Source organism: Cupriavidus sp. GW821-FHT02F09, from assembly GCF_059421605.1.
In genome coordinates this window covers 56,589-112,214 of the sequence record NZ_JBWKVH010000017.1, presented here as the reverse complement: position 1 = coordinate 112,214, position 55,626 = coordinate 56,589, and the positions used below count along the sequence as shown (strand labels likewise).

Genomic DNA, 55,626 nt, shown 5'->3' with positions numbered 1-55,626 from the left:
GAGATGTTCGCCGCCGCGGGCTTTGCCGTACTGGTCTACGACCACCGGAACTTTGGCGCCAGCGACGGCACGCCCCGGCAGGAAGTGGACCCGGCCCTGCAAAGGCGCGGCTACCGCGATGCCATTACCTGCCTGTGCAGCCGCGATGATGTCGCGCACGAGCGCATCGGCATCTGGGGCACCAGCTACAGCGGCGGCCATGTGATCGAGGTGGCGGCACTCGACCGGCGCGTGCGCTGCGTGGTATCGCAGGTGCCGCAGATCAGCGGCCATGCCTCCGCGCTGCGCCGCACCCGCGCCGACCTGGTACCGGCCGCGCTCACGCGCTTCGAGGCCGACCGGCTGGCGCGCTTCCGGGGCGAACCGCCGGCCATGCTACCGGCCGTCAGCGCGGACCCGGCCGCCGCCTGCGCCATGGGTGGCGCCGACAGCCACAAGTTCTTCACGGACACCGCCACCTTTGCGCCGGCCTGGCGCAACGAGGTGACGCTGCGCAGCGCCGAACTCGCGCGCGAGAACGAGCCCGGCATCCACATTGCGCGCATCAGCCCCACGCCGCTGCTGATGATCGTGGCCGACCGCGACCTGCTGACCGCCACCGACCTGTGCCTGGCAGCCTATGAACAGGCCTTGCAGCCCAAGCAGCTGCTGATGATTCCGGGCGGGCATTTCACGCCCTACCTGGAACAGTTCGAAACCACCAGCCAGGCTGCGCGCGACTGGTTTGTACAGCATCTCAGGCCGCAATCTCCGGCCATGGCATCTCAGGCCAAGCATCTCAAGCCATAAGGCGGCTGCGCAGGATTGCCAGGCAGCCTCGGAGCGCCCAGCCATTGCGAAACGCGGCTGGCCGGCATGGCGCGGGAATCGGCGGCAAGCCTTCGCCCTCCCCGGCGTAGCCGGCAATTGATGGAAACCGCCGACGCCGGGCAGCGGGCATGCCGCCCGGCACCGGGAGCCGCCTTAGACCTTCGGCGGGTTCAGGGTCGGATCCAGCAGGGATCCGGTGGCATTGTTGAAGACAGGCACGGTTGCCGCCCAATCGTTCACGAAACCATAGGCAGCGCCACTGACAACACCGGCGATGCCGCCAACGATAAAGCCGACACCCGCCGACAGGATGCCCAGACCCAGCAGGCCACCCGAGCTGCCGCCAGTCACGGCGCCCTTGTATACGCCCTGGACCAGGCCGGCAATGCCGCCCAGGACTGCGGCACCCGTGCGGGAGGCGAAGCTGGCGCCCGAAACCTGGTCAAGTTCCATTACGGTCAATTCACGCATTGATTTATTTCCTTGTTGCTGATTAGTGATCGCCAATCATTCCGGGCCGGATTGGCTTCGGCCATCTTGCCGGCATCGATCGCCGGCAGAATTGCTGCCGGCATGCCCACATCCCGTCGCGGGATTCCATCGCCGCCCTTCGTGCCATGAGGCATGCAAGCTCGAGCCCTGCCCTTGCCCGTTCAGCACGGCCTGGCACCCGGGCACACCTCGGGACCGCTGGCGAAACCAGGCTCGGCATCAGACGGGCGCCGAGGGAGAAAATCGCCTTTGGCACTCAGGCCGCCAGCGCCCCGGATTGCTTCGGTATGGTTCCGCTTGCACAGTGCTCAACGCCATCAAACAGGCTTGCTGATCAACTCGCCCGGAGCGGCGTCGATCTCCCCCTGCATGGCTGATTGTGCGGGCAGCATCTCCGGCGCCAGCGCACGTACCGCGCCTCGCTCCAGCACGATCACCCGGTCCGCGCTGCGGATCGTCTCCGGCCGGTGCGCTATGATGATTCGCGTGACCCTCATGGCACGGATGGCCTGGTTGATGCGCTGTTCGCACTCCACATCCAGGTGACTGGTGGCTTCATCGAGAATCAGGATGGACGGCTTGCGGTAGAAAGCCCGCGCCAGCAGCACGCGCTGGCACTGGCCGCCCGACAGCGATGAGCCCATGTCTCCCACCAGGGTCTGATAGGCCATCGGCATGGCGGCAACGTCATCGTGGACCTGGGCCAGGCGCGCGGCTTCCTCGATGCGTGCCATGTCCGGCTGCGGATCGAAGAAGCCGATGTTTTCGGCAATGGATCCGGCAAAGAGAATGTCGTCCTGCATCACGCAGCCGATCATGTCGCGGTACTGGTGCAGGCCCAGCTTGCGGATGTCGACGCCGTCGGCGCTCACCGCCCCTTCCTCGGGTACCAGCAGGCCCAGCAGCACCTTGGCCATGGTCGTCTTACCCTGTCCCGATGGCCCCACCAGGGCAACGGACTCCCCTGGCGCGATCGAGAACGTGCAGCCGTCCAGCACCCACGGCTCGGTCTCTGCGTAGCGAAAACGCAGGCCGCGCACGTCGATGGCGGGCGAGGCCACCAGGCCTTCGGCCGCTGCCGGCGGACGTAGCGTCTTCGTTTCCATGTCGCTCTCGACGCAGGTCAACACGATGTCGGCCAGGCGCTCGCCATGCAGGCGCAACATGCGGAAATCGATGACGGTGTCGATCAGCCCGGACGCCCGGGACGAGAACTGCTCCGCGAAGCTGACGAAAGCCACCAGCATCCCGGCGGAGAACTGGCCGTCGAGCACCAGTCGCGCCGCCAGCCACACCAGCACGACCCGCCCGGCACCGGAGATGATGCCCTGCAAGGTCGAGAAGCTGATCGAAAGCCGCTGGATCGCCACGTTCTTGTTGGTGGTGTCGACCACGGCGTTGGCGTAGATGGCAACGCGCACATCCTGCTTGTTGCCCAGCTTGATCGCCTGGACGCCGCGGATCGATTCCAGCAAGTTCGACTGGGCGCGTGCCGCATAGACGATCTGGTCCTCGTTGGCCTGCCGGAACGGACGGTAGGAGACCCAGCGGATCAGGGCATAGGTGGTGAAGAGTCCCAACTCGAGCCAGGTCAGCATCGGGCTGTAGATGAACAGCATGAGGAGCGTCACGATCGCCATGACGCCGTCGAGCAGCGTGCTGACAAAGCGCGTCGTGAGCGTGCTCTGGATGGTGCCGATCGAGCCAAAGCGCGACACCACGTCACCGATATGGCGCTGCTCGAAATACGACATGGGCAGCTTGAACAGGTGCGAGCAGAGGTTGGCCGTCCACTGCACGTTCAGCAGGCTGGAGAACCATGTCAGCACCCATGCGCGCAGGGCAGCGATGGCATTCTGGAACAGCACCACCATGAGGAAGCCGATGCCGAGCAACGTCAGCAGGTCGACGTCGGCCGACACCAGCACGTGGTCCATCACCCATTGCATATAGAACGGCGAGACGATGCCGAAGACTTCCAGGGCGACCGAGAGCAGCAGCACCTGGAAGAACGCGGCGCGGATGCCGGCCACGCTGCCGATCAGCTTCAGCATCGAGATGGATTCCTTCTCGCGGGTACGCTCGAAGGTGGGCGATGGCAGCAATTCCAGCGCCACGCCGGTGAAATGATCCGACGCTTCGGACAGCGGTACGTCGAGTATGCCGCGGGCGGGATCGTGGATCGTGATCTTGTTGCGGCCGATGCGCTTCAGGACCACGAAGTGATTCAGGTCCCAGTGCAGGATACAGGGGCGCCGCAGCTTGACGAGCTCGCCGAGCTCGAGGCGCAGCGCGCGCGAGGCCAGTCCCAGGCGCGAGGCCACCAGCATCACGTCGGCCAGGGTTGCCCCCTTGAGCGAGGGGCTGAAGCGGCGGCGCAGGCTGACCAGATCGATCTCGCGGCCGAAGTAGCCGGCGACCATCCCGACGCATGCCAGGCCGCATTCCGCCGCCTGGGTCTGGAGCAGCACCGGCAGGCGCTGGCCCCAACCGAACTGCAGTGCTTTCATAAAACTCATGATCCGAGCGATTCCAAGGTGATTTGACGCATGGCGCGATGGCGGAGGATCGTCACGATCCGGCGCGGCGGCCCAGGGCATACAGCGGCGCCAGTACCCACTCGATCAGGCGTCGCCTGTCAAGCAGCACGTCGGCTTCGAGCGCCATGCCGGGCTTGAGCGGCTCATGCTTGCCATAGGCCTGGATGTCCTGCCGGTCCAGCGCGACAACCACGCGGTAGTGCTGTTCCTGCACGTTGCCCTGTCCGGTGAGATTCGCGACCTCCTTCGGCGAGAGCGCGGTGCGCGACACTTCGGTCACGCGTCCCGATTGCTGGCCGAACTTCTGGTATGGATAGGCCTGGTAGCGCAGCACGACAGGCGCGCCGGGGCGGATGAAGCCGATCGCCCGGCTCGGCACCATCAGTTGCGCCTCGAGCTGCGCGCCCTGCGGCAGCAGGGACATGACGGTCTGCCCGGCATTGACGATCTGCCCCGGTTTCGCCAGCAGCGCGCCCACCACGCTTGCCCGCGGCGCGCGCAGGATCACCGAGCGGCGCGACTCGTTCTCGGCCGTCGCCTGGTCGATATCCGCGAGCTTGCGTGCGATCTCGTTGCGCTGGTTGCTCATATTGAGCGGCAGCTCGCGCTGCCGCTGGCGGACCTGTTCGAGCTGTTGCCCGATGTCCAGCCGGTGGCGGACAAGCTCCTGCAGCCTCGCCTGGGAATCGATCAGCACGCCCTCCTGCTGCTCCACCTGGCTATTCGAGGCATAACCCTCGGCCCGCATGGACTGCAGCTTTTCGAGCTGGCGTGTGGCCAGGTCGGCCTGGCGGGTACGCTGTTCCTTCTGCGCCTGGATCTGTGCGAGCTGCTCGCGCAGCATGCCGGCTTGCATCTGCAGGCCGCGCTGCGCCTCGCCAGCCAGTTGCAACTGGCTGGCGAGGTCGATCTCGAGCTTGGAACGCTGCAGCTTGAGCTGCGTGCCGATGTGCTCGCGCGTTCCGCCCAGTTCCGTGGCCACTTCCGCGGAAACCACCATCAGCCCGGCGCCCTCTTCCACGGACTGGCCTTCACGCACGCGGGTCTCGACCAGGGTGCCGGTGAGCGGTGGCGTGATACCGAACAGGCCTTGGGCTGGCAGCAGCTGGCCGAGGACGCGCTCGCGCTTGGTGTAGGTGCCGAACACCAGCAAGCCCGCGATGGCAGCCGCCAGCGCACCGGCCACGCCGATCATCAGCCACCGGTACGGCGGGGAATACAGGCTGACCGCGCCCATGAGCCTGTACTTGCTCGCGTCGAGCGCTTCTTGCCGGAACAGCGAATCAGTCATTGCAACGTCTCGACATTGAGTCAGGATTGAATAGCGCGCGGTGCCCGGCGCGCCAGCGTCTGCCGGCCGATGCTCACCCCTTGTGCTGGTGGCATGCCAGCGCGGCGACATCGGCATCGCCCAGCGAGCCGAGCGCGGCCGACAACTGCAGGCGCGCGCGCAGGTGCTTGTAGCGCGCGGAGGCCAGGTCACGTACCGCCTCGAAGTAGCGCTGCTGCGCATTCAGTTCGTCGATGTTCGTCCGCATGCCCACCTCACGGCCGAGGCGGGTCGACTTGACCTTGCCTTCGGCGGATCCCAGCGCACGCTGCCGTGCTTGCACCAGCGCGCCACCGTTCGTCATGCCGAGATAGGCGGCACGCGCGCTCTCGCGCGCCCTGCGCCGCGCATCTTCGAGCGCGTCGCGGGCCTGGGCGCGGCGGCTGTAGGCCTCGCGCCCGGCCGAGAGTTGCGCGCCGCCGGCAAACAGCGGAATGGTGATCGTCACGCCGATCGTCGACGAGCGCGTCTTCGAGGTGGTGCCGAAGATCGCATCGAGCCTGTTCTCGCCGGCACCGTAGCTCCAGTTCGTGCCGTAGGATGCCTGGGCGCTGACGACAGGCAGGTTTGCGCCCACGGCAGCGGCGACGTCGGCCCCGGCCTGCTCGGCCTGCTGCTCGGCAATGCGCACCTCCAGATTGTCCCGGGCGGCTTCCTCCATGGCAGCCTCCATGTCGGCCGCCATGGCCGACGGCATGCATTGCAGCCCGACAGCTTCGACTTCGTCCGCCGACAGGCCGGTCAGCCTGCGGTACGTGCCGCCGGCAATCTCGAGATCGGTCAGCGCAGCCACTGCGCTGGCAAGCGCCAGGTCCAGGTTGGCCTGCGCCTCGTCCACGTCGGTCCGCGTACCCTCCCCGAGCCGTAGCGCGGCTGTTGCCTGGTCGAGCTGCTTCTGGAATGCCAGCTTTGCCGACACGGCCGCCTGCAGAACCTCGCGCTGGTACAAGACATCGAAATAGGCATCGGATACGCGGACCATCAGGTCCTGCTGCGACTTCTCGAACTCGATGTCCGCCAGGGTCGCCAAGGCAATGCCGCGCTTGACGTCGGCAAAGCGCGGCATATCGAAGATGGGCTGCGTCACGCTGGCGGCAATGCTGTGCCGGCGCACGGCGGTGGCATAGGCCGCCCCGGGCTGATCCTGCTTCGCGTAGCTGCCCTCGAGCTGCGCGCGCGGCAGCAGGCCGGCGATCCCCTGCCAGCGCTTCTCCCGGCCAGCCATCCGGGCATTGCCCGCGGCGGAAAAACCGGCGTCGAAACCTCGCGCCGCATTGATTGAATCCAGCAAGGTCACCGCGTGCGAGACCTGGGCACTTGCCAAAACACAGGGAAGAACCAACAGATCAATCAACTTCATCTTCAACATCGGCGCCCGATCCTCTCCAATCCATTGGGGAGCTTTTTTCAACATGAAACAAAGCGGTCCTGAGCAGGGAGGAACAGCGAATCCGGATCACGAAATGATCCGCCTGCGCAACGGTGTGCGCCTGCAAGGGCGAGGTCGCGGACAGGACAAATGGTACGTTCCGTGCCGTGCAACGACGCCAGGGCTGCAGCCTGGAGCATTTGCCGCGCAGCGGCGATCGCCACCGGATCCTCGCACCAGACTCGTTCCTGTCGCATCTGCATCGCGCTGGCTTAAGGATCGGACGATAGCAGGGATCGTCGATGAAAAAACCAGGATTAATCTGATTCTTTCAATCCTAAATCTGAGAGAGGCCGACATTTCCAAACTCCATGATGAGTAGTCGGAGTCGGGGGCTCACACCCATTATGGGATCCGCGCAACGGCATTTTCTATACCTGGCGGCGGGCGCCCGCGCCCGCCACGGCGCCGAGACACCCGCGGGGTTCGGAAATCAGCGTGTCGCCCACGTGGGCGCCATGAAAGCAAGGCCTCGGAATTCCCGCCCGCCTGCTGCCCCGATTGCGAAACGCCGCGCAGCCGTGGCGCGAGTGACTGAGTGACGCAGCAGCCGCGCGCGCGTTGTGCCATGCCCGCCGGTTGACGTAATGCGCTTCGCGAGCAACCATTGAACCATCCGCCCGATCCACCTGGATCCGGAGGACATGGGCCATTAATCCGCGCGGCGATCGGCGAATGGACGTTGGCAACACCGCCGCCCGCAATCCCGGCCCTGGACATCAGTTGGCGTCACGCCGCATCGGAGTCGTGGCGCTGCGCTTGCGGCTTTGACCTTGACACCGGCAACCAAGGCCCCTCACCCCACCCCCAGCCGCCCGGCAAGATCCACCAGCGCCGCCACGCAAGACACCTCCGCCTTCAATGCCAGCAACGCATCCGCGCGCGTCTGCCCGAGATTGACCGCAGCGACCGGCTTGCCAAGCTTGCCCGCTGCGAGGCAGAAGCGATAGCCGGAGAACACCGTCAGCGACGACCCGATCACCAGCAGCGCATCGGCCCCCTCCAGCGCCTGCATGGAAGCGTCGACGCGCTCGCGCGGCACCGACTCCCCGAAGAACACCACATCGGGCTTGAGCACGCCGCCGCAGTGCCCGCACGCGGGAATGTGCACGGCCTCGAAACTGGCCAGCTCCAGGTGCGCATCGCCATCGGAAGCCGGCAGCGCGCGCAGTTCCGCCAGCGCCGGGTTGTCCGCCTCGAGTTGCGCCTGCAGCGAAGCGCGCGGGCGGCGCGTGCCGCATTGCAGGCAGATCACGCTGCCCACATGGCCATGCAGCTCGATCACGCCGGTGCTGCCAGCGCGCTGGTGCAGGCCGTCCACGTTCTGGGTGACAAGCTGGCGCACATAGCCAGCCGCTTGCAGCTGAGCCAGCGCGAAGTGCGCGGCGTTAGGCTGCGCGTTGGCCAACACCGGCCAGCCCAGCATGCTGCGCGCCCAATAGCGCTGGCGCACCGCATGCGAGCGAAAGAAATCCTGCGCCTGCACGGGCGGCGTGCGCTGCCAGTTGCCCTGCGCGTCTCGGTAGCCGGGAATGCCGGAGTCGGTGCTGATGCCGGCCCCCGTCAGCACCAGCAGGCGCGGATGGTCCCGCACGAACGCGTGGAGATCGGCCAGCAGGTTCCGGTCGGTGACGGTCAAGGGGAGCTCCTTGTCTTGTGCGCGTGGCGTGCGGGGGGCGTGCGTGGCGTATCAGCCGGATCAGAAGCTGGGACCGCCCGCGCCCGCGGCGGCATCGGCGGTCTGCCCGGCGAGCGCCAGCCAGGCCTTCAACTCGGCGCGATACTGCTCCATCGCCGCGGCGTGCAGGTCGAAGATGCAGGGATCGCAGCCATTGCCGCAGCAATCATTGATATCCGGCGTGGGCGGCGCTACAGGCTTGGGCGGCAATGCTTGCGCTGCCGGCTCCGGCGTAGCCGCCGTTTCTGGGGTGCGTCCTGCGGGGGACGCCAGGTTTTCTACCGACACCATCGACTCCAATTGAATTGCACGATCAGTATACGGCCGGCGGGCGCGCGCCGCTGCCGATGCCACTGGCCAGCCATGCCTCGAATGCCTCGCTGCCCGGCTCCCCCGCTACCGCCGCGTAGACCACCAGCCGCAGGTGACGCTCCTCGTCCGCAGTGAGCGTGGCATGCTCGCAGCGCACCGTGCCCACCGCATCCAGCCACAAGGCCCGGATGCCGGTGCAAACGCCCTGCACATCGTGCTGGCGCCACCATTGCCTGAAATCCGGCGCTGCGCGCTCCAGCTCGTCCACCAGCTCAAGCAGGGTCGGATCGTCCGGTGCGCGGGCCAGGTCGCGGCGAAAGCTCGCCAGCATCTGTGGCGCCTGCGCCTCCCAGCCGGCAAAGCGCTCGCGCATGGCCGGGTCCAGAAAGATCATGCGCAGCATATTGCGATGGCCCGGCGCGCAAGCGCCAAAGCCGAACACGCGCTCGGCCGCCGCGTTCCACGCCAGCACATCCCAGCGCAGGTTGAGCACATAGGCAGGCCGCAGCGGCAGGTCGTCCATCAACCGGCGCACCAGCGGCGGCACCGTGCACCAGGTGCGTCCGCTCTCGGCTGGCGGGCGCTGGTGCGCCAGCAGAAACAGGTGGCGCCGCTCGGCGGCGTCCAGCCGGAGCACGCGCGCCAGGTTCTCCAGGAACGCCGCCGAAACGCCGATCTCGCGCCCCTGCTCCAGCCAGGTGTACCAGGTCAGGCCCACGCCGGCCAACGCCGCCACCTCCTCGCGGCGCAGGCCCGGGGTGCGGCGCCGGCCGGCGCTGGGCAGGCCCGCCTGCGCAGGCGAGATGCGTTCGCGCCGCTGGCGCAGGAAGTCCGCCAGCGCAGCGCGGGTACGGTCTAGGGTGCGTGACGGCATGAAATTAGCGGCATGGCGTTAGCCTGTTGCCTGATGTAATAGCATAATTAGTTAAATTGTAATACTTTAACGAGCAGCTGAGAATGCGGGCCTAAGTATTCAACAGGATCCCCCATGCCCTCTCCAAGCACCTTGCCCGTGCTGTTCGTGCTGTTGCTAGGCGGCTTTGTCACCCTCTTCGACCTGTTCGTGGTCAATGTGGCGATTCCTTCCATTCAGGCCGACCTGGGCGCCAGCTTCGGCGAGATCGGGGCAGTCGTGGCGGCCTACGAACTGGCCTACGGCGTGCTGCTGATCACCGGCAGCCGCCTGGGCGATCTCCACGGCCGGCGGCGGCTGTTCGCGCTCGGCATGGCAGGCTTCACGCTGGCCTCGGCGCTGTGTGGCGTGGCCCCTACCGCGGCGCTGCTGATCGCGGCGCGCGTGCTGCAAGGCGGCGCCGCCGCGCTGTTGTTCCCCCAGATCTACGCCGTGATCCGCGTCAGCCTTGACGAGGCCGCGCGCCGCCGCGCCTTCGGCCTGCTCGGCATGACGCTTGGCCTGGCTGCCATCGCCGGCCAGGTGCTGGGCGGCCTGCTGGTGCAGAGCGACCTGTTTGGCCTCGGCTGGCGCCTGATCTTCCTGATCAATATCCCGGTGGGCGTGGCAGCCATGCTGGCCGCGCGGCGCATCCCCGAATCGCGGGCCATGGCAGCGCCCGGCTCGCCCGCAAGCGGGCTGGATTGGGCCGGCGTGCTGCTGGCCAGCGCCGGGCTGACGCTGCTGCTGGTGCCGCTGCTGGAGGGCCCCGCGCGCGGCTGGCCGGGCTGGGCCTTTGCCTCGCTGGCGCTGGCCGCCGCCTTGCTGGCCGGCTTTGTGCGCTTGGAGCGGCGCCGATCCGCGCCGTTGGTGGACCTGGCCCTGTTTGCCCAGCGCCGCTTTGCCCTGGGCACGCTGGTGGTGCTGCTGGTGTACTCCACGGCCAGCGCGTTCTTCCTGTGCTTTGCCCTGCTGTTGCAGGCTGGGCTGGGCGTCGGCCCGCTGCTGGCCGGCAGCGTGTTCGCGCCGGCCAGCGTGGGATTCGTTGCCGCGTCGATGTGGGCGCCCCGGCTGGTGGGGCGCTTCGGCAACGCCGTACTCGCCGTGGCGGCCTTGCTTTACGCCACGGCGCACACCGTCCTGACGCTCCAGGTGGTGACGGCAGGCGCCATGCTGGTGCCCTGGCATCTGGTGCCCGCGCTGATCCTGTTCGGCCTGGCCCAGGGCATGCTGATGACGCCGCTGCTCAATCTCGTGCTCGGCCTTGCACGCGAGGCGCAGGCCGGCATGGCGTCCGGGCTGGTGTCGACCATGCAGCAAGTGGGCGGCGCATTCGGCATCGCCATCGCGGGCATGTTCTTCCAGCAGGCGCTGCAAGCCGAAGGCGGCATCGGCAGCGCGCAACGCTATGCCCACGCGTTTGCCGGCGCGATGGGCTACAACCTGGCGGCGGCGCTGCTCTGTGCGCTGCTGTTGCTCGCACTGGCTCGGCCGCTAGCCCGCCCGGACGCCGCGGCCCAGGCGGCACGCTGATCAGCCGCCCGTGCCGGGCGAGGGCTTGCGGGCCTCCAGCACCGCCCGCAGCCGCGTCACCGCCTCAGCCGACTCGGCCTCAATGCGCTTGCGCAGCACCAGCCAATTGGTCAGCGCAAACAGCAGGTTCGGCGCGGGGTAGCTGAATTCGCGCCGGAAGTGCGTGCCCTGCGGCGTCTGGGCGAGCGTGTAGCGGACCGCGCCCGCCTCGCGCCCATCGATGGTGCCCTGGATCATCCAGGCCGAGGACGGGCTGCGCTCCACCGCGGTCCACACCACCTAGCCGCGCCGCCCGGCTACCGAGAACGTCTCGGTGACCTGCTCGCCGGGCAGGAGCGAATGACCGGCCGAGGCGCCAGTCACGGCGAGCGAAGATGGATGCCAGTTGGGCCAGTTGGCGGGCGTGGAAACGTAGTCGAACACCACGGCATCAGGCTGCGCGATCGTCACCTCGTTGACGATATGCGTGACGGCGCGCCACGACCGCGGCAAGGGGAGCAACAGCACGGCCGCCGCGCCCGCCAAAACCAGGAACCCGACGAACAGGGTCCGCCGCTTGTGGGTCCGCCTTCTGTGGATTCGCCGCCTGCTCATGGTGGGGGCCTGGACTATCAATGCGCCGACGGGCTGCGGTAAGGCCTGCGGCCCTCTCCGGCTAGGGTGGCCGAAGTGCTTTTAGCTTTTAGTGTAGTCAGCTTTGATCGCCGCGATGGCTCGGCGAATCACGCATGCAAGACGCCCTATCACGGGGACGGCCACCTCGCCCATCCCATGAAATGCTTACCCCCAATTGGCCGTATTCCGGCCATTGGCTGGTTGCTATGCTCAGTGCCGAAAAGGCGGAAAAAGCAGAGAAGGTAAAAAAGGCCGGATGGCTCTATGGAGACGAGGTATATGCGCAAAGCACTAATTTCCTGCCTGGGACTGGCAATGGCGGGCTGCGCCGTGGGTTATCGGAACCCCGATCTCGCCGGGGCTCAGGACCTGCGCATGCCGCTACCGCCCTGCACCGCCCCCGCGGCTAGCAACTGCCTGAACGACAGCCAATCACTCGAACCAGAGGCCATTTACGCGGCGGAAGTGGGATCCCGAACTAACAGTCCGCGCGTCGGGCTAGCACTGTCCGGAGGTGGGTCAAAGGCGGCACCGTTCGCGCTTGGCGTCTTGCAGGAGTTAGTCAACGCCGACGCGCTGGGCAGCATCGACTATATCTCCAGCGTGTCGGGTGGCAGCTATGCGGCACTTTACCTATACGCCAACGCGTTGAGGGTCAGCGAAAAGCCCGAACTCGGGCCCCTCAAGCGGTACTTCGCGGATATCCGTCCCGTTAGTTTCCCCCCAAAGGAAAAGACGGTTGGCACCGAGGGCTACGTGCCTGCTGCCAGCCCGGGAGGGCTGAAGAAAGACCTGCAATTGGACGTGGCCCAGGCAGGTGCCTGCGAGAAGATATTCACCCCGGCGCAGGAACCCGTCGTTCAAGACAACCGGAACCTCGGGTGGGTAGATTGCTACCAGGACATCCTGTTTACCGCGCCCGGCGGAACGTCCAAGCGCTATGACCGTACAGAGCCTGTGCGCAAAGCGGCCTTTACGGCGCTGGAGAACATCTCCACCGCGCCCGTTGCGCTGCTCAGTGGCGTGCTGTTTGACTGGCGTCTACCCACCTCACCCTCGCAGCAGCAATATGCGCGAGGGATTTTCCGGACCTACGGTTATCAGCCGTCCGCAGGCGAGGAGGTTCCAGCGCCCCTCTGGAGCGCGGATATCGCAGCGCAGATGAACTCGCTGACATTCAGGCGGCTGAGGACGCTCTATTCGGCATCGCCTGTGAATCCGCGCGTGCCGATCTGGATCATCAACGCCACCGCAGCGAGTGGCAATGTGCTGCTGGATGTCGACTCCGCACCTTATGACCTGTCCGAAGCCGTCTTTGAGGCCACGCCGTTTGGTTACGGCGCTGGCCGCTTCGGCTACGTGCGGGGCTATCTGGACGACCTGGGCGTCGGCGTCGCCGACACCGTGCTGGCTTCGGCTGCCTTCTTCGACACCGCCCAACGACAATACAACCGTTTCGCAGTCAACAGCGTGCTGACGCTAACGAACTCGCGGTGGGGAATCGATATCGCCAACTATCGCGTCGGCGACGCCACGCGCCGCTGGCACTCGCTGCTGCCCTGGCCGTTCTACTACCTGAATGACCTTCCCTCATCGAACAGCGGCCCCACCATTCATTTGTCCGACGGCGGGCAAAGTGGCGACAACCTTGGGATGGTCAGCCTGATTCGGCGCGGCATGGACAAGCTGATCGTAGTGGCAGGGGAACAGGATTTCACCGCCACCGGCGAGCGCGATGGCTATTCGGACTTCGCTTCGCTTTGCGCAGTCAACCGCTATCTGGGCCAGCAGTCGCCGCAGCGGCATATCGTGTTCTTCGGCCATCCGTCGGAGCCAAACGAGGATATGTTCGACCTTTCAGCACAATGCGATGCCGACAAGGTTCGCCTCAAGACGGCAACCTTGTCTGCCGAAGCCAAGCAACCCGTGCCGGGAGCCGTCAACCCCTTGCGCTGGCGCAATGCGGTTTGGCGAGGCCGGATCGTCCCGCTCGACGATACGCAAGCCGCCGCGTCGGAAAAATGCGTTCAGCCAGCTTGCGCGGAGGTGTTCTATCTGATGTCTGGATTGGATCGAGCGCGCTGGATGGCCAAGGCGGCCTATCTGATCGATGACAAAAAATACGCGGAGGTGCAAAACTGTATCGGATACAAGGCCTTCGATCCTGACGGATTCGAGTACAGTTGCCCTGTGTTGCAGTACTTGTTCGAGCAGATACGCGATCCGGTTTGGCGCTGGCCACAGACTACGACCGTCGGCACCACCTATAACAGCAGTGTCAACCTTGCGCGTGCCTACCGTTACCTCGGCGTACTGGGCGCACGCTCGCTGCGCGAAAGCCGGTTGTTTGCCAAAGAATAGTGCAGCGAGCCCGTACGGCCGGTTGTCCGACGCATACGGGCCCATCGTGCGGCAACGCAAGCACAGCCAGGCAGCAGGACACCACGCTGCTTGTGCTCAGTGGTTCGATGCCAGCGGGCCAGTGCCCGCCTGCGCCACACTGGGTGCGGCATCCGGCAACGGCCCCCACCCGCCGCCCAGCCGGCGCACCAGCGCCACCGTGGCGGAGGCACGCAGCCCGGCCACCTGGTTGGCGTCGCGCTGCGACTGCAGTACCGTGCGGTCCGCGTCGATCACCGTCAGGTAATCCACCGCGCCCGCCTCGTAGCGGCTGCGCGAGATCTTGGCCGCGCGGCGGGCGCCGCCCAGTGCGCCGTCCAATGCGCCGGCCTGCTGGCTCAGCCAGCGTACGTCCGCCAGGCTATCTTCCACCTCGCGCATCGCGGTCAGCACGCTCTGGCGGTAGCTCGCCACCGCTTCCTCGTGCTGGGCGCGCGCCGCCGCCAGGTTGGCCTTGTTGCGGCCTCCGTCGAAGATCGGGGCGGCGATCGTGCTGCCGATCAGCGGCCCCAGCGCCCACGCGCTGGAGGACCACTTGAACAGGTTCGACAGGTCGCTCGACTCAAAGCCGAACAAGCCGCTCAGCGTGATGCGTGGATAGAACGCGGCCTTCGCCACGCCGATGCGTGCATTAGCAGCCGCCATCAGGCGCTCGGCTTGCGCGATGTCGGGACGGCGCTCCAGCAAATCGGAGGGCAGCCCCGCCGGCACGGTGATCAGCGCGGCGTCCAGCGGGCGCGCAGCCAGCGTGAAGGCGGCCGGCGGCGCGCCGGTCAGCACCGCCAGCGCGTGCTCCTGGTTAGCGCGGCGGCGCTCGATGCCGGCGAGATCCGCGCGGGCTGTACCAAGCTCGGCTTCGGCGCGGGCGGGGTCGAGGTCCGTGGTTTCGCCTTCGTCGAAGCGGCGCTTGAGCAGCTTGAGCGCGTCCTCGCGCAGGGTGATGGTGGCGTTGAGCAGGTCGCGCTCGCTGTCCAGCGTGCGCAGCGCGAAGTAGGCTTGCGCCACGTCCGCCTGCAGCGCCAGCAGCACCGAACGATACAGGTCTTCCGCCGCATCGCCTTCGGCGCGCGCCGCCTTGACGTTGTCGGCCACGCGACCGAACAGGTCAAGCTCGTAGCTGGCAAAGGCGCGTGCCCTGAGCACGGTCTGCGGCGCCACCTTGGTGCCATCGGGCAGCCCTTGCGAGGCGGCCGACAATTGCGTGCGGGTCGGGTCCAGGCCCACGCTCAACTGCGGGTACTGGTCGGCCTCGGCCACGCCGGTGAAGGCGCGGGCCTGCTTGAGGCGTGCCGCGGCGATCGCCAGGTCCTGGTTGGATTCGGTCGCGGTGGCGATCAGGCGGTCGAGATCGGCGTCGCCGAAGATCTTCCACCATTCGCCGCGCTGCGCGCCTTCGGCGGGCGTGGCCACCTTCCATTGCGTGCCTTCGGCTTGCGCGGCCATCGCTTCCTTGTAGGCCGGCGTGGCGGCGGTCGCGCTTTCCGGCACCTTGTAGGTCGGTGCCAGCGAGCAGCCCGCCAGGATCAGGGCCACGGCCAGCGTGGCCAGGCGCGGCAGCGCCGCAGGCAGTAGCGATGTCATCTTGGATGTCAATGTTGCGTTCATGTCGATCACCGTTATTCAGCGGAGGCGATAGCCTTGTGGCTCGCCGACGGCGCTTCCGACACCTTGCGGCGCTGGCCACGGGTCGCCAGCAAACGCAGCGCCACGTAGAACACCGGGGTCAGGAACAGCCCGAAGAAGGTCACGCCCAGCATGCCGGCGAACACTGCCACGCCCATCGCATGGCGCATCTCGGCACCCGCGCCGGTGGACACCACCAGCGGCACCACCCCCATGATGAACGCGAACGACGTCATCAAGATCGGGCGCAGGCGCAGGCGGCTGGCTTCAATGGCGGCGGCCACGATGGAGCGGCCCTCAAGCTCCAGCTCCCGCGCAAACTCCACGATCAGGATCGCGTTCTTGGCTGACAGCCCCACCAGCACGATGAAACCAATCTGCGTGAAGATGTTGTTGTCGCCCTTGGTCAGCCACACGCCAGTCATGGCAGCCAGCAGGCTCAGGGGCACGATCAGGATCACGGCCAGCGGCAAGGTCAGGCTTTCGTACTGCGCGGCCAGCACCAGGAACACCAGCAGCACGCACAGCGGGAAGATCCATACCCCCGCGTTGCCGGCCAGGATGTCCTGGTAGGTCAGGTCGGTCCACTCGAACTTGATGCCCTTGGGCAGCGTCTCGGCCGCAATGCGCTCAGCCGCGGCTTGCGCCTGGCCCGAGGAGAAGCCCGGGGCCGGGCCGCCGTTCATGTCCGCCGCGGTGAAACCGTTGTAGCGGATCACGCTGTCCGGGCCAAACCCCTGGTTGACTGTGAGCAGCGACGACAGCGGCACCATGTCGCCCGCGCTGTTGCGCGTCTTCAGTTGCAGGATGTCCTCGGCGTGGGCGCGGAACTGCGCATCCGCCTGGACCTTGACCTGGTAGGTCCGGCCAAACTTGTTGAAGTCGTTGACATAGGCCGAGCCGAGGTAGGTCTGCAGCGTGTCGAACACGTCCGTCACCGGCACGCCCAATTGCTTGGCTTTCACCCGATCCAGTTTCACATCCAGCTGCGGCACGTTGACCTGGTAGTTGGTGAAGATACCGGCCAGCTCCGGCGTGGCGCGCGCCTTGGTGGTAAAGGCGTTGGTTGCGTCGAACAAGGCGTCGTAACCCAGCGCGGCACGGTCCTCGATCATCATCTTGAAGCCGCCGATGGTGCCCAGGCCCTGAACCGGCGGCGGCGGGAACACGGCGATGAAAGCATCCTGGATCGCAGCGTACTTGCCGTTGAGCTGCGCCGCGATGGCGTTGCCCGACAGTTCCTTGGTCTTGCGTTCTTCAAACGGCTTGAGCGAGACAAAGACAATGCCGGCGCTCGGGCTGTTAGTGAAGCCATTGATCGACAGGCCCGGGAAGGCAATCGCCGATTCCACGCCCGGCTGCTTGAGCGCGATGTCGGACATCTGACGGATCACGTCCTCGGTGCGGTCCAGCGTGGCGCCGTCAGGCAGCTTGGCAAAGCTCACCAGGTACTGCTTGTCCTGCGCCGGCACAAAGCCCTTGGGCACAAGCTGGAACACACCCCAGGTCAGCGCCAGCATCACGGCGTAGACGCCGAACACCGCCGTCTTGCGCGAGATCACGCCCTTCACACCCTTGCCGTAACGGTCGGCGCTGGCACCGAAGAAACGATTGAAGCGGCCGAAGAAGCCACCCAGCACGCGATCCATGCCGCGCGAGAGCCAGTCCTTGGGCGCATCGTGGCCGCGCAGCAGCAGCGCGGACAAGGCCGGCGACAGCGTCAGCGAATTGAAGGCCGAGATGATGGTCGAGATGGCGATGGTCAGCGCAAACTGCTTGTAGAACTGACCGGTCAGGCCCGTCATGAAGGCCAGCGGCACGAACACGGCGATCAGCGTCAGCGCGATCGCGATGATCGGGCCGCTCACCTCACGCATGGCCTTGTAGGTGGCCTCTTTTGGCGATAACCCCTCGGCGATATTGCGCTCGACGTTCTCCACCACCACGATCGCATCGTCCACCACGATCCCGATAGCGAGCACCAGCCCGAACAGTGACAACGCATTGATCGAGAAGCCAAAGGCGTGCATCAGCCCGAACGTCCCCACGATCGACACCGGCACGGCCAGCAGCGGAATCACCGAGGCGCGCCACGTCTGCAGGAACAGGATCACCACCAGCACCACCAGGGCGATGGCTTCGAACAACGTGTGGGTCACGGCCTCGATGCTATGGCGCACGAACTGCGTCGGGTCATAGACGATGCTGTAGTCCACGCCATCGGGGAAGTTCTGCTTGAGCTCCTCCATGGTCTTGCGCACGTCGTCCGATATCTGGATGGCGTTGGAGCCAGGAGCCTGGAAGATCGGAATGGCCACCGCGGACTTGTTGTCCAGCAGCGAGCGCAGCGCGTACTCCGACGCGCCCAGCTCGATGCGGGACACGTCTTTCAGGTACGTCACGCCGCCATCGGGCGAGGTCGCCACGATGATGTCGCCAAAGGCCTCCACGGTTTCCAGGCGGCCCTGCGCGTTCACCGAGAGCTGCAGGTCAGCGCCCGGCAGCGCGGGCGAGGCGCCGATCACACCAGCGGCCACCTGCACGTTCTGCTCGCGGATGGCCTTGACCACGTCGGCGGCCACCAGCTTGCGCTCGGCCATCTTCTCGGGGTTCAGCCACACGCGCATGGAATAGTCACCCGAGCCGAACAGCTGCACCTGGCCCACGCCCTGGATCCGCGCCAGGCGGTCCTTGACGTTGATCACCGCGTAGTTGCGCAGGTAGGTCATGTCGTAGCGGTCGTTCGGCGAGACCAGGTGGACCACCATGGTCAGGTCGGGCGAGCTTTTCACCGTGGTGATGCCCAGGCGGCGCACGTCCTCCGGCAGGCGCGGCTCGGCTTGCGCCACGCGGTTCTGCACGAGCTGCTGGGCCTTGTCCGGATCCGTGCCGAGCTTGAAGGTGACGGTCAGCGTCAGCAGGCCATCGCTATTGGCTTGCGACGACATGTAGAGCATGTCCTCGACGCCGTTGATCTGCTCCTCCAGCGGAGACGCCACGGTCGCGGCAATCACCTTGGGGTTGGCGCCCGGATACTGCGCGCGCACCACCACGGACGGCGGCACCACCTCGGGATACTCCGAGATGGGTAGCTTGAACATCGAGATGGCGCCGATCAGGAAGATCAGCACCGATAGCACGCCGGCAAAGATAGGCCGGTCGATAAAGAATTTCGAGAGATTCATCTCAGTCTCGGCAGTCTTGGCGAAAGGGCTCCCCCTGGCGGCCTGAATGGCAGGCGCCATGTGGAGCGGGGAAGCTAAAAAATGGTTTGGCCTCGGGGGAGAGGTACTTTCAAAGCCGGCGCACCGTGGATACGCCCGCCCTCTCCCCCGGCCCCTCCCCCGCCATGCGGGAGAGGGGAGCAAACCCTTGACGGATTCAGCGCATGCGGTTCATGCCGGATCGGCTCAGGTCACCGGCTTTCCGTCGGCCGCCTTATCCGTGGTTTTCTCCGTGGCCGCTTGCTTGCGGTCAGCCGATTCGCCGCGTTGATCCAGTTCGCGCTTGAACGCCATATCGACCGGCTTGGGCGCAACCGTGATGCCGGGGCGCACACGCTGCAGGCCATTGACCACGATCTTCTCGTCGGCCTTCAAACCCTGGCGGATCACGCGCAGCCCTTCATACGACGGCCCAAGCGTGACTTCGCGATAGGCCAGTTTGTTGGCGCCATCCAGCACCAGCACAAACTTCTTGCCCTGATCGGTGCCGATGGCGCGGTCGTTGATCAGCACCACCGGATGCGGCGTGCCGCCGCCGAGCTTGATGCGCGCATACAGTCCCGGCAGCAGGCGGCCGTCCGGGTTGTCGAACACGGCGCGCACGCGGATGGTGCCGCTCTTGGTGTCGAGCCGGTTGTCCAGCGACTGGATATGGCCCTCGCGCGGATAGTCCTCATCGTTAGCCAGGCCCAGGAACACTGGGAGCTTTGACTGGCCACCTTCGCCACCGGACGCTTTGTCCGCCGTATAGCGCAGGTAGGTCTGCTCATCGAGCTCGAAGCTGGCATAGACCGGCGAGACCGACACCACCGTGGTCAGCACCGGCGTGCCGGCACCGGCCGCCACCAGGTTGCCCACCGTGATCTCGGCGCGCGATACGCGCCCGCTGACCGGCGCGGTGATGCGCGTATAGGTCAGGTTAAGGCGAGCCACATCCAGCGAGGCCTGCGCGGCACGCACATTGGCGATGGCTTCGCGCGAACCGTTGTCGCGCTCATCGAACTCGCGGCGCGATACCGCGTTGTCCTGCACCAGTCGCTGCGCGCGGGCCAGTTCGGTCTGCGCGTGGCCGGCACGCACTTGCGCGGCGGCCAGCGCGGCTTCCGCACGCGCTACCTCTGCGGCATAAGGACGCGGGTCGATGGTAAACAGCGGATCGCCCTTCTTCACCAGCGCGCCTTCACGGAAGTGCACGGCGTCGATGGTGCCGCCAACGCGGGCGCGGATCTCAACCCGGTCCACCGCTTCCAGACGGCCGGAGAACTCGTCCCATTCGGTGATGGTCTTGCCAAGGGCCGCTGCCACGTCCACGGTGGTGGGTGCTGCCGGGCCAGGCACGGCCTGCGCCTCGCCAGCGTGCCAGGGCTTGAAGATCGAGGTGGCCAGGCCAGCGCCGAGCACTGCGACGATGGCCAGGGCAATCATGGTGCGTCGAGTTTGCTGATTCATTTTCTTGACTCCGTATTCCGTCTGCGGGTTTTCTTCAACTGGAAAGCAAAAATAGGACGAACGCCCCCGCCGGAGCGCGCAAAGCGAGCACGCCCGGTACGCCTGCTTGTCGCAGGCCGGCTTGGCTTATTGGTAACGCGGGATCAGCCGGGCGGGCTGGCTCCTGTCTGGCGTTCGGCCTTGGGTGAGGCGTCGTCGTCGCCGGCAAGATAGCCTTGCAGGTAACGCGCGCCTTCGTTTATCCACACCTGACATCGGTCGTGGGACACTTCCACGCCGGCGCCACAGGCACCGGGCATGATCTGGACCTGCGCCGGCACACTGGCCGTCTGCAGGCGGCTGACGAAGGCTTCGCCTTCGGCACGCAATGCATCTTCTTCCGCCACCTGCACAAAGGTGGGCGGCAGGCCGGCCAGCCGCGAGGCCAGCGCCGGGGCCGCGTAGGGATGCACGCTGGCGGCCGGGGTCGGCAGGTAATCGCGGTAGTAGCCCGCCAGGCGCTGGAGCATTTCCAGCGGCACGCTGCGCCCGCCCTGCCCGACCGAGCACGAGGCGTGCTGCAGGCATGGATCAGTCACCGGGCGGATCAGCCACTGCGCGCGCGGCTCGGGCAAGCCGCGGTCGCGCAGCATCTGCGACAGCGCGATCGCCAGGTTGCCGCCCGCCTCTTCGCCCACCAGGGCAAAGCGCAGCTTGTCCACCTTGAGGCGGCGCGCATGGCGCAGCACCCATTCGGCGGTATGAAACACGTCCTCCGGCGCCGCCGGGAACGGAAAATCGGGGGCCAGCGAATACGCCGGAGTGACCACCACCGCAGGCACGGTAACGGCCAGCGAGCGCGCCAGGCGCTGGGATTTCTCCAGGCTGCCGTCCACAAAGCCGCCCGCATGCAGGTAGATCAGCCACGGCAGCGACGGGGCGGCCTTGCCCTCCGGATAGCCCGGCGGGTAATTCAGGCGCACCGTGATGGTGCGCCCGCAGCTCTCCACCGCGTGCTCCGTCACGCGCCCCTCGGCCAGTTCGGCTGCTAAGGCTGCTGCTGCGGCTTTCGATTGCGAGGGCGACATGTCGGTCACGTGCGGCGCGATGGCGACGCATCCATTGCATATTGCGATGCAGCGAATTATGGTGGTTGATGAAGGTGGGATAAAGCGAGGCTTTACCAATGCACTGTTTCTCCGGTGAAATAATCGGGCATGTGGCGCCCGGGAGACCCTTCGCTGTGCAAGGTCATCCATTTTGTGCTCCACTCCCGCACTTGCGCAGCCGCGCAAGCCGTCATGAGCCACGCCGGGCCGCACCCCACCCGGGTGCCTGCCCCGCCAGCCAGACCTGCCTGTTTCCTTACCCAGGGGAGTGAACATGGATCGTCTCGTATCAATGCAGGCCTTCACCCGCGTGGTGGATGTCGGCAGCTTTGCGCGCGCGGCCGAGGCCATGGACCTGCCGAAAGCCACGCTCACCCGGCTGATCCAGAACCTGGAAACCCATCTCGGCGTGAAGCTGCTGCACCGGACCACCCGGCGCATCAGCGTGACCACCGACGGCGCCGCCTATTACGAGCGCTGCGTGCGGATCCTGGCGGACGTGGAAGAGGCCGAGCAATCCCTCACCCACCAGAACAACACGCCGCGCGGCACGCTGTGCGTGGACACCACCGCCGGGCTGGCGCAACTGGTGCTGATCCCCAAGCTGCATGAGTTTTTTGCCGCCTACCCCGAGCTCAAGATGGAGCTCACCATCAACGGCAAGCCCATCGACCTGCTCAAGGAAGGCGTGGACGTGGTGCTGCGCGTGGGCGACCCGGTGGACGACACCATGGTGGCGCGCCGCATCGGCCAGCTGCGGCTGGGGCTCTACGCCTCGCCGGTCTATCTCAAGCGCAACGGCACGCCCACCCAGCCCAGCGAGCTGGTGCAGCACCGGGCCGTGAACTACCTGTCCAACCGCACCGGCCGCGAAGTACCGTGGCCGCTCGGGCAAGGCGAGCAGCGCACGGAAATGCTGCTGCCCTCGTCCATTTCCACCAACGACGGCGACGTCTACCTGAGCTGCGCGCTGGAAAGCCACGGCATCGCCCGCATCTCGCGCGCCATGGCCCTGCCCTATGTGGAAAGCGGCCGGCTGGTCGAAGTACTGCCCGACTGGCCCACAGACTCGTTGCCGATCGCCGCGATGTACCCGCAGAACCGCCACCTGTCGGCCAAGGTGCGCGTGTTCGTCAACTGGGTGGCCGAGCTTTTCGCACACCATCCGCAGTTTGGCGAGACCCAGGCGGGACAGCCTCAGCCATCCCGGCAACCCAAGCTGGCGGCCTGAGCGCAACACGGGCGTACTGCGCATTAGCACCGGTTACACCGCGCCGGAAGACGCGGCGGACATTGAGCCCTCCGCCACGGCCAGCGCTTCCACCTCGAACAACATCCCGTCAAGCGCCAGCCGCGGCACCGGAATCAAGGTGCATGCCGGCTTGGGTGTATCGCCCCAGGCGCGCGCCACCGCCGCCGCCAGCACGGCCACGCGCGCCTCGTCGTGATCCACCACCAGCACGGTCAGCTTGGCCACATGGCGCAACTGCGCGCCAGCGGCGGCCAGCGCCACGCCCAGGTTGTCGAACGCCTGGCGCACCTGCGCCTCGAAACTCTCAGGCAGGCTGCCATCCGCGCGCTCCCCACCCTGCCCGGCCACGCAGACCAGGCCCGCGCCGGGCGCGACCATCGCCACATGGGAGTAACCGTTGGCGCTGGGATCATAGAGGCCAAGCGGATTAAGCATGGTGAGCTGACGCGATGCGTGTTGGGTACGAGTGGCTTGCATGGGACGATTTCCTTGATAGACAGCATTGAAACAGCAATGATCGGCTTGGCCAGATGCAGGACAGACTCGACATTGCCGCCCGTCTGCCCTAATATCCAAGACAGTTTTTGGATATTAGGGTGCACCCATGAATTATGCAAACAATAACTTGGATAACCCTACTGGGTCTCCGGGTGATCGCATCCTGTTCCTGTTGAAGACCAAGGGCGCGGCATCGACCACGCAGATCGCCCAGGCGCTGGGCGGCACCGCCGAGGCCGCACGCCAGCAGGTGCAGAAGCTGCTCGCCGCCGGGCTGATCGAGGGCCGACAGCAAAGCGCCAGCGGCGCAGGCCGGCCGCGCCAGGACTGGACCCTCACCACCAGCGGGCACGGCCGCTTTCCCGATACCCACGCGCAACTCACCATCCAGCTGATCGGATCGGTGCGGCAGTTGTTCGGCGAGGAAGGCATGGACAAGCTGATCGGCCAGCGCGAGTCCGAAACCCGCGCGCAATATCTCGCGGCGGTCGCCGGCCAGGGCGAGTTGCAGCAGCGGCTCGCCACGCTCACCGCGCTGCGCCAGGCCGAAGGCTATATGGCGCGCCTTGAGCAAGACGGCAAGGACTGGCTGCTGATCGAAGACCATTGCCCGATCTGCGCCGCTGCGCAGACCTGCCAGGGGTTCTGCCGGGCAGAGCTGCGGATCTTCCAGGAGGTCATCGGCGCGCAAGCGACCGTCACCCGCGAAGAGCATCTGCTGAGCAACGCGCGGCGCTGCGTGTATCGCGTCACTGCCGCGGCATAGGTGCCATAGGTGAAATAGGTGACCAGCCGGGGTTAGCGTGGATTGGTCATCCTTGCCGCCGATGCTATCTTGCTGCGCACCCACGGCGCCGTGCCCGCCAATTCGAAATTCGAACCCCGGAGAGACAACCCATGCCTTGCCGCCAAGCAAACACGCCGCGACGGTTCCGCCAGGCCACGCTCTGCCTCACGCTGCTGCTCTGCACCCTGGCAGCGCGCGCACAGACCGCGCCACAGGTGGTTGACATCCCGACGCGCCCCGGCGTGACGCAGCGCTTCCTGTATCTGGCGCCCGCACAGCCCACGGCTGCGGTGATCCTCTACGCAGGCGCGCATGGTGGCCTGAACATCTACCCCAACGGGGGCGTTGCCTGGGGTGCCGGCAATTTCCTGGTGCGCTCGCGCCAACTCTTCGTCGACAACGGGTTCGCGGTTGCCGTCATCGATGCGCCGAGCGACCGCCTGTCCTGGCCCTACCTGAGCGGCTTCCGCCTGTCCGCCGAGCATGCCGAAGACACCAAGGCCGTGATCGCCTGGATGCGCAGCCACACCAACCTGCCTGTCTGGCTGGTCGGCACCAGCCGCGGCACCCAGTCGGTAGCGTCCACCGCGATCCGGCTAGCGGACGATGGCGGCCCCGATGGCATCGTGTTGACCGCCACCATCCTGCGCGACGATCGCGGCCAACAGGTGCCGGCGATGGCCCTCGACAAACTCAAGATACCCGTGCTCGTGGTCCATCACGAACAGGATGGCTGCAAGCAGTGCCCGTACAACGAAGTGCAAGGACTGATGGACAAGCTGGCCAAAGCCCCCAAAGCCGGACTGATCCACTTCGCCGGCGGCAAGAGCGTTGGAGACCCGTGCGAGGCCATGTCCTATCACGGATTCAACGGGATCGAGCCACAAGTGGTGACGGCCGTAGCGGGGTGGATGGCGGAAAAGTAAAGACTCGGCAAGCCATAATGACAGCCCGGCGACAACATCATGACAACGCGATGACGCACCGTTGCGCCTCTCCGTCGCACTTGCAAAACACCTTGCCGATAACAAGGCAGCGAGTGCTAGGATAAGCATGTGACCTCCCCGGCGGACCGCGCCGTTGAAGCGTTACATGCAGTACGTCCGATACGGGCGTACGTGCGCTAAGTGCGCCGTTCACTGACATGCCTGGGAGGTTGCAAAATGACTCCAACCCTCTTTTGGCAAAACGTGAAGCGCAGCGCCACGCTCATCAGCCTGTTCGCCGGCTGTGCGCTTTGCGCGCACGCGGGCGATATCACCGGCGCTGGCTCCACCTTCGTCTATCCCCTGCTGGTGAAATGGGCGGCCACCTACTACGCCAAGACCGGCCAGGAGGTGAACTACCAGCCCACCGGCTCGGGCAACGGCATCCGGCAGATCAAGGCGGCCAATGTCACGTTCGGCGCCTCCGACATGCCGCTCAAGCCAGATGAATTACGCGCAGCCGGACTGGTCCAGTTTCCGCTGGTTGTCGGTGGCGTGGTGCCGATCGTCAACCTGGACGGCGTAGCCGCTGGCCAGGTCCGCTTTACTGGCCAATTGCTGGCGGATATCTATCTGGGCAAGATCGCCAACTGGGATGACCCGGCCATCGGCGCGATCAACCCCGGCATCCACTTCCCCAATCAAAAGATCCTGGTCGTGCATCGCAGCGACAGCTCCGGCACGACCTTCAACTGGGCCGACTACCTGTCCAAGGTCAGCGACGAATGGAAAGGCAGCGTGGGTTCGGGCACCACCGTCAAATGGCCGGCAGGCGTCGGCGCCAACGGCAACGAGGGCGTGGCCACCTACATCAAGAATGTCAAAGGGGCGATCGGCTACGTCGAGCTGACTTACGCGCTGCAACGCAAGCTGCCCTACACGGCGGTGCGAAACCGGGACGGTGCGTTTATCGAGCCCGCGCGGGAGAGCTTCAGCGCAGCGGTAGCGTCTGCGGACTGGAGCCAGCACCCCGACTTCTATCAGGTCATTACGGACGCGCCCGGCACACAAGCGTGGCCAATTACCGGCGCCGTGTTCGTGATCATGCCAAAGGCGCCGAAGGATCCCGCCAGCGCCAAAGCCGCCCTCGCATTCTTCCGTTGGGCACTGAATGACGGGCAGGCTGATGCCGCGGCAGAGCACTACGTGGCGCTGCCACCCGCGCTGGTCAAGCAGATCGAAGCCTACTGGGGAGAGAACCTGAAGTGAGTGCGGAAAGCCCTGCGCTGCAGCGCGTTCCCGGTTTCCGCTCAGTGCTCCGTATCGCCGGCGTGGGCGCTCCAGTCAATATGGTCCGAGAGATAGTGCCTGTAGGCATACTCGACATCGGCATCGGCGTCCTCATGGGCCTGGAGCGGATTGTCCCTGCACATGGGGCAAGTGTGCCGTGATGACGCTTGCGTCTGCGTGCCCTCCATCATGGTCACAAACCCTCTGTAACGCCCCCAGGGCAATTCCTCAACAGAAGTGACGAGGAACAAATCGCCGCGCTGATACGTTGCCATGGCTGCACTCCTTCATGCTGATCGGGGACATTCATTCTAGCAACGGCTTGCGCGAGCGCAACCCCGGTTTGGCAGCCTCGAAGCCGAGGTTACTCAAGCGCCGCTGGCGCGTCTTCTTGCACATCCTCTTGCGCCAGTTTGCACTGGCGGTCCAGGAAATCGCTGGCGTGTCCATTGCTGCCAGCCTCACGATCGACCGGTTGGTCCACGATGACAAAGCCGCCCGTGCCCTTGGCATCCGCCACATAAGTGACAAACACGCCCCGGTCCGGCACGACTGACGCCGCCTCGCCAAGACGATGCTTGATAAGCAGGAATGGATTGACGGACAGCGCCGCTCCCGGCGAAGGCACGAAAACAGCCTGTACCGGCTTGCCCATGAACCGCAGCGCCGTCCAGGCGGTCCCGATACGCGCACTCGCGCCGGCGACAAAGTCCCTGGCATCCCGGCTGATGCAGTCCAGGTGGATATGCATCTGCTCCTGGCTGCGGGCCGCCTTAGCATTGATCGCCAGCCCCAGGATGCCATCCGGCAACGGCCGCCCGCGTGCCTGCCCGACAAACCGCCTGACGTCCCAGCCGAATGCCCACGGGTTCGGCCCGCCCTCTTCCCACAAGCCTCGTTCCTCCACGCCAGTCACGCGATGATCCGGAATGACGAGAAAATGCGAGCGGCCGATGGCATCCTTGTAGAGCACCAAGCCTTTTTCACGATCCACCACCACGCAATCGGGATGATGCGGCGCGCCGGGTGCCAGGCAGCGCGCCTGCACGTTACGCCACAGCCCGTCCTTGGCAAACATCGCAAGAAACCCGACGTCCGCATCAGCCCAGGCACTCGGCGCCATGCAAAGCACCAGCAGCATGGCCAATCGCCGCGCCGTGGCACCAAAAACAAAAAGAGCCATCAACCTGATGGCTCCACACCCCGCGAACAAACCAGCAAAGCACACCCCATCCCCAGCATCCCCGGCATTCTTGGACGCACGGTGAGACCACAAAGCGAGGGAGAGGCCAACCGACTCGTTACGACGACTACGACGACTACGACGATCCAGGCCTGGGGCAGTCGTGGGTATTGGCATTCAGAACTTATCCACCTGAGTCGGCATAGCCTGCATTGTGCAGGACAAATATGGCAACACGATGGCGTGTTTAGCGACGCTGCATTCCTATACTTGAGAATGCGCCTCACCGATTATCAGGCGAGTGCCTGACCAAGCCCTTTCGCCCTTTCGTCCTCAAACAACACGCGCCAGCACAGCGCCACATCACGCACCGCCGTTTCCTGCCAGGTGGCAGGCAATATGAAAACCGAATCACAGTCCTCAATGATCGCCAGGATATCCGAAGCCCTGAAAGTCCCGGTGGAGGAGGTGGAGCGCGCGTATTTCGCCGCCTGGCACGAGCTTCAGGCCGGCGCCAAGATTCACGACTACCTGCCGCTGTTTGCCGCCAGGCGCGTGACGGAGGCGTTTCGGAAACAACGGCAATCCTCAGCGCTACCACCCCCGCCTGTTCCGGCATCGGCCGCGCCGCCGCGCTACGTTTAGCAGCCGAAGGGGCCGAAGTCATCGTTGGCGCGCGCCGCACTTAAGCTAGAGGAGTGGTGGAGCGGTGTTCCTAAGACCACTGACTTTCTGCGTACCAAACGCCGCTTTGTGCGATTTTTTCCGCTTGTCCGCGTAACCCGGACACGGACACGGACAAGCCTCCTACGGCGCATACGCTCTCCCCCACTATCGATCAGCCCCAATCGAGGGGGCGCTCGACCTCCTTCTTGTTCGCGTCCGCCTGTCGCTACCCGCCCGTATCTATTCACGAGGCAGTGACCCAAGCAAGAAAACACTTCCAAACCATTGATATACAATGAATTCCTGAAATGACGATCCATTCAATATCTATTCATGCCCACCCGACCATCCGCCCTGCTGGAAATCCTTAGCGAGGGACCCGCCAACGCGGCGAGCTTGTGCCTGCGGCTGAAGATCAGCCAGCCCACGCTGTCGCGCCGTATCGCAGAAGCTGGCGACCGCATTGCGCGTGTTGGCAGCGCGCGGGCTGTGCGGTATCTGGCATGCCGGATTGTGGCGGGGCAGACGCAATTTGCGCTGTACCGTGTTACGGCTGCAGGTCGGATTGAACAATGGGGCGAGCTGCTGCCGGTCCATCCAGGCTTTATCCTACGCCAAAGTGGCGAAGACGACTGCTTGCTGGACAGCTTGCCTTGGTGGCTACAGGACATGCGCCCGCAAGGCTTTATCGGGCGGCACTGGGTGCGCCACCGTGCCGCTGCGCTAGGTTTGCCAGATGACCTGCTGAATTGGAGCGACGACCATGTGCTGGCCGCGCTGGCGGCGGGAGAGCATGATGTGCCCGGCAATCTGCTTCTGGGTGACGCAAGCCGCTCCGCCTGGCTGGCACACCAGCCGGACAGCATCGCCACGAGTGAGCGCGCACAGCATTACCCTCGCCTTGCCGCCCAATCGATGGCGGGCGAATTGGTTGGCTCCAGTGCCGGCGGGGAGCAACCCAAATTCGCCGTGCACATGAATGGGCATGCAGTCCTCGTCAAGTTCAGTGCCGCGCAGGACAACGCGATTAGTCAGCGTTGGCGCGACCTGCTGCTGGCGGAGCATCTCGCCCTGCAACAGTTGGCCAATCACGGCCTATTAGCTGCCAATAGCGAAGTGCTGGATGCTAACGGCCAGCGTTTCCTGCAGCTATCGCGCTTCGACCGCACCCAGCAGGGTGGTCGGCGTGGCGTGGTGTCACTGGCCACCTTGGACGCGGAATTCGTCGGGCGGGCTCGCGCGACCTGGCCGGAACTCACCGAAGCACTACTCAAGCAGGCCCGCATTACGAAGCAAGCCCATCAGGATGTCTGCCGGCTATATGCCTTCGGCCGCCTGATCGGCAACAGTGATATGCACAATGGCAACCTTGCCTTTCTGCATGAAGGCACCATGCCCCTGTCACAGGCCCCTGCTTATGACATGCTGCCCATGGCCCTGGCCCCCGACCGCAGCGGCACAATGCGCGACAACCTGCCCACGTTCACACTGCCCACTCAGCCGCCGGCCAGCGTATGGCACGAAATGCTGCCGTTGGCCCGCGCATACTGGCGGCGCCTCGCCGAGCACCCGCTGGCCAGTTCAGAATTTGCGGAGATTGCCGGACGGCAGCAGGCCTGGCTCGACGAAGCCAGCCGGCAGCTCGAGCGGCTGGCCTGAGAGCAAGCACGCCCGCATGCTCTGGGGACATGCTGGCAAAAAAACGAACGTGCTGGAACCCGACGATTCTGCTGGCGAGTCATCATTTTCCCAGGCTCAGTGACCAAGACCACTCCTGGCGATCTGCTGCTCAACGAACTGGGCGAACAATGCATGCAGGCGCGTCGCCGGATGAAGGTCGTCGGCGAACATGTAGGTCTGATCGGCATTGGCCGTCACGTAGGTAGCCGGCGAGCACAACAAGGCCGTGTCGTGAGGCGTTTTCGCAGGATCGCAGGCGACGCCGGTGTTTGACACGACGAAGCCATTGGCCTGAAAGCTCGCAATGATCTGGTTCTCCCATGTATAAGAATCGATCTGGATGACCTTGCCTTGCAGGCCATCGGCCTGCAAGGCAGCGATCAAGCTGTTGTTGAAGATCTGCGATAGCTGGGTCAGGTTTGCCCCGCCGTCGGACGAGGCGATGCCTTTGGGCGATAGTCCGACATTCGGGACATTGACCAAGACGACATGCGTGGCGCCGTTCTGGATGATCTGTCCGACTATTTGCGCCAGGGTGGTTGCCGCCGTCTGCACGGTCTGCGCCGCGGCCGGCAGTGCCCCGGCGCGAAGCACGTCGTTCGAGCCGCCCCAGACCAGCACCAGCTGATTGGCGTTGAAGCTCCCGTGTGCGGACAAATATCTCGAAACCTGCTGGTTGACGGGCATTTCGACGTTGCCGATCACGTCAGTCAGAAAATTGTTCAGGTTTGCCGGCGTTGCCACCGTGGCGCCGCCCTCCGCATAGCCGAGGCCGCCTTGCGCACTCAACTGATGCGTGATGCCGATCGTAAACGCAGCGCTTAGCGTATCGCCATAGTATTGCGCCACATTCTGAGTCCACACTTGCCCAGGATTGGTTGTGAATCGCCCTCCGCCGACCGCGCTAGCGATCGGCGCAAAGGTCCCGACATCAGACAGGCTGTCGCCAAACGAGACAACTTGCAGCGCAATGCCGCCTGCCGGGCCGGACGCGCCACTGCTGCTACCCGAGCCGCCTCCATCCCCGCCGCATGCGGCAACCAGCGAAATCACCACGGCAAGAATCGCGGCACGTACCTGATCGATGCTTCTTTGCATGGTTTCTCCCCGCAGGTTGGCCGGGCAACCGCCCCCACGTGGCGGGCCGATCGGCGGCCCGCATATCGCTCTTGCGATAGGTACCTTGTCAGGCTGACGAGTGCAAAGCGCACATGGCTGCCTTGCCGCTGACCGGCGGCTCATCAGTAGCCCATCAGTAGCTAGACTAGCGAAGGGCTCTGCGCGATGACGCATGACGCATGACGCATTGATTATAGTGACCTGAACGGGCCGTGCAGTCGGTACGGTGCCGGACATGGTGGACGTCCGGATGTCAATCCGGCCCAGATCAGCAAGCAGGGGCCGCACCCGGTGCAGCGAGCGCCACTCTTCCGAATCAACGTTGAGAGTCGGCTTTGCCAGGGGCTGCGGCAGCATCCAGAGCCAGCATCGCGGGCCCGATCATCGCCTGCAAGCGGGCGCGGCTGACGCCGTCGCGGGCCTGCACGGAGATGCCGTGCAGCAGCGCGCCGTAGAGATCGCCAAGCGCGGCGATGTCGGTGTCCTGCCGCAGTTCACCGCTTTGCACCGCCGCATGCAGCCGGTCAATGATGGATTGCGTGCGCTGGCGGCGATGTTCTGCCAGCCAGTCGGCCACCGGTTCGTTCTCGAGTGCGCAACTGCTGGCCGCGGACACCACCAGGCAGCCATGCGGACGGCCGCGTTTGGTGTAGGTCCGCGCCGCGTCGTTGAGCAAGCGTTCGATGGCCTGCCTGGCCGACTCCTCTTCCTGCATGGCTCGATCCGCGAAGCCACCTTCGCCTGCCTCGTAGAGCGCCACCGCTTCCCGGAACAACGCTTCCTTGCTGCCGAACGCCGCGTAGATGCGCGCCGAGGCCAGGCCCAGCGCCTCGACCAGCGTCGACATCGACGCGCCTTCATAGCCGCGCTCCCAGAACACGGTCATGGCCGTATTCAGGGCTTGGTCTCGATCAAATTCTCTGGGGCGTCCGGCCATGTTCTGCTCGTGAGTGAATGCTGTCGCGGCGTGCATTTTACCGTCGCGGCGCCGAACACGGTTGACTTCCTCATCCTTGCCATCTATTCTTTGTCGCTCAACAAACAATAGGCGGTTCAATCCATGCAAACCATCAAAGGTCCAAGTCTCCACCTCGCCCAGTTCAGCGACACGCAAGCGCCGTTCAACACGCTGCCCGCCATCGCCAAATGGGCCGCCGACATCGGCTTCAAGGCATTGCAGATTCCAGCGTGGGACGAGCGCCTGTTCGACGTGAAGACCGCAGCGCAAAGCCAGACATACTGCGACGAAGTCAAAGGCATGCTGGCCGGGCACGGCCTGGTCATCAGCGAACTGACCACGCATATCTTCGGGCAGCTGGTGGCGGTGCATCCCGCCTACGATTCAATGTGCGACAACTTCGCGCCGCCCGCGCTGCGCGGCAATCCGCAGGCGCGCTCCGCCTGGGCGCTGGAGCGCCTCCAGCTTGCCGCCAAGGCGTCGCGCCGGCTTGGCCTGACCGAGATGGGCACCTTCTCCGGCTCGTTCGCGTGGCCTTACCTGTTCCCGTTCCCGCAGCGCCCGGAAGGCTTGATCGAAGCCGCCTTCGAAGAACTCGCCAAACGCTGGTTGCCGGTGCTCAATGCCTGCGATGCGCAAGGCGTCAACCTTTGCTATGAGATTCATCCCAGCGAAGACCTCCACGACGGCGCCACCTTCGAGCGCTTCCTCGGCCTGGTTGGCGACCATCCGCGCTGCCACATCCTGTTCGATCCCAGCCACTTCGTGCTGCAACAGCTGAACTACCTGGACTACATCGACTTGTACCGCGACCGCATCCGCATGTTCCACGTCAAGGACGCCGAGTTCAACCCAAGCGGGCGGCAAGGCATCTATGGCGGATATACGTCGTGGACCGAGCGCGCCGGACGCTTCCGCTCGCTGGGCGATGGCCAGGTCGATTTCAAGTCGATTTTCTCCAAGCTTGCGCAATACGACTACCAAGGCTGGGCCACGCTCGAGTGGGAGTGCTGCCTGAAAAACCAGGAAGACGGTGCGCGCGAAGGCGTGGATTTCATCAACCGCCATATCATCCGCGTGACCTCACGCATCTTCGACGACTTTGCTGGCGCCACCGTCAACAAGGCGCAGATCGACAGCATGCTCGGCATCGCCTGACACCGACATCGCATTCATCGCATCCAATGCCTCCGATACATCCAATCCATCCACCGAAGACATCCATGCAAGACAACACCCAACACACGCACACTTATGTACGCATTGACGGCCACCGTGTGCACTGTGTCACCGCAGGCAGCGGCCTGCCGGTTCTGCTGATTCCCGGTTGGCCGCAGACGTGGTTCGCCTGGCGCCATGTCATGGCGGCGCTCGCACAATGCGGCTTTCTCGCCGTCGCGGTCGACCCGCCGGGCACTGGGCATTCCGACCGGCCGCCCACGGGCTACGACACCGGCGCCACTGCCCACACATTGCACCGCGTGATGGCCGCACTGGGCCATGGCCGCTATCAGGTGGTCGGCCACGATGTGGGCATGTGGGTGGCCTACGCGCTGGCCAGCGACCATCCCGACGCAGTCACGCGGCTGGCGCTTACCGAGGCCGTGATCCCCGGACTTGCGCCTGCGCCGAGCATCTTCGCCCCGCCTGCCGAGAACAAGTTCCTGTGGCACTTCATGTTCAACCAGGTAGCCGATCTGCCCGAGACGCTGATCGCCGGGCGCGAGGCCGCCTACCTGAATTTCATGTTCGACCAGTGGTCCCATCGTCGCGACCGCGTGGCCGTGGACACCTACATCGCGGCCTATTCGGCGCCGGGCGGCCTGCGCGGCGGTTTCGCCTACTACCGCGCGATTCCGGAAACGGTGCGGCAGAACCGCGAACGCGCAAAGCGCAAGCTGGCGATGCCGGTGCTAGCCATCGGCGCGGAGCACGCGACCAACGATGCGCCACTGGAGACGCTGCGCGACAACGCCATCGACCTGCGCGGCGTGGTGGTGCCGGACTGCGGCCACTTCATCATGGAGGAGGCACCAGAGGCATTCATCGCTGAACTGCTGCCGTTCCTGGAAGCGCAGCAGGGAGGGCATGCGCATGTCCGTTGATGTAGATATCGTTCGCTTCCTGGCAGCGTTACCAGCAAGTGTCGGTGAGACGTCGCTAGTGGAAATGCGCCAGGCCACCGAACGAGATTTGCCTGCGCTGCACGGCCCCTTGCAGGAAGTGGCCGCGATCAAGGTGTTCAGCGTGACAGCCGATGACGGCTACGAGATCAGGATTCGCGGCTACTGGCCGACGGCGTCGCGGCAAGCTGACGCGCCGCTGCCTGCCATCGTGTTCGCGCACGGCGGCGGCTGGGTTCTCTGCTCGCTGGCGCTTTACGACAACCCCTGCCGTGCCTTGGCCAACGCCACCGGCTGCGTGGTGCTGTCGGTGGACTACAGGCTCGCGCCCGAGCACAAGTTCCCTGTGCCGCTGGAGGACGTGTATCGCGCGGTGGTGTGGGCATTCGACAAAGCTGCGGAACTCGGCATCGATCCAAAGCGGATCGCTGTAGGCGGCGACAGCGCCGGCGGCAACCTTGCCGCCGCTGCGGCCCTGTTGGCACGCGACCGCAATGGCCCCGCCATCGCGCATCAGTTGCTGCTGTATCCCGCGTTGGACAGCGCGATGGACTCGAACTCCTACGCCGAATTTTCCGAGGGCTACTACCTGACGCGAGATGTGATGGCATCCTGCTGGTCGGCCTACCTGCGCGGACCGGCGGACAAAGGCTCGCCATATGCGTCGCCGCTGCGCGCAGAGCGGCTCGATGGCCTGCCACCCGCCATCATTCTGGTCTGCGAGTACGACCCACTGCGCGACGAAGGCGAGGCTTACGCCCGCCGGCTCGCCGACGCGGGCGTCATCGTGCAACAGACTCGCTTGCCGGGCATGGTGCATGCCTGCATCCACCTGCTCGGCGTGGCGCCTGCTGCGCAATGCCTGTTCGATCGCGTCGGCGCGATGATGAAAGCGGCGCTACGGGCGTAACCGTCGGATGCCACTCAGGCGCGCAACGCGCCGGACGCTACCGGATGAACCTGGTGGACGCTGGGCAGGCCATCGCGCCGCCCGCGAGCAGCGCGTCATATCGCTCGCGGGCGGCATTCTCCGCGCGAATGCGGTAGGCGTGGGAACATCGAGTCCCATTTTTTACCTACACGTTTCCCGCACTGACGCTCTATTCTGTTAACCATGCCCGGTGGCGCAGCCCGCACATGCACGGGAGCCCCTCCGATTGGTTTTCCGAGGACGTGTACGTGGCCCCCATGTCCAAGAACTTCAAACGCGCCTCTACGAAAACGCCGGCCGCATCCGCTCGTCACGGTGCCGAGGGCAGCGACCGAACCCTGCTGTATTTCGGTTGCCTCACCCTGTTCATCTATCTGGCAACGCCGGCGGGTTTCCTGGTTGATGTACAGACGTCGTACATACTCAAGAACCAGTTGCATGCAACGGCAACGCAGATCTCGACATTCCGGCTGGTTACGGGCATACCCGTGTACATCGCGTTCGCTTTTGGCCTCGCGCGCGACCAATGGAACCCGCTGGGATTGCGCGATCGTGGCTTCTTCCTGATTTTCGCTCCGGTGACCGCGGTGGCATTCGTCTGGATAGCGTTTTCAGGTTTCTCATACGCGGGACTGGTCATCGGGATGCTGCTGGCAATGCTGTCGTCCCGATTTGTCGCCGCGGCCTATCAGGGCTTGATCGCCTTGGTGGGCCAGGAAAAACGCATGTCCGGGCGCCTGAGCGCGCTGTGCAACTTGGTCAGCTCCGTCCCGGTCGTTGCGGGCGCGTTCGCTTCCGGGTACATCTCCGATCATCTTGCCGCGAAAGAAGCCTTTATCCTGGTGGCGACGGTTACGTTATTGATTGCCGCGCTGGGGCTCTGGAAGCCCGTTTCCGTCTTCGGCCAACTCTACGATCAGCCGCAAGCCAGGGGCGCGGATCTCCTTGGCAACGTCAGCAGGCTGGCGAAGCATAAGGCCGTCTATCCAGCGGTTCTCATCTGCTTTCTGTGGAACTTTGCGCCAGGATCGGCCACTCCGCTACAGTTCTATCTGACCAATGTGCTGCATGCATCGGATTCCATTTACTCGTACTACAACGGGATCTTTGCCGCCGCGTTCATCCCGACATTTTTGCTGTATGGCTTTCTGTGCAAGAAAGTACCGCTGAACAAGCTGCTGTGGTGGGGAACGATCGTCGCAGTGCCACAGATGATTCCGCTAGCATTCATTCACTCAGCCAATCTCGCGCTTGTGTTGGCGGCTCCGATAGGGCTGATGGGCGGTGTAGCCACGGCAGCATATCTCGATCTCGCGATGCGGTCCTGCCCGCCTGGCTTGCAAGGCACCTTGATGATGCTGGTGGATGGCGTACTCGCGCTCTCGGCGCGTGCCGGGGATCTATTGGGCTCATGGATCTATAACAGCAGCCCAACGCACGGATTCACCTATTGCGTGATCGCGACGACCGTGGTGTACGCCCTGATCCTGCCCTTGATCCCGCTGGCGCCGAAAGAATTGATTGCTACCAAGGATGGCGAACCCAACCCGGAGGTCGAAGCCAAGGTGCTGAGCGAGATCCGGGAAACGTAAGCGAGTGACTAGTACCGTCGGGCCCGTACGTGGCGATCCGCTCTGATAGGGAGGCTCTGGATCGTACTCCATCTGGATCCATCTGGAGCTGTACTTCCTGTGCCACGTCATCGCCCATAAGGTCGGCCACTATGGATAAGGCAAAGTCGATCCTCGAGGTTACACCCGCACCAGTCATCCGGTTTCGATTCCGCACAACGCACTCGCGAACGGGTTCCGCTCCGAGCAGACTCAACTGATCGATAGAGGACCAATGGCAAGTTGCACGGTAGCCCGTGAGGAGGCCAGCCGCCCCCAAAACCAGGGATCCAGTGCAGACAGACGGATCTGTTCGAGCACCGTCGTCTTGAATTCGGCGCTGTACCCGCGCCTTCGCGCGCCGCCCAACTGTCGACACATTATCCATCGTCTCCACGATCTCCTTCGTGGGGACGATGCAGGATCGCTTCGATCAGCTCAAAATGGGAAAGCTGGACGCTTACCGTTCGACGTCGAATCGAACGACGAGCTGCTGGCGCTCATCAGCGTGCTTCCTCTCGTTCCGTACATGGACCCTTCTCGCGTCAGCGCTAAAGAGTCAACTCTGAACTCACGGAACTTGCGCGCCCGTTGTTACGGCTGATCCACTGCATCGCGAACGCCGATGTGAGTCCGCCGATCGCGACAATCGCGACCAACAACCCGGGTGCCGCCTTGTTTCCGGTTGCATTTGCGATCAGTGTAGTGGCGAGAGGCGTAAATCCACCCAAGAGGGCAGCGGCAACGTTATAGCTGATCGCCAAGCCGCTGAAGCGAAGCCTTACGGGAAATAGACTCGATGCAAGTACGCCGAACGAGCCTGAGATCAGTGAGCATACAAGCGCCATGCTAAAAAACGTGAGATATGGAGGACGTGCGGGCGCCGTGAGCAGCGATGCGTAGAACGGGTAGGCACCCATGGCAATCGCTGCGCTACCGAGGATATACAAGCTGTGGGGGCGTATGCGATCTGCAGCATAGCCGACGACGACGATGGCAATCGACATAACTGCCAAGGCGGTCATCACGAGACCGCTGGCTGCACGAGCCGAGAATCCGGCTACCTGTTCGAGGTACGGGACCATCGCAACGTTCAGCATTGCTATCAGCATCTGGTTCAACCCCACGATACCAACGCCAACCGCGATCTGCGAAGAGTACGTGCGTGTTACCTCCCATGCCGGCAATCGAGCGCGTTTTTGAGCTTGGACCGAGAGGAACATCGGCGTCTCACGCAGATTTCCACGCATGCATGCATGCACCAACGACACCGAGCACGCCACCTGCAAGAAACGCCAGTCGCCAACCAAATGTGCCTATGTCCTCGGCATTCAGTATTGTATGCAGCCCCATGCTAATGCCGACGGCGAGTAAGCTCCCAGTATTGACGCACGAGAACATGAGGCCACACGCCAGTCCAGTCCAATTCGGAGCCGTCTCGACCACGTACGCAATTGCTCCTGGCAGTTCCCCGCCGACACATGCGCCCTGCACAAAGCGCATCAACACGAAAAGACTGGTCGCGGCGACTCCGAACGATGCATATGTGGGAATGCACGCCATGATGATCGTCGCGGCAGCCATCGTGATGAGCGATACGTTGAAGGCGGCGCGACGACCGAAGCGATCACCAATGTGACCGAGAACAAGACCGCCGACCGGTCTTGCGAAATAGCCGACAGCAAATGCAGCGAATGCAGCGGCCATCGACGTCGCCGGACTACCGGTTGGAAAGAACGCACGAGCGACGTATGGGGCAAACACGCCATAAACGATGAAGTCGTAGAACTCGAGGCCACCGCCGATGCTTGCAATCACTATCGTGCGCCAGTCGATTCTCTGCTCGGAGCGCGCGTGTGCGTCAGTGGGCGAACTGACACCGCTTGTTCCCATGTCATATCCTCCTCTCAATTCGGTTGTGTTCAGGGATGGAGTATTGCAGCGGCACGCGCAACGGCGTACTGTCGACGTTTCATCCGATCTTGGCTCAATGCATCGAGTTGCTCTCGTACTGCTCGTGGCGCACGATCCGGCGATCCCGAGTCGAACGGAGGAGCCGGGTCGTACTCGAGCAAAAGCTGGATGGTCTGTGCAGCCTCGGTGCTTACCAAATCGCCGACGACCTTCAGCGCCATATCGATGCCGGCAGTGACCCCACCCGAAGTAAAGAAGCGTCCGTCCGTAGTCATGCGTTCGCGCGTAGGAGTCGCGCCAAAGTCTGCAAGCAGGTCAGCGGATTGCCAATGGCAGCTTGCACGCAGACCGTGTAGACAACCTGCTGCGCCGAGCAGCAAGGGGCCAGTGCAGATGCCAAACACGTAACGAGCCCCGGCCGATTGCTCGCGGACAAAATCGACGGTTCGAGGATCAAGCATGGCATCGTCTACACCAGGGCCACCCGGTACGACCAGCAAATCGTACTGGGGCGCCTCGGCAAAGGACGTCGTTGGCAACCAGGAAAATCCGCGCCCGCAGCGTACTGACTCGCGTGTTTTGGCGACCAAATCTACCTGCCAACTCTCGACTGCGCTTAGCACTTCGAGTGGACCGTTCATGTCCAACTGTGTGATTCCTGGATACATCAGCATCCCTACCCGAAATACAATGTCACTCATGTGAGCCGCTCCTTTGACTGGGCTGGTGTCCATTCTAAGGAGCGCAAAGTTGGCAAAAATGTCAAAGTCCCCGCCTTTCGTGCCACATGTCGAGCGACGTGTCGTTGCGGTCGCTTTTGACGACCATCAACCGCTAGATATTGTTGGACCGATGCAGGTATTCAATCTCGCGAATCGGGAAGGAATTCAGCCCCTGTATGAGGTGCGTGTGGTCGCAGAAGTGCCTGGAAGAGTACGAGTTGCCGCGGGGCCGGATATTGTCGTTGACGACGATCTGTCGCTGCTTCAGCTGGCAGATACAGTCATTGTGCCCGGCGGACCTGGAGTCGGCTCCGCCGCACAGAGCATGGCGCTGCGGCGTGCGTTGAACGCGAGCCGCGGTCGAGCACGGCGGATCTGCTCGGTTTGCACTGGCGCGTTCGTACTTGCGAGCGCCGGGTTGCTTGCGGGGCGCCGTGCGACTACGCACTGGGAGAAATGCGGCGAATTGGCCCGCCTGCATCGTGATGTTGAGGTGCTTACTTCGCCAATCTACGTCAACGATGGCGACGTTTGGACGTCCGCTGGTGTTACGGCCGGCATTGATATGGCACTTGCACTCGTAGAGCAGGACCACGGACATGTAATCGCCGCTCGGATCGCGAGGAAGCTGGTTGTGTATTTGCGGCGTCCTGGCGGCCAGCCCCAGTCCAGCGAGATGCTTGCAATGCAAGAACGTGCCGGCAACGGCCTTTATCTCGAACTCATGAACCGAGTCGCATCAACGCTATATCGTCCATGGAGTATCGAGGAATTGGCTGATGCGGTCGGCCAAACACCGCGAACTTTCCAGCGGCGCTTTAGAGAAGCGATGGGATGTTCGGCATTTGTCGCAGTACAGGACCTGCGACTCGCACGGGCCAGATTGCTGCTTGAAACGACTGACGCACTCACCGCAACGATTTCCAACAAGTGCGGTTTCGCGTCCGAAGAGCAGATGCGCCGGGCATTTCGGCGGAAGTTTGGGGCGCCGCCGGCATCGTTCAGGAGTTTCCCAAAGCAGAAGGAGACAGGAGCGGAATGACAGTGCGAGTGAAGCGCTAAAGCCCTCAGCGATTAGCTGCGTAGTCGGATTTGAACGCGACTACGCAAGCGAGGCATCCCAGGAAACTAGCACATGACAAGCAGGAATCTCAGACAAGGAGGTTGAATTTTCTCGACTATGCTTGGGAACCACACATCAGGAGACCACAATGGCCATTGAACATCCCCGCTATCGGGTAGCTGCTGTCCAGGCGGCGCCAGAGTTTCTTAATCTCGAGGCAACCGTTGACAAGACGATTTCGCTTATCGAAGAGGCTGCAGTAGGCGGCGCAAGTCTCATTGCTTTCCCTGAAACGTGGATACCGGGATACCCATGGTTTGCCTGGCTTGGCGCGCCGATCTGGGGCATGAAATTCATTCAGGCATATCATGACAACTCGATGCTCATCGACAGCGTGCAGTTCGATCGCATCGCGCAAGCGGCATCGCGTTGCAACATCACCGTTGTGCTCGGCTTCAGCGAGAAAGACGCAGGAAGCCTGTACATTGCCCAGGCCATCCTGAGTCCTGAGGGGAAGACCATCGCCACGCGCCGCAAGCTGAAGCCCACTCATGTCGAACGCGCGCTCTTCGGCGAAGGCGATGGCAGCGACCTGGCTGTTCACGACACCAACCTCGGCAGGATTGGCGCCCTTTGCTGCTGGGAGCATCTTCAGCCACTTACCAAGTATGCGATGTATGCTCAGAATGAGCAGGTCCATATCGCCGCTTGGCCCAGCTTCTCGCTTTACGTCGACGCGGCTTACGCGCTCGGACCAGAGGTAAACAACGCCGCGAGTCGGTTGTATGCGGTCGAGGGCCAGTGCTTTGTAGTTGCGCCGTGCGCAACGGTTTCGCAAAAGATGATCGACATGCTTTGCGAGACACCCGAGCAGCAAGCGCTGCTGAAATTGGGGGGCGGCCATGCGCAAATCTACGGACCTGACGGCCGATCGCTGGCCGACCCGCTGCCTCCAGATGCGGAGGGGTTGCTATACGCGGACATTGACCTCGCAGCAATCACCCTCGCTAAAGCAGCTGCTGATCCGGCTGGGCATTACTCGCGCCCGGACGTGACACAACTGCTGCTGGACCGCAATCCAAAGCCTCGTGTCGTGCATGTGAAGTACGGCCAAAGTGCAAACGGCAACTTACCGGGCATGCGAGCCGTCGAGCATATAGAGCTCGAGGAAGGTGAACAGGCCTGAGCGTTCAAACGACGTCTCCGATCAAGCTGTCCCACAGGGGACTGAACGGCCCGGCTGTTATTCGCGCGAGCGGAACGCAGCCGGGCTTTGGCCGAACCGTCTCCGGAATGCGCGGCTGAAGTGTGCGGGATCGTTGAATCCCCAGCTCATGGCGATCTGCTTGATGCTCAACCCGGAACAAGCGACGTCGAGCAGCGTCGCCCGACATGCCTGCAGCCTTTGATCCCAGATCCACTCGGCGAGCGAACACCGTTCCGCCTCGAACACTCGATACATTGAGCTGACGGACACACCGAGCGCTTCGCTGATCGAGATGATGCTCAGGTCCGGATCCGATAGATGTTCGTGAATATAGGACTTGATCCGGTTCAAGTGAAACAGCTTCAAGGTCGGTAGCGATCCGACCTGCGAAGCCGGCAAAGTCGCCAGGGCCGTAGCGACGAGATCGAGCACGGCGTTGGAGACAGATGCCTGTGTCTGACCAGCCATCGCTTCTGCATGCTCTGTTAATCCCACCACCAACTCCCCTAGCAGGCGCCCTATGCCCTGGCTGCCGCGAATGGCGATGGCCGTCAACCGTTCCGCCGATGGTGCTCGCACACGCAGGCGGTCGCGTGGCACCGTCACGACCAGTTGTTCGAAGTCCTCCCGGAACACGAGTTCGTAGGGACGAGTGCTGTCATAGATCACAAAATCCCCAGCTGCAAGTACTGCACGCCGACCATCTTGGCGTACTTCCCCCTCACCTGCCAATTGGAAGCTGACCAGGAACAGTTCGTCCTGAGTCTGCCGGATCAGTCGCGACGTCCGCCGCACGTGCTGGCCATTGGAATTCACCACCGCAAGTTCGATGTCCGCGAGATCACTCTGGGTGATGCGACCAGAAAACTGCCGCCCTCCATTGAGCTTAACGGGGTCGAAGTCCAGTTTGACGAAGGCGCGACTGATAGCGTCTCGCCAAAAGTCCAACCGCTCTTCAACAGGTGCGGAATCGGTACTCGTGCTTTTCATCGTCTAACGCATGAACAGGACATCAGTGATGTCTTGGATTGGTGCTGCTCGCCGAACAGTAATAGCCCAGGCACGCCATTTCCCGGGAGAAATCATCGGAACCGGGCCGGCAAGCTGAATCAACGATGTCGGGAGCGTGGTGCAATACCCGCGATCTTTGGCATTGCAGAATGGAACCGACCGGCAGGGGGGACTTCCTTGCCGAACCTTCCTCTGGGTATACTAAATGAAAACTCGTTTCGCCAGCTTGCTGTTTCTCTCGTTGATGGTGGCAACCTCTGCCAAGGCAACCGTTCTCGCGACCGATCCTGCGGACTATGTGCCTTTGCCACCGGGCACTAACCTCGGCCTGCTTTATTACCAGCACAGTGAGAGCACCGCTTTCTATGCCGACGGAAGGCGCACGCCGGCACCCTTTGATGTCCAGTCGGATATCGGCGTTGTCCGCTATATCCACTACGCAAGCCTCTTCGGCTTCACAGTGACGCCGCAGGTCATCATGCCCTTCGGCAGCGTGCGCATGAGTGCCCCGGCCAATCTTCATTCGAATGGTACTGGCGATCCGTTCATCGGCTCGGCGATCTGGTTCATCAACGACCCTGATCACCAGCGCTATCTCAGCACCGCCCAGTTCGTCTCCGCTCCGCTTGGGACCTACCACACCGATCAGGGATCCCTCAATCTCGGCGCACACCGCTGGACAGCCGTGACGCATCTGAACTATTCCCAGAACATCACTGGTCCAGTTTTCCTCGACTTGACAGGCGAAGTGGCTTTCTACGGCACTAACAACGATTTCGCTGGGGCTGACTACAAGCAGCGGCCGACGTTCAGCCTGCAAAGTCACCTCCGCTACGAACTCAGCAACAGAACACGGATCGCGATCACCTATTACCACACCGCGGGCGGCCGTACCGAACTCAACGGCGTCACTCAGAGCGCAAGCATGTCGACCGATACGTGCTTGTTCACAGTGGCTCACTTCTTGACACCATCACTGCAACTGGAAATCCAGGGCGGCCAGGACGTACACGTGCGCAACGGCCCCAAGGACAAGCTTCGGCTCAATCTGCGTTTAGCAAAAGCGTTTTAGCGATCGCAAGCGCGCCTGAGATATTGATGCAGCACTTATGCCGGAGAACAGGATCGATGAACGGCAAGCCCTGGGCCAATGCACAGCATGCGCGAAAACCGGTTTCCTTAGCGATGACATCAAGCGGATGCCGGCCCTGTTCGATCATCAGTCGCTCCGCCTCCAGTCGCAGCCCTTCGATTGCCTTGGCGGGAGACTGCCCCGTTTCCAGCGTGAACACACGACCGAACTAGCGCGGACTCAGATGAACAGTCTCGGCCAGTTCCTCCACGGTCAGCGAACGGCTCCGATTCTAACGTGCATAGTTCAGCGCATTCTGGATGCGATCAGAATTTGGCGCTAGGTCGAGCATTTCGGAATGCTGGGACCGCCCGCCCGCCCGACGCTGATGCATAACCAGCTTGTGCGCCGACCAAGATGGCGCCCGCCTAGCCAACGACGAAGTGCGCGTTGACCATGGTGAAAGGAAGGATGGAAATGCGACGAATGACAGTATTGGACTCATAGACGATTGACGAATCAGACCCGCGGCTCAAGCCAGTAATGCATCGAGCCTTTCGTTCAACGTGCTCAGCGCTGCTCCGGTCGCAGGGAGCTTATGCACGTTCTTTCCGTCCACGAAGAACAAGGTAGGGTAGGAGGACGCACCAAGTCCGCGCGCCAGTTCGAAGTCCACTTTCGCCTGTGCCTTGCCAAAGCCGTCTGACAGAGCACGCAATGCCAACTTCTCGTCGAGACCATAGGCCGATGCGATGCCCGCGATCGTTGCAGGATCGGACAGGCTAAGACCTCGACCGTAGAACGCCGCCTGCAGTTCATGGGCCCAATGCACGGCACGCCCAGGGGCTTGCGCCCGCAGTACAGCCAGGCCCACGGCGGCATCGACGGAGTCCATGACCATGTTGCCGTGCCTCAGCAGACTCTGATAGGCCTCGCCAAATACGGCGCCGGTCAGCTGGGCGATTCGCTCGTTGGCCTGCGGGATGTGGGGGTAACTGGCGATCGGCTTAGCGCGCTCGCCAACGAACAGGCCGCCACTAATGGCGCTGAACGCGACCTTATTGCGATTGGCGGCTTCGAACTCGCTCATGCGCTCCGAAAAGCCCCAGCACCAACCGCAGTAGGCGTCCGTGACGTACACGACGGACTTGGGCGGCAGATTGAATGCGTGCATGGTGTTGCCTCCTTCTCGCGCTTTTTTCCCACTACCACTTCATTTCGCCCTTGCCGACCTTGGCGCCGATGTCCAGGGCGATGCCGAGTCCAGCGGTGGGATATGCGGCCTTCATCGCGCCGATGAGCGTGGCACTATCGTCTGCCTGCCCCAATTCAGCATCCCAACGCTGCAGATATGCCTGCGTGAAGGCGACTTGGGAGACGTTTTGCTCCTGACCCGGAGCAGAGTGGCCTGGCACCACAATTGTCGGCAGTAGCGCGGCGATATCGCTAAGCTTCTTGGACCAAGCAGCGCGGTCTTCAGCGCTAGCGGCGTCAGCCGTCCAGACGTGTAGACCGGCGAACACATTCACTCCACCGACTACGGCCTTGATAGAGGGGATCCAGACATAGCTACGGTGTGGCAGGCGATCTTTCGTGCCACGGATTTCCAGCGTCTGACCTTCCAGCGTGATCGTGTTGCCGACGAGAACCTTTGGCAGGCTGACACTCTTTGGAGCGTTCGCGCCCATCTTCGGCGGCCAGAACGCCAGCTTCTTGGGCAACGTAGCTTCAATCTTCTTGATGGTCGGAGCAGTAGCGACGACTTTCACATCAGGGAAGTACGTCTTCAGGACGTCGATGCCAAAGTAGTAGTCGGGATCTGGCTGGCTGATATAGATCAGCTTCAGCGTCTTGCGGCTATCCAACACCATTGCGGTGATGCGCAATGCGTCTGCTCGGGTGAAGCCCGTATCGAGCAGCACAGCGTCGGTTTTGCCCGTCACCAGCACCGAGTTGACATTGAAGCTGTCCGCGTCAGCGTTGTAGACCTTCAAACTCAGCGGTCCGGGCTGGGCGTGGGCGGTTACCGCGGTAAGCGCAAATGCTGCAGCAGTAACCAAGCTGGTAAGCGAGCGAGCGATCATGGAGTTTTCCTGTTGGCAGCGGGATGCTGTCGTCAGGTGAACTATATTGACTACCAAAAGAGAGATAAACTGCGTTTCGATTAAATGTTTGTCAACTAAACCGAGCAAATGACATGGACAGACTGACGGCGATGCGCGTCTTCATCGAGATCGTGGATCGAGGAAGCGTTAGTGCGGCGGCAGACACGCTCGGCATGTCCAGAGCGATGGCAAGCCGTTATCTCGAGGGGCTGGAGGATTGGCTTGGTGCACGGCTCCTGCACCGCACTACACGTAGGCTCGCCTTGAGCGATGCGGGTGAGCGAGCGTTGGAGAACTGTCGCGAAATGGTTGCGCTGGCCGAAGACGTCGCCGCGCAAACAAGCCAGGGTGGTGGCGAAGCGCACGGGCGACTGCGGCTGACTTCGTCGCCGGCGTTCGCGCAAGCGCAGTTGACTTCGGCGATCGTGGATTTCCAGGCACTTCATCCCTTAGTGGAAATCGAGTTGATCCTGGTTGACCGAGCGGTCAACCTCGTGGAGGACCGTATCGACTTGGCCGTGCGTCTCAGCAATCGGATCGACCCCGGGCTTGTCGCTCGTCGACTAGCGACCTGCCATTCAGTCCTATGCGCCTCACCGGCGTACCTCAAGCGTGCGGGCGTTCCCAAATCCCCCGAAGACCTACGCACTCACCGCTGTATCATCCATAGCACCGCGTTCGCGCCCGAATACCACCTACGGCTCGAAGGTCAACTGACAACAATTGAAGCTCAAGGAATCCTCACCGCGAACGAGACCTCCATAATGCGGGCAGCCGCACTGGCGGGTGGCGGAATCGTAATGCTGCCCACGTTCTATGTGGGCGACGACCTGGCTCGAGGTACGTTACAGCCTGTGCTGCCCAAGTACGCGCTCGATCCCTTGGAAGTTCAAGCCTTCTTTCTATCTCGTCGGCATCAACCCAAGCCCTTACGACTTCTCATTGAGTTCCTTGCCGATCGTTTTGGTGGCGAGGTCGCGCCGTGGGACGCGAGGACGCACAGCGCGCGTTGAGCGTTTCGTACGCGGGCTGAGTTGCAGCTAGCAAGGGACGAAGAACAGCGGCAAGAGATCGCTTACAGACAGGACGTCCGTCTCGAGAGGAATTCCAGTTTCCACGTTATTCTCCTTTCTCATACGAATCCGGCGAGATCCAACGTTAGGGGACAGCCGCCGGACGATTTCAATAGACCGGGTTAGCAAGCCCCAAGTGAATTGGGCATTGGAAGCACCGCGCTATAGTTCGGCGACGAAGCGGCGGATGGCTGCCGCAACTGCAGACGGTGCTTCTAGCGGCGACAAGTGGCCGATGCCGGGTAGCACCTCAAGGCGCGCGCCGGCAATTCTCGGCAGCAATTCGGCACGCAGCGTTTCCACGCGATCTACCTTGTCCAGCTCGCCGGAGATCACCTGTACGGGCACGTTGATGGCGGCCACGTCGGCGGTGATGTCCTCGCGCATCGCCAAGTTCGGCCATGCGGCCTTGGCTTGCGGCGCACCGCGCAGGCTATCTTCGATCACCTGCTCGCGGCGCACCGGTGCGAGCGGTGTGGCAGTCAGGACGTTGTCCAGCACCCAGCCGATTGATTCGCGCGACGCATAAGCGCCTGCCATGGCCGTGCGTTGCTCGTCAGACACCATCATCGGCGACGGCGGCGACGGTGCCACGAGCACCACGCCTTCCAGCCCCGGCAGCCCGCGCGACGCCAGCAGTTGCGCAGTCTTGCCGCCCATCGAATGACCGACGAGCACGTAGCGCTTCAAGCCCAGCGCTTCGATCACGCCTTGCGCGTCGTCGGCAAGGTCGGCGATCGTGTAGCCGGCTTCCGGGGCGTCCGAATGACCCCAGCCGCGGTGGTCGGTCGCCACCGTCCGATAATTGTCCGACAGCTCGTCTGTGACGAACTGCCAGGTTCGTGACGATCCGCCGTAGTAGTGCAGAAACACCAGCACCAGGTCGCCTTGCCCCTTCTCGGTAACGCGAATCCGGATGCCGTTTGATTGGATGTCCATTGTCATCTCGCTGCTTCGTCTGTTTGTGTGGATTCAGATGCGGTCCATATTTGGCTTGCTCGCCGTTCGAACCGTGTCGTTATCGTAGACACTGGCTTCAGAATTTATAATTGTCGTTTCGTGACCTGCAGTCGATAATATAGTTATCGAATCAAGGGGACGGAAGATGGACCGATTCACTTGTATCGGCGTATTCGTGGCCGCGTTTGACGAAGGCAGCCTAGCCGCGGCCGCCCGGCGTTTCGGACTCTCGCCTGCCATGGCAGGCAAGTACGTGACCGCGCTCGAGACGGAGCTGAACGCGCGGTTGCTCCAGCGCACCACCCGCCGCCTGAGCCTGACCGACGTGGGGCACACCTATTACGACCGGTGCAAGCGGATTCTCGAAGCGTTTGACGAGGCGAATCGCGAGGCAAGCGATTCACAAAGCGTCGCCCGCGGCGTGTTACGAATCGCCGCGCCCATGACGTTCGGTGCGATGCATCTGGGAGGTGTTGTGGCGCGCTATATCGAGGCGCACCCACACGTCAACGTCGAGGTGCTGTTGAACGATCGCTATGTCGATCTGCTGGATATCGGAGCGGATTTAGCAATCCGGATCGGTCGGCTACCTGACTCCGGCCTCGTCGCACGGCGGATTGCTCCCTGTCGTATGGCGGTGTGCGCGTCCCCCGCCTATCTGCAGAAGCACGGCACGCCGCACACGGTGGAGGACCTGCAGGGCGCGCAGCGGCTTGTGTTCAGCGAGGCCGTGTCAGCCGGTGACTGGACATTGATAGACACGACAGGCCGCGCGCACGTCATCGGCGGTACGTGCCGCATTAACGCCAACAACATGCAGCTGCTGCTGGCTGCGGCACTGGAAGGCGCCGGCCTCGCCTATGGACCAACGTTCGTCTTCGGCGAGTACATTGCGCGTGGTGAGTTGGTCGCGCTGCTCCCCTCCTACCGCGCGACGGAGTTGACGATCCAGGCGGTCTATCCGAGCACGCGTCACGTGCCACTCAAAGTACGCCAGTTCATCGACCAACTAATTGGAGCATTCGGCGACCAACCTCCTTGGGATCACCTGCAGCCATCGCATGAAGCCCATGCGATGTCACGGTCTGCTTCGAGGGGCTAGCCTTACATGGTCACACGACAAAGCTAGTGATCAGCGCTTTCTCGCGTGAAGCGAAGTGCATGTCGAGCGACAGTAGAATTCAATGTCTCTGCGCATAAGTGTTCCGTCGGGCTTGTTTGATGAGTAGCACCTGCCGTCGCTAGACGGTTCTGTAGCCGCCTCGAACCCATTCCAGGATTGCCGCGGCGTACTCTTCCGCGCGGTCTTCCCAGGCGAAGTGCCCGCTGTCGAGCAGCAGGGAGCGAGTTCTCGGCAACGACTTGTTCAGGACGTCGGCGTTTTCAGGAGGGACAAGTGGATCATGCGCACCCCATATGCTCAGGATCGGGGTTCGAATGCTGGGGAATGCCGCAGGCAGAATCGGAAGATCGATGGGGTAGGCGCGCACATAGGCCATCGCCTCGATGAAGCGCCGGCCAGCCGAAGCCGCCAGATAGTCCTTCAGGGCTTGAGGCTCAGGCTTGGACTTCATCATCGAGTCAATCGCGGCAGCGGCGAACGTCTCACCATTCATTTCTTCGAAGGCAACCGTCGATGGCGCGTTGATGATGTCCTTCAACGCGCCCGCCGTGAGCGCTGCATCGGTGGCGCCGCTGCCCACTACCAAGCTCTCGAACAGTTCCGGCTGTGCCTGGGCCGCAAAGAGAAGAGCAGAGGTGCCGACGTCAGGCCCGACGGCATGGACACGGCCAAGGCCGAGCGCCGCCAGAATCTTGGGAATGAAATCGCCCATTGCTCGGGGCGACATCAATTGCTGTCGACTTTCCGAGAGTCCAAAGCCGGGAAGATCGAATGCAAGGAGGGAGGCTTCCGCGCTGAGGATCGGCCAAATTCGCTGGAAGGCATATAGACTTTCCGGCCATGGACTCGTGAGCACGATAGGAATTCGTCCTTCAACTCCGTTACGTTGGAAGCGGATTTTCAAGCCATCTACTTCGATGAACTCCATGCTGTCTGGGTTTATTGGTTTCGTCATGATGTGTTCCTTGGTTTGCATGCAATGTCGCTGTGACGGGATCTCTTTGTGGGTGTTAAGTACCGCACCGCTGCCCGGCACGCCAAAGTGCGCCTCCAGCATCGCCGGCACATTCGGCAGCATCGTGGCCACCCTATTGCCGACGCCGACGCCCATTCGAGCCAGCGCATCGGCAAGGCGGCGGCAGCGCGCGAAGGGCTCGCCCAATGTTTGGCGGCGCTCGCCATAGATCAGGGCAAGTCGCTGCAGATACACCAGCGCCGTGTGTTCGTTGAAAGACAGCGGCGACAAGGCAACGAGTTTGGCGGCGTTGCGTTCGAGGCCAGCCGCGTATGGATTGGTCTGTGCCACCGCCATGTTCCCACTCAGAACATCGTGTTCGTGTTGTTGGTCATTTCCGGAACCGGTTGCAGTACGTCCCAGTGCTCGACGATCTTTCCATCGGCATCGAAACGGAAAATGTCTACGCCAGCGGTTTCCTTGCCGCCCCAGTCCAGGTAGCGCACGTGGATGAAAGCCAGGTCGCCGTCGATCGCAATGCGCTTGACTTCGCACGGCACCTTGCCAACCTGCTTGATGTAGCCGGCGATGAAATCGGTGCCATCCGGAAACAGCGGGTTGTGCTGGATATACGGGCCGGCAACCAGGCCTGGCAGCAGCTCTGACTCGCCTTGGTTGAAGATGCGCGCGTAGATGGTGTCGATTGCGGCTTGGATGCGATCTCTATTCATGGGTTCACCTCTTGATTGTGGTGAACTGTATTGAATCAATCGCGAAGGAGATTAGCCATGTCGATAATTCGCTAACACATATCAATTCGTCTCATTCATGCTAACATGAGACGATGGACGCATTGAATGGTTGGTTGAAAGCAGTTCGGGCCGACGGCTTGGTGCTGGTGCGCACACGCGTGGCAGGGCCATGGGGGTTTGCGGTGCAAGCTCGCGATGCCGTGGTGTTTCATTTCGTCGCGGCGGGGCGCGCCTTCGTCCGCCAAGCCGATGCGGCAACCATCGAGTTGCAGGCTGGTGAAATGGTCATGTTTCCGCGTGGCCATGCGCATGAAGTGGCGTACTCAAAGCGCGGCCGAGCCATACCGCTCGAATCCTTCCTCGCCCAGCGCGATGGCGTTCTCGACAGCAATCCAAACGCCACCACGTTGATTTGCGGTCAGTTCAACGTGGATCAGCACCTGGCGCTTCCTGCTCTGCGGGCATTGCCTCAAGTCGTGGCGTTGCGCGCCGGAATGGAACCTGGCAGCTCATCGCTGAGCGATACGCTACGCATGCTGCGTCACGAAGTGGAGACGTCGAACTTCGGCAACCATATCGTGGTGCGCAACCTGCTCTCATCCCTGTTCGTTTACTTCATGCGCGGTTGGGCCGATGCGGCTTCTCCGGCGGCGAACGACTGGTTTTCAGCTTTGCGCTCGCCGCAGATGACACGGGTTCTCGCGCGTATACACGAAGCACCCGACCGTGCATGGACACTGGAGGAACTCGCCAAAGAAGCTCGCTTGTCGCGTGCTGCTTTTGCCCGCAACTTCTGCGCCTTGGTCGGCGAGCCACCACACCAATATCTGACGCGCTGGCGCATGGGCATTGCCGCGCAACTGCTGGAGGAAACCGAGTTGCGACTTGGCGAGATTGCCTCGCGCGTTGGCTATAGGTCGGAGTTTTCGTTCAGTCGTGCCTTCAAGTTGGCACGGGGGGTTTCGCCGACCCAGCACCGCCGCGCACCACGGCGCCACGCGCCTGCTGGCCAGCGCGAGCCTGGATCGGTTACATCATAGGTCTATGTTCAAACTGAAGGCCCACGTTGTCTGCCAAGCTCCCAGGACGCGCCACCACCGCACAACGTTGCCAGCAGATTACGCGCGAGGATGAGGCGCCGACTAGCCTGTTCGGCCAGCCCCTGTTCCGTCAGGAAATCGGCGCGCTGCCGCGGCGCATCCTTGATCTCGCTACCAAAGCCCAAGTCACCCTGCCCCTTGCCGCCACCGATCAACTACTGGTCGAGCCAAGTGGCGCCGATCACGCGCGCCTGCCGCTCAATTAGCAGGTGCGATTTCAGTTCCACGGTCACGCTGCCGCCCAGGCGCTGCGCATCGTGCTGGCGGCCCCGCTCAGTCGAATCTCCGGGCACATCAGGGGCCATTTCCGGACCGCGTTGGCCACGGTGTCGCGAACGACCTTGAATGCTGGTTGTTCCGGGACGCCCAGTTCCCCGCAGAACGTGCGAATGATGGCGGGGCTGATGCTCGGTTTGGCCGCCCGCCCGCGTGCTTCATCCTTCTTGGGTTTCGCCATCAGTTCTGGCGGCGGGATGTGCAACGCATGCCCGCTGCGCTTGTTGTAGGCGGAGTCGATTTGAGGCCGATCTCGGGGAACAAGGACGACCAAGTCCTGTTTGATATCGTCGGAAATCCGTTCGGGATCTCGCTGTTCCGCGCTGATCCGGTGCGCCCTCCCTGTGGGGAGAGCGCGAGATCGAGTTCAGGCTACTCGTCGAACGGCGCTCCGTTCAGCACCGCCTGCCCGTCGGGCATCGCCATCGGCGCGCGATTGTGCGCGATGCAGGTGCATATGTGGTTAAAGTGTTGGTAGGGCTGCTTGGTGTCGAGCTCTTCGCAGAGGAGCTCGTAGAAGCCTCGTTTAAAGCCCAGGCGTGGATAGCGCTTCACGACTTCAGCCACGTCTGCGGGGTCGAGCTTGCCGTCAGGGAGTCCGACGACATCGTACAGGATCCCGAGCTCCACCAGGCGCGCTTCGTCCTCCTTGTAGAGATTGATGTCCCATGTATGCAGAGCGATCGTGCTCCACACCTGCCACGACCGGATATCCGGCACGCCCCGATCCTTGAGGAACCGACGGGCCGCATGAGCACCCTCGATCTCGAAGCGATGCGGGCCGCGCCCATGTTCTGTGAAGCCGAGGTCGTGCAACGTCGCCGAGAGGAACATCAACTCGCGATCAGCCTTGGAATTCTCCTGCCGTGCAAACAGCTCGGTAAACCAGTAGCACCGCATGACGTGGTTGTAGAGCATCGCGCTGGACGACGATTGCACGAACTCCTCAGCTTCCCGGGCCAACTGGGTCTCCGGTGCTTTAATTCCTGAGATCATAAGTACCTCCTGCAGTGTGCCCTACACGATGGTTGATCGAGGTAACGGGCATGCCCGATCCCCCGCCGGCAATGAAGATGGTGTTGCCTGCGAGTTTCATGTTTCCGCTCCTTCTTGAGGGTTAGCTACCGGTGTCAGTCAGGGAACCGGTCGCCAAACATCGGCAAGCCGCCGAGGGACTGTGTCTTGGTTGCCTCTGGCCTGGGTAGCTGCCGACGTCGTCCGAATCGAAGGCGGTAAGCACGTCCCAATGCTCGGCGAGCCATCTGCCGGCCACTGCCGGAAACGCGTCCGTGCGAGATCACGTAATCCTCCTCAGCTGCGATGGCGTGATTTTCGTATTCCAGCGCGCGCGGCACCGTCCGGACCTGGTTGAACAGTCCGTCGGGGCTGGGCGCAATGTGAGCGCTGCGCTGAATGTAGCCATCCGACCAATACTGGTCGGCGGCCGCGTAATCCCGCTTGTTGAAGAACGTATCGAAGGCGCCGAGAACGAGCGCCGTGCTCTGCTCTTGTGTGAGCTTGCCCGCGGCGCGCACATCCGCGAATTCATGAATCAATCGCGCGTGCTCTTTGGCCGACTTCAGGGGCAATAGATGGCCAGTGTCCTGCACGATCTGTAGAACGGCATGCGGAACGCGCAACAATGGCTCTGCCTTGAAAAGCTCGATGGAATCGGCCACATCGAGTTCGCCCGCGATGACGATGGTCGGCACGTTGATTGCCGGCACGTCACTGGTGATGTTCAGAGTGAGTTCACCGTCGCTGCTGTCGGAGGTGATTGTCATGACAGTCTCCTCGACCTTTGACGGCTATACTTGGCACCCACACTGCCACCTGCGCGCCGCCGCAAGATTCGCAAAGATAGGCATCGATGATCGGGTAGCTCTGTGAAAAGGCTTAGCCCGGACGAGCCATCTTGACGTTGCCTAGCAGTACATCCGAAAAACCCTCCGCAGGCCCGCTGACATTCACCTGCTCAAAGTAGTCGTACCAGCCGGACGCAGCAATCCGGCGCTCGAATTCGCGCTGAAACTCAGCACTCGGCACGCGATAGACGCAAAAGAAATCGTACGGCGCACGACGATCCGTTTCGCAGGCGTTCTTGCCATAGGCGATGACATCGACGCCGGCATCTTTCATTCCGTTTACCGACTCGATAACTTTTTTAATGAAATCGGCCCGCTCATTTTCGGAGAGTTTGGCCCAGGCAGGACCGTAGTTGTAGAGTTCGACAAATATCTGTTGCACGGATGTTACCTCCGAGTGTGCTAAATGAAGCCATTCCTCGATGAAAAGCGTGGTTGCAGCAACGTCAAGGTGAATTATTTCGTGATGATCCCATGCCGTCCCTTGACGTATTTTGCATTGGCTACTCGGCGAAAGGTGAATTGCGCGGGAGATCAACTGCAGACATACGCTTATACTCAGGCACGTACATCATTGTGCATTTCGCTGGCCAACGGCCAGCGAAGAAATTCGCGACCCGTTCTAACCCACCGCGTTGACGCGACAAAACCTCTCAGCTGTCGAATGGAGCGTCGTTGATGAGGTCGCACAGGTTTGGACAACCGAAGCCATGAACATGGCGATGTCCAATATCGACCAATCCGGTGCCAAAAGATGTATGGGGCTTTTTCCTGACGACTTCAGCTAACGCTTCCGTAAACGCGGCCTTCATTCCTATCCGAGGGTAAAGAGCAAGCACATCATCAACTAGGGATGGCGTAATTTCATCAAGTCGAAGCCCAAAAAGGTCGGCATAAGCCCCGATGTGAATCAGTGCAACCTCGGGCTGCTTGCGATCAACGATGCCCGTGGAAGTGTGGAGAGCGATGGCATCCCAGACAAGCTCGGCCTTGGATTTCGGGTAGTCGTTCTCGAGCAGGAACCTGTTGGCAGCATCGGCACTATCAACCTCGAAGCGCTGGTCCGCCGCGAATTCGTCGGAGAGACTGAGGTCGTGCAGAATTGCGGCTAGGTAGACAAGCTCGCGGTCGTACGCTAGCCCCCGCCGCTTGGCGATAAATTCTGCAAACCACCAGGTCCGGTGCAAGTGGTTAAGCAGTACCTTTGAATGGACCCGTTCGACGAGCGATACCGCTTTCCGGGTGAGCGCAGAATCCGGGGCGCTGACGCCTCCGATAGTGACTGGCGTGTTCATGTGTCCTCCGCGAACGTGAAGTGAACGAGGCTTTCAGTCTAGGCGCCCTCGGCTTGGCGCAAATGACTGTTTTCAGTCTATTTGTGCCAAAATTCAATCTTGTACATACGCGAGGCGAAAATGAGGAAGCGGACGGAGGCGCGTAAGCAGCCTAAGGCTGGCCGGCATAGGCGAATCGTGATTTTGGGTTTGCCGCCGGTCGATGCGATTGACGTGATCGGACCTGCCGAAGTGTTCTCCTTTGCGAACCGGCTACTCGATGGGCCCGCTCCCTACACAATTGAATTGGTATGCTGCAGTGCGGATGTGTGTCTGGAAAGCGAAATCGGCATCGGACTACGGGGGCACAGGACGCTTGAACAGGAGAGCCGTAGCGACGAGTCGATCGACACCTTGATTGTCGCTTCGGGCTTGAAGGCAATCGACCGACTTGATCCAGCAGCGATTGAGTGGATCCGAACCAAGTCACCGTCAGTGCGCCGCGTATGCTCAATATGTGTTGGCGCGTTCGCGTTGGCAGATGCAGGACTACTGGACGGTCGTAGAGCGACAACTCATTGGTGTATGGCAACACAATTGGCTGAACGCTACCCAAAAGTCGCGGTCGATCCGACGCCTATCTGGGTGAAAGATGGCAATGTGTATACCTCGGCCGGCATCTCCGCAGGGATCGATCTAGCGCTCGCGCTGGTAGC

General features: G+C 62.9%; 55 protein-coding genes and 2 pseudogenes (2 of these 57 running past the window's edge). 21 read left to right on the top strand and 36 right to left on the bottom strand.

The features are described from left to right. Window positions 1-789 carry the 3' portion of an alpha/beta hydrolase gene (locus AC07XB_RS20245; RefSeq protein ID WP_492375183.1) on the top strand. 153 nt of this gene lie to the left of the window's left edge, so 789 of the gene's 942 nt are visible here — the last part of the coding sequence; the start codon falls outside the window, past its left edge; its stop codon occupies window positions 787-789. 174 nt (window positions 790-963) lie between these two features. Here AC07XB_RS20245 and AC07XB_RS20240 read toward each other — a convergent pair whose 3' ends face one another. The 5 genes from AC07XB_RS20240 to AC07XB_RS20220 form a co-directional block, all read right to left on the bottom strand. Then, on the bottom strand, window positions 964-1,281 hold the full coding sequence (locus AC07XB_RS20240; protein WP_492375182.1) for a hypothetical protein: 318 nt from the start codon (window positions 1,279-1,281) through the stop codon (window positions 964-966). Beyond that, entirely contained in the window at window positions 1,269-1,436 is a 168-nt protein-coding gene (locus tag AC07XB_RS20235) for a hypothetical protein (protein WP_492807106.1), read from the bottom strand. The genes AC07XB_RS20240 and AC07XB_RS20235 overlap by 13 nt, the downstream gene beginning before the upstream one ends. Before the next feature lie 183 nt (window positions 1,437-1,619). Then, entirely contained in the window at window positions 1,620-3,821 is a 2,202-nt protein-coding gene (locus AC07XB_RS20230) for a peptidase domain-containing ABC transporter (protein ID WP_492807104.1), read from the bottom strand. Between the two features lie 52 nt (window positions 3,822-3,873). Next, complete coding sequence (locus AC07XB_RS20225) at window positions 3,874-5,133, bottom strand: HlyD family secretion protein (protein WP_492375180.1); 1,260 nt, start codon at window positions 5,131-5,133, stop codon at window positions 3,874-3,876. Window positions 5,134-5,206: 73 nt separating this feature from the next. Next, on the bottom strand, window positions 5,207-6,469 hold the full coding sequence (locus tag AC07XB_RS20220; protein WP_492807471.1) for a TolC family outer membrane protein: 1,263 nt from the start codon (window positions 6,467-6,469) through the stop codon (window positions 5,207-5,209). Between AC07XB_RS20220 and AC07XB_RS20215 the strand changes: the two genes are divergently transcribed. Further along, window positions 6,447-6,923 (top strand): hypothetical protein, encoded by a 477-nt coding sequence (locus tag AC07XB_RS20215; RefSeq protein ID WP_492375213.1) that lies wholly within the window; start codon window positions 6,447-6,449, stop codon window positions 6,921-6,923. The two genes, AC07XB_RS20220 and AC07XB_RS20215, sit on opposite strands and share 23 nt — an antisense overlap. Window positions 6,924-7,397: 474 nt before the next feature. On the opposite strand, the gene AC07XB_RS20210 is transcribed toward AC07XB_RS20215, so the two are convergent. The 3 genes from AC07XB_RS20210 to AC07XB_RS20200 are packed head-to-tail and all read right to left on the bottom strand — an operon-like array spanning window position 7,398 to window position 9,465. Next, window positions 7,398-8,240 carry an NAD-dependent protein deacetylase gene (locus tag AC07XB_RS20210; protein WP_492829584.1) on the bottom strand — a complete coding sequence of 281 codons (843 nt, stop codon included), beginning with the start codon at window positions 8,238-8,240 and terminating at the stop codon, window positions 7,398-7,400. A gap of 60 nt (window positions 8,241-8,300) precedes the next feature. Then, the gene (locus AC07XB_RS20205; protein ID WP_492372173.1) at window positions 8,301-8,570 is read right to left on the bottom strand and encodes an oxidoreductase-like domain-containing protein; all 270 of its coding nucleotides are present in this window, start codon (window positions 8,568-8,570) and stop codon (window positions 8,301-8,303) included. A 22-nt stretch (window positions 8,571-8,592) separates the two neighbouring features. Continuing rightward, complete coding sequence (locus AC07XB_RS20200) at window positions 8,593-9,465, bottom strand: helix-turn-helix transcriptional regulator (RefSeq protein ID WP_492829582.1); 873 nt, start codon at window positions 9,463-9,465, stop codon at window positions 8,593-8,595. A gap of 114 nt (window positions 9,466-9,579) precedes the next feature. Here AC07XB_RS20200 and AC07XB_RS20195 point away from each other — a divergent pair, with 114 nt between their 5' ends. Next, entirely contained in the window at window positions 9,580-11,016 is a 1,437-nt protein-coding gene (locus tag AC07XB_RS20195) for an MFS transporter (protein ID WP_492829580.1), read from the top strand. Here the strand turns inward: AC07XB_RS20195 and AC07XB_RS20190 are convergent, their stop codons facing one another. Beyond that, the gene (locus tag AC07XB_RS20190; protein WP_492829578.1) at window positions 11,017-11,295 is read right to left on the bottom strand and encodes a hypothetical protein; all 279 of its coding nucleotides are present in this window, start codon (window positions 11,293-11,295) and stop codon (window positions 11,017-11,019) included. Next, a complete protein-coding gene (locus AC07XB_RS20185; protein ID WP_492829576.1) occupies window positions 11,296-11,523 on the bottom strand; it encodes an SRPBCC family protein in 228 nt (75 codons plus the stop codon). A 387-nt stretch (window positions 11,524-11,910) separates the two neighbouring features. Here AC07XB_RS20185 and AC07XB_RS20180 point away from each other — a divergent pair, with 387 nt between their 5' ends. Further along, a complete protein-coding gene (locus AC07XB_RS20180) occupies window positions 11,911-13,992 on the top strand; it encodes a patatin-like phospholipase family protein (RefSeq protein WP_492829574.1) in 2,082 nt (693 codons plus the stop codon). A gap of 96 nt (window positions 13,993-14,088) precedes the next feature. On the opposite strand, the gene AC07XB_RS20175 is transcribed toward AC07XB_RS20180, so the two are convergent. The 4 genes from AC07XB_RS20175 to AC07XB_RS20160 all read right to left on the bottom strand — a co-directional run bounded on the left by AC07XB_RS20175 (window position 14,089) and on the right by AC07XB_RS20160 (window position 21,394). Continuing rightward, on the bottom strand, window positions 14,089-15,636 hold the full coding sequence (locus AC07XB_RS20175; protein WP_492372169.1) for an efflux transporter outer membrane subunit: 1,548 nt from the start codon (window positions 15,634-15,636) through the stop codon (window positions 14,089-14,091). A gap of 11 nt (window positions 15,637-15,647) precedes the next feature. Continuing rightward, on the bottom strand, window positions 15,648-18,839 hold the full coding sequence (locus AC07XB_RS20170; RefSeq protein ID WP_492829572.1) for an efflux RND transporter permease subunit: 3,192 nt from the start codon (window positions 18,837-18,839) through the stop codon (window positions 15,648-15,650). A 225-nt stretch (window positions 18,840-19,064) separates the two neighbouring features. Continuing rightward, on the bottom strand, window positions 19,065-20,327 hold the full coding sequence (locus AC07XB_RS20165; RefSeq protein ID WP_492372167.1) for an efflux RND transporter periplasmic adaptor subunit: 1,263 nt from the start codon (window positions 20,325-20,327) through the stop codon (window positions 19,065-19,067). Window positions 20,328-20,470: 143 nt separating this feature from the next. Continuing rightward, window positions 20,471-21,394, bottom strand: a complete 924-nt coding sequence (locus AC07XB_RS20160) for an alpha/beta hydrolase (protein WP_416052301.1) — start codon at window positions 21,392-21,394, stop codon at window positions 20,471-20,473. A 295-nt stretch (window positions 21,395-21,689) separates the two neighbouring features. Here AC07XB_RS20160 and AC07XB_RS20155 point away from each other — a divergent pair, with 295 nt between their 5' ends. Next, window positions 21,690-22,646, top strand: a complete 957-nt coding sequence (locus tag AC07XB_RS20155) for a LysR family transcriptional regulator (RefSeq protein WP_492372166.1) — start codon at window positions 21,690-21,692, stop codon at window positions 22,644-22,646. 33 nt (window positions 22,647-22,679) lie between these two features. Here AC07XB_RS20155 and AC07XB_RS20150 read toward each other — a convergent pair whose 3' ends face one another. Beyond that, window positions 22,680-23,144, bottom strand: coding sequence for a RidA family protein (locus AC07XB_RS20150; protein WP_492829570.1), 465 nt, complete (start codon window positions 23,142-23,144; stop codon window positions 22,680-22,682). A gap of 127 nt (window positions 23,145-23,271) precedes the next feature. Here AC07XB_RS20150 and AC07XB_RS20145 point away from each other — a divergent pair, with 127 nt between their 5' ends. The 3 genes from AC07XB_RS20145 (at window position 23,272) to pstS (ending at window position 26,147) form a co-directional block, all read left to right on the top strand. Next, the gene (locus tag AC07XB_RS20145) at window positions 23,272-23,931 is read left to right on the top strand and encodes a helix-turn-helix transcriptional regulator (RefSeq protein WP_492807095.1); all 660 of its coding nucleotides are present in this window, start codon (window positions 23,272-23,274) and stop codon (window positions 23,929-23,931) included. Window positions 23,932-24,062: 131 nt separating this feature from the next. Beyond that, window positions 24,063-24,878 (top strand): alpha/beta hydrolase, encoded by an 816-nt coding sequence (locus AC07XB_RS20140; protein ID WP_492829568.1) that lies wholly within the window; start codon window positions 24,063-24,065, stop codon window positions 24,876-24,878. Between the two features lie 237 nt (window positions 24,879-25,115). After that, window positions 25,116-26,147: a phosphate ABC transporter substrate-binding protein PstS gene (gene pstS, locus AC07XB_RS20135; protein ID WP_492807091.1), complete on the top strand. Its 1,032-nt coding sequence runs from the start codon at window positions 25,116-25,118 to the stop codon at window positions 26,145-26,147. A 41-nt stretch (window positions 26,148-26,188) separates the two neighbouring features. On the opposite strand, the gene AC07XB_RS20130 is transcribed toward pstS, so the two are convergent. Further along, window positions 26,189-26,443: a hypothetical protein gene (locus tag AC07XB_RS20130; protein WP_183031900.1), complete on the bottom strand. Its 255-nt coding sequence runs from the start codon at window positions 26,441-26,443 to the stop codon at window positions 26,189-26,191. Window positions 26,444-26,532: 89 nt separating this feature from the next. After that, entirely contained in the window at window positions 26,533-27,309 is a 777-nt protein-coding gene (locus AC07XB_RS20125) for a CDP-diacylglycerol diphosphatase (protein ID WP_492829566.1), read from the bottom strand. A gap of 441 nt (window positions 27,310-27,750) precedes the next feature. On the opposite strand from AC07XB_RS20125, the gene AC07XB_RS20120 reads away from it, so the two are divergent. Together AC07XB_RS20120 and yjjJ are read left to right on the top strand one after the other, a co-directional pair. Continuing rightward, window positions 27,751-27,996, top strand: a complete 246-nt coding sequence (locus AC07XB_RS20120; protein WP_416052295.1) for a DUF3562 domain-containing protein — start codon at window positions 27,751-27,753, stop codon at window positions 27,994-27,996. Between the two features lie 354 nt (window positions 27,997-28,350). Beyond that, window positions 28,351-29,676: a type II toxin-antitoxin system HipA family toxin YjjJ gene (gene yjjJ, locus AC07XB_RS20115; RefSeq protein WP_492829564.1), complete on the top strand. Its 1,326-nt coding sequence runs from the start codon at window positions 28,351-28,353 to the stop codon at window positions 29,674-29,676. A gap of 96 nt (window positions 29,677-29,772) precedes the next feature. On the opposite strand, the gene AC07XB_RS20110 is transcribed toward yjjJ, so the two are convergent. Next, a complete protein-coding gene (locus AC07XB_RS20110) occupies window positions 29,773-30,795 on the bottom strand; it encodes an SGNH/GDSL hydrolase family protein (protein ID WP_492829563.1) in 1,023 nt (340 codons plus the stop codon). 337 nt (window positions 30,796-31,132) lie between these two features. Further along, window positions 31,133-31,753: a TetR/AcrR family transcriptional regulator gene (locus AC07XB_RS20105; RefSeq protein ID WP_492829610.1), complete on the bottom strand. Its 621-nt coding sequence runs from the start codon at window positions 31,751-31,753 to the stop codon at window positions 31,133-31,135. Window positions 31,754-31,876: 123 nt separating this feature from the next. Here AC07XB_RS20105 and AC07XB_RS20100 point away from each other — a divergent pair, with 123 nt between their 5' ends. The 4 genes from AC07XB_RS20100 (at window position 31,877) to AC07XB_RS20085 (ending at window position 36,420) form a co-directional block, all read left to right on the top strand. Next, complete coding sequence (locus AC07XB_RS20100; protein ID WP_492829561.1) at window positions 31,877-32,932, top strand: sugar phosphate isomerase/epimerase family protein; 1,056 nt, start codon at window positions 31,877-31,879, stop codon at window positions 32,930-32,932. 65 nt (window positions 32,933-32,997) lie between these two features. Further along, window positions 32,998-33,879, top strand: a complete 882-nt coding sequence (locus AC07XB_RS20095) for an alpha/beta fold hydrolase (RefSeq protein ID WP_492829559.1) — start codon at window positions 32,998-33,000, stop codon at window positions 33,877-33,879. Next, window positions 33,869-34,807: an alpha/beta hydrolase gene (locus AC07XB_RS20090; RefSeq protein WP_492829557.1), complete on the top strand. Its 939-nt coding sequence runs from the start codon at window positions 33,869-33,871 to the stop codon at window positions 34,805-34,807. The genes AC07XB_RS20095 and AC07XB_RS20090 overlap by 11 nt, the downstream gene beginning before the upstream one ends. Before the next feature lie 278 nt (window positions 34,808-35,085). Further along, a complete protein-coding gene (locus tag AC07XB_RS20085; protein ID WP_492372154.1) occupies window positions 35,086-36,420 on the top strand; it encodes an MFS transporter in 1,335 nt (444 codons plus the stop codon). On the opposite strand, the gene AC07XB_RS20080 is transcribed toward AC07XB_RS20085, so the two are convergent. The 4 genes from AC07XB_RS20080 to AC07XB_RS20065 all read right to left on the bottom strand — a co-directional run bounded on the left by AC07XB_RS20080 (window position 36,353) and on the right by AC07XB_RS20065 (window position 39,053). Further along, complete coding sequence (locus AC07XB_RS20080) at window positions 36,353-36,826, bottom strand: DJ-1/PfpI family protein (protein ID WP_492829608.1); 474 nt, start codon at window positions 36,824-36,826, stop codon at window positions 36,353-36,355. The two genes, AC07XB_RS20085 and AC07XB_RS20080, sit on opposite strands and share 68 nt — an antisense overlap. A gap of 163 nt (window positions 36,827-36,989) precedes the next feature. Beyond that, a complete protein-coding gene (locus tag AC07XB_RS20075; protein ID WP_494752800.1) occupies window positions 36,990-37,688 on the bottom strand; it encodes an MFS transporter in 699 nt (232 codons plus the stop codon). After that, window positions 37,669-38,331, bottom strand: a complete 663-nt coding sequence (locus AC07XB_RS20070; RefSeq protein ID WP_492829553.1) for an MFS transporter — start codon at window positions 38,329-38,331, stop codon at window positions 37,669-37,671. Before AC07XB_RS20070 ends, AC07XB_RS20075 begins: the two co-directional genes overlap by 20 nt. 29 nt (window positions 38,332-38,360) lie before the next feature. Further along, on the bottom strand, window positions 38,361-39,053 hold the full coding sequence (locus AC07XB_RS20065) for a DJ-1/PfpI family protein (RefSeq protein ID WP_492829551.1): 693 nt from the start codon (window positions 39,051-39,053) through the stop codon (window positions 38,361-38,363). Window positions 39,054-39,111: 58 nt separating this feature from the next. Between AC07XB_RS20065 and AC07XB_RS20060 the strand changes: the two genes are divergently transcribed. Further along, window positions 39,112-40,116, top strand: coding sequence for a GlxA family transcriptional regulator (locus AC07XB_RS20060; protein ID WP_492829606.1), 1,005 nt, complete (start codon window positions 39,112-39,114; stop codon window positions 40,114-40,116). Window positions 40,117-40,285: 169 nt separating this feature from the next. Then, window positions 40,286-41,323, top strand: a complete 1,038-nt coding sequence (locus tag AC07XB_RS20055; protein ID WP_492829549.1) for a carbon-nitrogen hydrolase family protein — start codon at window positions 40,286-40,288, stop codon at window positions 41,321-41,323. A gap of 57 nt (window positions 41,324-41,380) precedes the next feature. Here AC07XB_RS20055 and AC07XB_RS20050 read toward each other — a convergent pair whose 3' ends face one another. Continuing rightward, window positions 41,381-42,334 carry an AraC-like ligand-binding domain-containing protein gene (locus AC07XB_RS20050; protein WP_492372150.1) on the bottom strand — a complete coding sequence of 318 codons (954 nt, stop codon included), beginning with the start codon at window positions 42,332-42,334 and terminating at the stop codon, window positions 41,381-41,383. 226 nt (window positions 42,335-42,560) lie between these two features. Here AC07XB_RS20050 and AC07XB_RS20045 point away from each other — a divergent pair, with 226 nt between their 5' ends. Beyond that, window positions 42,561-43,427, top strand: a complete 867-nt coding sequence (locus AC07XB_RS20045) for a transporter (protein ID WP_492829546.1) — start codon at window positions 42,561-42,563, stop codon at window positions 43,425-43,427. A gap of 91 nt (window positions 43,428-43,518) precedes the next feature. On the opposite strand, the pseudogene AC07XB_RS20040 reads toward AC07XB_RS20045, so the two are convergent. From AC07XB_RS20040 to AC07XB_RS20030, 3 genes and pseudogenes are all read right to left on the bottom strand, one after another. Beyond that, window positions 43,519-43,836: pseudogene (locus AC07XB_RS20040) on the bottom strand (helix-turn-helix domain-containing protein); the annotation flags it as partial. A gap of 123 nt (window positions 43,837-43,959) precedes the next feature. Next, a complete protein-coding gene (locus tag AC07XB_RS20035) occupies window positions 43,960-44,601 on the bottom strand; it encodes a DsbA family protein (RefSeq protein ID WP_492829544.1) in 642 nt (213 codons plus the stop codon). A gap of 31 nt (window positions 44,602-44,632) precedes the next feature. Further along, entirely contained in the window at window positions 44,633-45,511 is an 879-nt protein-coding gene (locus AC07XB_RS20030) for an MBL fold metallo-hydrolase (protein ID WP_492829542.1), read from the bottom strand. 113 nt (window positions 45,512-45,624) lie between these two features. On the opposite strand from AC07XB_RS20030, the gene AC07XB_RS20025 reads away from it, so the two are divergent. Continuing rightward, on the top strand, window positions 45,625-46,545 hold the full coding sequence (locus tag AC07XB_RS20025; protein WP_492829540.1) for a LysR family transcriptional regulator: 921 nt from the start codon (window positions 45,625-45,627) through the stop codon (window positions 46,543-46,545). Between the two features lie 222 nt (window positions 46,546-46,767). On the opposite strand, the gene AC07XB_RS20020 is transcribed toward AC07XB_RS20025, so the two are convergent. Continuing rightward, complete coding sequence (locus AC07XB_RS20020) at window positions 46,768-47,544, bottom strand: alpha/beta fold hydrolase (RefSeq protein WP_492829538.1); 777 nt, start codon at window positions 47,542-47,544, stop codon at window positions 46,768-46,770. Between the two features lie 166 nt (window positions 47,545-47,710). On the opposite strand from AC07XB_RS20020, the gene AC07XB_RS20015 reads away from it, so the two are divergent. Then, complete coding sequence (locus AC07XB_RS20015) at window positions 47,711-48,667, top strand: LysR family transcriptional regulator (protein ID WP_492829535.1); 957 nt, start codon at window positions 47,711-47,713, stop codon at window positions 48,665-48,667. A 139-nt stretch (window positions 48,668-48,806) separates the two neighbouring features. On the opposite strand, the gene AC07XB_RS20010 is transcribed toward AC07XB_RS20015, so the two are convergent. Together AC07XB_RS20010 and AC07XB_RS20005 are read right to left on the bottom strand one after the other, a co-directional pair. Beyond that, a complete protein-coding gene (locus AC07XB_RS20010; RefSeq protein WP_492829533.1) occupies window positions 48,807-50,000 on the bottom strand; it encodes an alpha/beta fold hydrolase in 1,194 nt (397 codons plus the stop codon). Window positions 50,001-50,008: 8 nt separating this feature from the next. Then, window positions 50,009-50,374: a nuclear transport factor 2 family protein gene (locus tag AC07XB_RS20005; protein WP_492829531.1), complete on the bottom strand. Its 366-nt coding sequence runs from the start codon at window positions 50,372-50,374 to the stop codon at window positions 50,009-50,011. A 113-nt stretch (window positions 50,375-50,487) separates the two neighbouring features. On the opposite strand from AC07XB_RS20005, the gene AC07XB_RS20000 reads away from it, so the two are divergent. Then, complete coding sequence (locus AC07XB_RS20000) at window positions 50,488-51,435, top strand: AraC family transcriptional regulator (protein ID WP_492372142.1); 948 nt, start codon at window positions 50,488-50,490, stop codon at window positions 51,433-51,435. A gap of 62 nt (window positions 51,436-51,497) precedes the next feature. Here AC07XB_RS20000 and AC07XB_RS19995 read toward each other — a convergent pair. From AC07XB_RS19995 to AC07XB_RS19970, 6 genes and pseudogenes are all read right to left on the bottom strand, one after another. After that, window positions 51,498-51,788, bottom strand: a pseudogene (locus tag AC07XB_RS19995) (DUF3363 domain-containing protein); the annotation flags it as partial. Then, on the bottom strand, window positions 51,725-52,045 hold the full coding sequence (locus AC07XB_RS19990; protein ID WP_492372180.1) for a hypothetical protein: 321 nt from the start codon (window positions 52,043-52,045) through the stop codon (window positions 51,725-51,727). The pseudogene AC07XB_RS19995 and the gene AC07XB_RS19990, both read right to left, overlap by 64 nt. A gap of 98 nt (window positions 52,046-52,143) precedes the next feature. Further along, window positions 52,144-52,767, bottom strand: coding sequence for an HD domain-containing protein (locus AC07XB_RS19985; protein ID WP_492829529.1), 624 nt, complete (start codon window positions 52,765-52,767; stop codon window positions 52,144-52,146). Between the two features lie 134 nt (window positions 52,768-52,901). Then, window positions 52,902-53,555, bottom strand: coding sequence for an alpha/beta fold hydrolase (locus AC07XB_RS19980; RefSeq protein WP_492372140.1), 654 nt, complete (start codon window positions 53,553-53,555; stop codon window positions 52,902-52,904). A 112-nt stretch (window positions 53,556-53,667) separates the two neighbouring features. Further along, window positions 53,668-54,018, bottom strand: a complete 351-nt coding sequence (locus AC07XB_RS19975; RefSeq protein WP_492372139.1) for a DUF6616 family protein — start codon at window positions 54,016-54,018, stop codon at window positions 53,668-53,670. A gap of 271 nt (window positions 54,019-54,289) precedes the next feature. Then, entirely contained in the window at window positions 54,290-54,931 is a 642-nt protein-coding gene (locus tag AC07XB_RS19970) for an HD domain-containing protein (protein WP_492372138.1), read from the bottom strand. 177 nt (window positions 54,932-55,108) lie between these two features. Between AC07XB_RS19970 and AC07XB_RS19965 the strand changes: the two genes are divergently transcribed. Next, on the top strand, window positions 55,109-55,626 hold the 5' portion of the coding sequence (locus tag AC07XB_RS19965; protein ID WP_492829526.1) for a GlxA family transcriptional regulator. Its footprint extends 451 nt past the window's final position; only the first 518 of its 969 coding nucleotides appear in the window; the start codon lies at window positions 55,109-55,111; its stop codon lies beyond the right edge, outside the window.

What these genes read in the sequence shown, in the direction of transcription:
- AC07XB_RS20070 (WP_492829553.1), bottom strand. Translation starts at nt 38,331, where the DNA reads ATGGGAACAAGCGGTGTCAGTTCGCCCACTGACGCACACGCGCGCTCC.
- AC07XB_RS20055 (WP_492829549.1), top strand. Translation starts at nt 40,286, where the DNA reads ATGGCCATTGAACATCCCCGCTATCGGGTAGCTGCTGTCCAGGCGGCG.
- AC07XB_RS20020 (WP_492829538.1), bottom strand. Translation starts at nt 47,544, where the DNA reads ATGGACATCCAATCAAACGGCATCCGGATTCGCGTTACCGAGAAGGGG.
- AC07XB_RS20000 (WP_492372142.1), top strand. Translation starts at nt 50,488, where the DNA reads ATGGACGCATTGAATGGTTGGTTGAAAGCAGTTCGGGCCGACGGCTTG.
- AC07XB_RS20240 (WP_492375182.1), bottom strand. Translation starts at nt 1,281, where the DNA reads ATGCGTGAATTGACCGTAATGGAACTTGACCAGGTTTCGGGCGCCAGC.
- AC07XB_RS20010 (WP_492829533.1), bottom strand. Translation starts at nt 50,000, where the DNA reads ATGGCGGTGGCACAGACCAATCCATACGCGGCTGGCCTCGAACGCAAC.
- AC07XB_RS20175 (WP_492372169.1), bottom strand. Translation starts at nt 15,636, where the DNA reads ATGAACGCAACATTGACATCCAAGATGACATCGCTACTGCCTGCGGCG.
- AC07XB_RS20120 (WP_416052295.1), top strand. Translation starts at nt 27,751, where the DNA reads ATGAAAACCGAATCACAGTCCTCAATGATCGCCAGGATATCCGAAGCC.
- AC07XB_RS20105 (WP_492829610.1), bottom strand. Translation starts at nt 31,753, where the DNA reads ATGGCCGGACGCCCCAGAGAATTTGATCGAGACCAAGCCCTGAATACG.
- yjjJ (WP_492829564.1), top strand. Translation starts at nt 28,351, where the DNA reads ATGCCCACCCGACCATCCGCCCTGCTGGAAATCCTTAGCGAGGGACCC.
- AC07XB_RS20230 (WP_492807104.1), bottom strand. Translation starts at nt 3,821, where the DNA reads ATGAGTTTTATGAAAGCACTGCAGTTCGGTTGGGGCCAGCGCCTGCCG.
- AC07XB_RS20005 (WP_492829531.1), bottom strand. Translation starts at nt 50,374, where the DNA reads ATGAATAGAGATCGCATCCAAGCCGCAATCGACACCATCTACGCGCGC.
- AC07XB_RS20025 (WP_492829540.1), top strand. Translation starts at nt 45,625, where the DNA reads ATGGACAGACTGACGGCGATGCGCGTCTTCATCGAGATCGTGGATCGA.
- pstS (WP_492807091.1), top strand. Translation starts at nt 25,116, where the DNA reads ATGACTCCAACCCTCTTTTGGCAAAACGTGAAGCGCAGCGCCACGCTC.
- AC07XB_RS20015 (WP_492829535.1), top strand. Translation starts at nt 47,711, where the DNA reads ATGGACCGATTCACTTGTATCGGCGTATTCGTGGCCGCGTTTGACGAA.
- AC07XB_RS20075 (WP_494752800.1), bottom strand. Translation starts at nt 37,688, where the DNA reads ATGCGTGGAAATCTGCGTGAGACGCCGATGTTCCTCTCGGTCCAAGCT.
- AC07XB_RS20100 (WP_492829561.1), top strand. Translation starts at nt 31,877, where the DNA reads ATGCAAACCATCAAAGGTCCAAGTCTCCACCTCGCCCAGTTCAGCGAC.
- AC07XB_RS20180 (WP_492829574.1), top strand. Translation starts at nt 11,911, where the DNA reads ATGCGCAAAGCACTAATTTCCTGCCTGGGACTGGCAATGGCGGGCTGC.
- AC07XB_RS20155 (WP_492372166.1), top strand. Translation starts at nt 21,690, where the DNA reads ATGGATCGTCTCGTATCAATGCAGGCCTTCACCCGCGTGGTGGATGTC.
- AC07XB_RS20030 (WP_492829542.1), bottom strand. Translation starts at nt 45,511, where the DNA reads ATGATCGCTCGCTCGCTTACCAGCTTGGTTACTGCTGCAGCATTTGCG.
- AC07XB_RS20050 (WP_492372150.1), bottom strand. Translation starts at nt 42,334, where the DNA reads ATGAAAAGCACGAGTACCGATTCCGCACCTGTTGAAGAGCGGTTGGAC.
- AC07XB_RS20085 (WP_492372154.1), top strand. Translation starts at nt 35,086, where the DNA reads ATGTCCAAGAACTTCAAACGCGCCTCTACGAAAACGCCGGCCGCATCC.
- AC07XB_RS20150 (WP_492829570.1), bottom strand. Translation starts at nt 23,144, where the DNA reads ATGCAAGCCACTCGTACCCAACACGCATCGCGTCAGCTCACCATGCTT.
- AC07XB_RS19985 (WP_492829529.1), bottom strand. Translation starts at nt 52,767, where the DNA reads ATGATCTCAGGAATTAAAGCACCGGAGACCCAGTTGGCCCGGGAAGCT.
- AC07XB_RS20165 (WP_492372167.1), bottom strand. Translation starts at nt 20,327, where the DNA reads ATGAATCAGCAAACTCGACGCACCATGATTGCCCTGGCCATCGTCGCA.
- AC07XB_RS20110 (WP_492829563.1), bottom strand. Translation starts at nt 30,795, where the DNA reads ATGCAAAGAAGCATCGATCAGGTACGTGCCGCGATTCTTGCCGTGGTG.
- AC07XB_RS20090 (WP_492829557.1), top strand. Translation starts at nt 33,869, where the DNA reads ATGTCCGTTGATGTAGATATCGTTCGCTTCCTGGCAGCGTTACCAGCA.
- AC07XB_RS20125 (WP_492829566.1), bottom strand. Translation starts at nt 27,309, where the DNA reads ATGCTGCTGGTGCTTTGCATGGCGCCGAGTGCCTGGGCTGATGCGGAC.
- AC07XB_RS20195 (WP_492829580.1), top strand. Translation starts at nt 9,580, where the DNA reads ATGCCCTCTCCAAGCACCTTGCCCGTGCTGTTCGTGCTGTTGCTAGGC.
- AC07XB_RS20130 (WP_183031900.1), bottom strand. Translation starts at nt 26,443, where the DNA reads ATGGCAACGTATCAGCGCGGCGATTTGTTCCTCGTCACTTCTGTTGAG.
- AC07XB_RS20145 (WP_492807095.1), top strand. Translation starts at nt 23,272, where the DNA reads ATGAATTATGCAAACAATAACTTGGATAACCCTACTGGGTCTCCGGGT.
- AC07XB_RS20225 (WP_492375180.1), bottom strand. Translation starts at nt 5,133, where the DNA reads ATGACTGATTCGCTGTTCCGGCAAGAAGCGCTCGACGCGAGCAAGTAC.
- AC07XB_RS19980 (WP_492372140.1), bottom strand. Translation starts at nt 53,555, where the DNA reads ATGACAATCACCTCCGACAGCAGCGACGGTGAACTCACTCTGAACATC.
- AC07XB_RS20200 (WP_492829582.1), bottom strand. Translation starts at nt 9,465, where the DNA reads ATGCCGTCACGCACCCTAGACCGTACCCGCGCTGCGCTGGCGGACTTC.
- AC07XB_RS20140 (WP_492829568.1), top strand. Translation starts at nt 24,063, where the DNA reads ATGCCTTGCCGCCAAGCAAACACGCCGCGACGGTTCCGCCAGGCCACG.
- AC07XB_RS20060 (WP_492829606.1), top strand. Translation starts at nt 39,112, where the DNA reads ATGTCAAAGTCCCCGCCTTTCGTGCCACATGTCGAGCGACGTGTCGTT.
- AC07XB_RS20170 (WP_492829572.1), bottom strand. Translation starts at nt 18,839, where the DNA reads ATGAATCTCTCGAAATTCTTTATCGACCGGCCTATCTTTGCCGGCGTG.
- AC07XB_RS20095 (WP_492829559.1), top strand. Translation starts at nt 32,998, where the DNA reads ATGCAAGACAACACCCAACACACGCACACTTATGTACGCATTGACGGC.
- AC07XB_RS19970 (WP_492372138.1), bottom strand. Translation starts at nt 54,931, where the DNA reads ATGAACACGCCAGTCACTATCGGAGGCGTCAGCGCCCCGGATTCTGCG.
- AC07XB_RS20065 (WP_492829551.1), bottom strand. Translation starts at nt 39,053, where the DNA reads ATGAGTGACATTGTATTTCGGGTAGGGATGCTGATGTATCCAGGAATC.
- AC07XB_RS20045 (WP_492829546.1), top strand. Translation starts at nt 42,561, where the DNA reads ATGAAAACTCGTTTCGCCAGCTTGCTGTTTCTCTCGTTGATGGTGGCA.
- AC07XB_RS20205 (WP_492372173.1), bottom strand. Translation starts at nt 8,570, where the DNA reads ATGGTGTCGGTAGAAAACCTGGCGTCCCCCGCAGGACGCACCCCAGAA.
- AC07XB_RS20080 (WP_492829608.1), bottom strand. Translation starts at nt 36,826, where the DNA reads ATGGATAATGTGTCGACAGTTGGGCGGCGCGCGAAGGCGCGGGTACAG.
- AC07XB_RS20235 (WP_492807106.1), bottom strand. Translation starts at nt 1,436, where the DNA reads ATGCCTCATGGCACGAAGGGCGGCGATGGAATCCCGCGACGGGATGTG.
- AC07XB_RS20160 (WP_416052301.1), bottom strand. Translation starts at nt 21,394, where the DNA reads ATGTCGCCCTCGCAATCGAAAGCCGCAGCAGCAGCCTTAGCAGCCGAA.
- AC07XB_RS20035 (WP_492829544.1), bottom strand. Translation starts at nt 44,601, where the DNA reads ATGCACGCATTCAATCTGCCGCCCAAGTCCGTCGTGTACGTCACGGAC.